Origin of the sequence: Thalassobacterium maritimum (genome assembly GCF_031127805.1) — a bacterium.
Taxonomy (GTDB): Bacteria; Verrucomicrobiota; Verrucomicrobiia; order Opitutales; family Coraliomargaritaceae; genus Thalassobacterium; species Thalassobacterium maritimum.
Map to the genome: position 1 here is coordinate 1 of NZ_JARXHW010000004.1, position 57,671 is coordinate 57,671.

41 protein-coding genes (1 of these 41 running past the window's edge) are annotated in these 57,671 nt (G+C 52.8%); 21 read left to right on the top strand and 20 right to left on the bottom strand.

Annotated features, from left to right (window positions below; genetic code table 11):
* Positions 1-678: 678 nt before the first annotated feature.
* Positions 679-4,137: a hypothetical protein gene (locus QEH52_RS02650; RefSeq protein WP_308948453.1), complete on the top strand. Its 3,459-nt coding sequence runs from the start codon at positions 679-681 to the stop codon at positions 4,135-4,137.
* Between the two features lie 53 nt (positions 4,138-4,190).
* Positions 4,191-4,871 (top strand): hypothetical protein, encoded by a 681-nt coding sequence (locus QEH52_RS02655; protein ID WP_308948454.1) that lies wholly within the window; start codon positions 4,191-4,193, stop codon positions 4,869-4,871.
* A 57-nt stretch (positions 4,872-4,928) separates the two neighbouring features.
* Here the strand turns inward: QEH52_RS02655 and QEH52_RS02660 are convergent, their stop codons facing one another.
* The 5 genes from QEH52_RS02660 to QEH52_RS02680 form a co-directional block, all read right to left on the bottom strand.
* The gene (locus QEH52_RS02660; RefSeq protein WP_308948455.1) at positions 4,929-5,942 is read right to left on the bottom strand and encodes a LacI family DNA-binding transcriptional regulator; all 1,014 of its coding nucleotides are present in this window, start codon (positions 5,940-5,942) and stop codon (positions 4,929-4,931) included.
* A 180-nt stretch (positions 5,943-6,122) separates the two neighbouring features.
* A complete protein-coding gene (locus QEH52_RS02665) occupies positions 6,123-9,455 on the bottom strand; it encodes a glycosyl hydrolase (protein WP_308948456.1) in 3,333 nt (1,110 codons plus the stop codon).
* A 41-nt stretch (positions 9,456-9,496) separates the two neighbouring features.
* Positions 9,497-12,691 carry a beta-phosphoglucomutase gene (gene pgmB / locus QEH52_RS02670; RefSeq protein ID WP_308948457.1) on the bottom strand — a complete coding sequence of 1,065 codons (3,195 nt, stop codon included), beginning with the start codon at positions 12,689-12,691 and terminating at the stop codon, positions 9,497-9,499.
* A gap of 14 nt (positions 12,692-12,705) precedes the next feature.
* Positions 12,706-15,006 carry a sodium:solute symporter family protein gene (locus QEH52_RS02675; protein WP_308948458.1) on the bottom strand — a complete coding sequence of 767 codons (2,301 nt, stop codon included), beginning with the start codon at positions 15,004-15,006 and terminating at the stop codon, positions 12,706-12,708.
* A gap of 149 nt (positions 15,007-15,155) precedes the next feature.
* The gene (locus tag QEH52_RS02680) at positions 15,156-15,767 is read right to left on the bottom strand and encodes a discoidin domain-containing protein (RefSeq protein WP_308948460.1); all 612 of its coding nucleotides are present in this window, start codon (positions 15,765-15,767) and stop codon (positions 15,156-15,158) included.
* Between the two features lie 384 nt (positions 15,768-16,151).
* Here QEH52_RS02680 and QEH52_RS02685 point away from each other — a divergent pair, with 384 nt between their 5' ends.
* Both QEH52_RS02685 and QEH52_RS02690 read left to right on the top strand, forming a co-directional pair.
* Complete coding sequence (locus QEH52_RS02685) at positions 16,152-17,576, top strand: PEP-CTERM sorting domain-containing protein (RefSeq protein WP_308948461.1); 1,425 nt, start codon at positions 16,152-16,154, stop codon at positions 17,574-17,576.
* 197 nt (positions 17,577-17,773) lie between these two features.
* The gene (locus tag QEH52_RS02690; RefSeq protein ID WP_308948463.1) at positions 17,774-20,968 is read left to right on the top strand and encodes a fibronectin type III domain-containing protein; all 3,195 of its coding nucleotides are present in this window, start codon (positions 17,774-17,776) and stop codon (positions 20,966-20,968) included.
* Between the two features lie 125 nt (positions 20,969-21,093).
* Here QEH52_RS02690 and QEH52_RS02695 read toward each other — a convergent pair whose 3' ends face one another.
* Both QEH52_RS02695 and QEH52_RS02700 read right to left on the bottom strand, forming a co-directional pair.
* Positions 21,094-22,290, bottom strand: a complete 1,197-nt coding sequence (locus QEH52_RS02695) for a glycosyltransferase (protein ID WP_308948464.1) — start codon at positions 22,288-22,290, stop codon at positions 21,094-21,096.
* A gap of 7 nt (positions 22,291-22,297) precedes the next feature.
* Positions 22,298-23,398 (bottom strand): type IV pilus twitching motility protein PilT, encoded by a 1,101-nt coding sequence (locus QEH52_RS02700; RefSeq protein WP_308948465.1) that lies wholly within the window; start codon positions 23,396-23,398, stop codon positions 22,298-22,300.
* 110 nt (positions 23,399-23,508) lie between these two features.
* On the opposite strand from QEH52_RS02700, the gene dapA reads away from it, so the two are divergent.
* The 3 genes from dapA to ruvA are packed head-to-tail and all read left to right on the top strand — an operon-like array spanning position 23,509 to position 25,764.
* A complete protein-coding gene (gene dapA / locus QEH52_RS02705) occupies positions 23,509-24,405 on the top strand; it encodes a 4-hydroxy-tetrahydrodipicolinate synthase (protein ID WP_308948467.1) in 897 nt (298 codons plus the stop codon).
* 14 nt (positions 24,406-24,419) lie between these two features.
* Entirely contained in the window at positions 24,420-25,157 is a 738-nt protein-coding gene (dapB, locus tag QEH52_RS02710; RefSeq protein WP_308948468.1) for a 4-hydroxy-tetrahydrodipicolinate reductase, read from the top strand.
* A 7-nt stretch (positions 25,158-25,164) separates the two neighbouring features.
* Complete coding sequence (ruvA, locus tag QEH52_RS02715) at positions 25,165-25,764, top strand: Holliday junction branch migration protein RuvA (RefSeq protein ID WP_308948469.1); 600 nt, start codon at positions 25,165-25,167, stop codon at positions 25,762-25,764.
* Positions 25,765-25,773: 9 nt separating this feature from the next.
* Here the strand turns inward: ruvA and QEH52_RS02720 are convergent, their stop codons facing one another.
* Positions 25,774-26,967, bottom strand: coding sequence for a hypothetical protein (locus tag QEH52_RS02720; RefSeq protein ID WP_308948470.1), 1,194 nt, complete (start codon positions 26,965-26,967; stop codon positions 25,774-25,776).
* Positions 26,968-27,103: 136 nt separating this feature from the next.
* Here QEH52_RS02720 and QEH52_RS02725 point away from each other — a divergent pair, with 136 nt between their 5' ends.
* The 6 genes from QEH52_RS02725 (at position 27,104) to QEH52_RS02750 (ending at position 31,307) form a co-directional block, all read left to right on the top strand.
* Positions 27,104-28,177 carry an Mrp/NBP35 family ATP-binding protein gene (locus QEH52_RS02725; protein WP_308948471.1) on the top strand — a complete coding sequence of 358 codons (1,074 nt, stop codon included), beginning with the start codon at positions 27,104-27,106 and terminating at the stop codon, positions 28,175-28,177.
* A 100-nt stretch (positions 28,178-28,277) separates the two neighbouring features.
* On the top strand, positions 28,278-28,499 hold the full coding sequence (locus tag QEH52_RS02730) for a hypothetical protein (RefSeq protein ID WP_345785438.1): 222 nt from the start codon (positions 28,278-28,280) through the stop codon (positions 28,497-28,499).
* A 65-nt stretch (positions 28,500-28,564) separates the two neighbouring features.
* Positions 28,565-29,551, top strand: coding sequence for an alpha/beta fold hydrolase (locus tag QEH52_RS02735; protein ID WP_425609274.1), 987 nt, complete (start codon positions 28,565-28,567; stop codon positions 29,549-29,551).
* Between the two features lie 70 nt (positions 29,552-29,621).
* Positions 29,622-30,305, top strand: coding sequence for a deoxyribose-phosphate aldolase (gene deoC / locus QEH52_RS02740; RefSeq protein ID WP_308948474.1), 684 nt, complete (start codon positions 29,622-29,624; stop codon positions 30,303-30,305).
* Positions 30,306-30,311: 6 nt separating this feature from the next.
* Positions 30,312-30,596, top strand: a complete 285-nt coding sequence (locus QEH52_RS02745; RefSeq protein WP_308948475.1) for a helix-hairpin-helix domain-containing protein — start codon at positions 30,312-30,314, stop codon at positions 30,594-30,596.
* A gap of 27 nt (positions 30,597-30,623) precedes the next feature.
* Positions 30,624-31,307 (top strand): LON peptidase substrate-binding domain-containing protein, encoded by a 684-nt coding sequence (locus QEH52_RS02750; protein WP_308948476.1) that lies wholly within the window; start codon positions 30,624-30,626, stop codon positions 31,305-31,307.
* Here QEH52_RS02750 and QEH52_RS02755 read toward each other — a convergent pair.
* On the bottom strand, positions 31,304-32,032 hold the full coding sequence (locus tag QEH52_RS02755; protein ID WP_308948478.1) for a hypothetical protein: 729 nt from the start codon (positions 32,030-32,032) through the stop codon (positions 31,304-31,306). The two genes, QEH52_RS02750 and QEH52_RS02755, sit on opposite strands and share 4 nt — an antisense overlap.
* A gap of 142 nt (positions 32,033-32,174) precedes the next feature.
* Here QEH52_RS02755 and QEH52_RS02760 point away from each other — a divergent pair, with 142 nt between their 5' ends.
* Positions 32,175-33,398 (top strand): mechanosensitive ion channel family protein, encoded by a 1,224-nt coding sequence (locus tag QEH52_RS02760; protein WP_308948480.1) that lies wholly within the window; start codon positions 32,175-32,177, stop codon positions 33,396-33,398.
* Positions 33,399-33,417: 19 nt separating this feature from the next.
* On the opposite strand, the gene QEH52_RS02765 is transcribed toward QEH52_RS02760, so the two are convergent.
* Together QEH52_RS02765 and QEH52_RS02770 are read right to left on the bottom strand one after the other, a co-directional pair.
* Positions 33,418-34,404, bottom strand: coding sequence for a ParB/RepB/Spo0J family partition protein (locus QEH52_RS02765; protein WP_308948482.1), 987 nt, complete (start codon positions 34,402-34,404; stop codon positions 33,418-33,420).
* A 2-nt stretch (positions 34,405-34,406) separates the two neighbouring features.
* Entirely contained in the window at positions 34,407-35,012 is a 606-nt protein-coding gene (locus tag QEH52_RS02770) for a LysM peptidoglycan-binding domain-containing protein (protein WP_308948484.1), read from the bottom strand.
* Between the two features lie 82 nt (positions 35,013-35,094).
* Here QEH52_RS02770 and lgt point away from each other — a divergent pair, with 82 nt between their 5' ends.
* Positions 35,095-35,943 carry a prolipoprotein diacylglyceryl transferase gene (gene lgt, locus QEH52_RS02775; protein ID WP_308948485.1) on the top strand — a complete coding sequence of 283 codons (849 nt, stop codon included), beginning with the start codon at positions 35,095-35,097 and terminating at the stop codon, positions 35,941-35,943.
* 118 nt (positions 35,944-36,061) lie between these two features.
* Here lgt and QEH52_RS02780 read toward each other — a convergent pair whose 3' ends face one another.
* Together QEH52_RS02780 and QEH52_RS02785 are read right to left on the bottom strand one after the other, a co-directional pair.
* Positions 36,062-36,910, bottom strand: coding sequence for a universal stress protein (locus QEH52_RS02780; protein ID WP_308948486.1), 849 nt, complete (start codon positions 36,908-36,910; stop codon positions 36,062-36,064).
* A 168-nt stretch (positions 36,911-37,078) separates the two neighbouring features.
* Positions 37,079-38,374: a glucose-1-phosphate adenylyltransferase gene (locus QEH52_RS02785; RefSeq protein WP_308948488.1), complete on the bottom strand. Its 1,296-nt coding sequence runs from the start codon at positions 38,372-38,374 to the stop codon at positions 37,079-37,081.
* A 69-nt stretch (positions 38,375-38,443) separates the two neighbouring features.
* Here QEH52_RS02785 and glmS point away from each other — a divergent pair, with 69 nt between their 5' ends.
* On the top strand, positions 38,444-40,294 hold the full coding sequence (gene glmS, locus QEH52_RS02790) for a glutamine--fructose-6-phosphate transaminase (isomerizing) (RefSeq protein ID WP_308948489.1): 1,851 nt from the start codon (positions 38,444-38,446) through the stop codon (positions 40,292-40,294).
* A 26-nt stretch (positions 40,295-40,320) separates the two neighbouring features.
* Positions 40,321-42,162, top strand: a complete 1,842-nt coding sequence (thrS, locus tag QEH52_RS02795; protein WP_308948490.1) for a threonine--tRNA ligase — start codon at positions 40,321-40,323, stop codon at positions 42,160-42,162.
* A 129-nt stretch (positions 42,163-42,291) separates the two neighbouring features.
* Here the strand turns inward: thrS and QEH52_RS02800 are convergent, their stop codons facing one another.
* The 5 genes from QEH52_RS02800 to QEH52_RS02820 form a co-directional block, all read right to left on the bottom strand.
* Positions 42,292-45,390 (bottom strand): efflux RND transporter permease subunit, encoded by a 3,099-nt coding sequence (locus tag QEH52_RS02800; RefSeq protein WP_308948491.1) that lies wholly within the window; start codon positions 45,388-45,390, stop codon positions 42,292-42,294.
* A 6-nt stretch (positions 45,391-45,396) separates the two neighbouring features.
* Positions 45,397-46,467, bottom strand: a complete 1,071-nt coding sequence (locus tag QEH52_RS02805) for an efflux RND transporter periplasmic adaptor subunit (protein WP_308948492.1) — start codon at positions 46,465-46,467, stop codon at positions 45,397-45,399.
* Positions 46,468-46,498: 31 nt separating this feature from the next.
* Complete coding sequence (locus QEH52_RS02810; RefSeq protein ID WP_308948493.1) at positions 46,499-47,923, bottom strand: efflux transporter outer membrane subunit; 1,425 nt, start codon at positions 47,921-47,923, stop codon at positions 46,499-46,501.
* 118 nt (positions 47,924-48,041) lie between these two features.
* Positions 48,042-49,775, bottom strand: coding sequence for a hypothetical protein (locus QEH52_RS02815; protein ID WP_308948494.1), 1,734 nt, complete (start codon positions 49,773-49,775; stop codon positions 48,042-48,044).
* 4 nt (positions 49,776-49,779) lie between these two features.
* On the bottom strand, positions 49,780-51,900 hold the full coding sequence (locus QEH52_RS02820; RefSeq protein WP_308948496.1) for a TonB-dependent receptor: 2,121 nt from the start codon (positions 51,898-51,900) through the stop codon (positions 49,780-49,782).
* Positions 51,901-52,061: 161 nt separating this feature from the next.
* Between QEH52_RS02820 and QEH52_RS02825 the strand changes: the two genes are divergently transcribed.
* The 3 genes from QEH52_RS02825 (at position 52,062) to QEH52_RS02835 (ending at position 54,442) form a co-directional block, all read left to right on the top strand.
* A complete protein-coding gene (locus QEH52_RS02825) occupies positions 52,062-52,898 on the top strand; it encodes a PEP-CTERM sorting domain-containing protein (RefSeq protein WP_308948497.1) in 837 nt (278 codons plus the stop codon).
* Between the two features lie 17 nt (positions 52,899-52,915).
* Entirely contained in the window at positions 52,916-53,929 is a 1,014-nt protein-coding gene (locus QEH52_RS02830; protein ID WP_308948498.1) for a hypothetical protein, read from the top strand.
* Positions 53,930-54,058: 129 nt separating this feature from the next.
* Positions 54,059-54,442 (top strand): Fur family transcriptional regulator, encoded by a 384-nt coding sequence (locus QEH52_RS02835; RefSeq protein WP_308948499.1) that lies wholly within the window; start codon positions 54,059-54,061, stop codon positions 54,440-54,442.
* Positions 54,443-54,494: 52 nt separating this feature from the next.
* Here the strand turns inward: QEH52_RS02835 and ahpF are convergent, their stop codons facing one another.
* Both ahpF and ahpC read right to left on the bottom strand, forming a co-directional pair.
* Complete coding sequence (gene ahpF / locus QEH52_RS02840) at positions 54,495-56,072, bottom strand: alkyl hydroperoxide reductase subunit F (protein ID WP_308948500.1); 1,578 nt, start codon at positions 56,070-56,072, stop codon at positions 54,495-54,497.
* Between the two features lie 250 nt (positions 56,073-56,322).
* Complete coding sequence (gene ahpC, locus QEH52_RS02845; RefSeq protein WP_308948501.1) at positions 56,323-56,886, bottom strand: alkyl hydroperoxide reductase subunit C; 564 nt, start codon at positions 56,884-56,886, stop codon at positions 56,323-56,325.
* A gap of 97 nt (positions 56,887-56,983) precedes the next feature.
* On the opposite strand from ahpC, the gene QEH52_RS02850 reads away from it, so the two are divergent.
* On the top strand, positions 56,984-57,671 hold the 5' portion of the coding sequence (locus QEH52_RS02850) for a LysR family transcriptional regulator (RefSeq protein ID WP_308948502.1). 203 nt of this gene lie beyond the right edge of the window; 688 of the gene's 891 nt are visible here — the first part of the coding sequence; the start codon lies at positions 56,984-56,986; its stop codon lies off the right edge, out of view.

The window sequence follows — 57,671 nt, forward strand, 5'->3', positions numbered from 1 at the left end:
ACAATCGCAGCGGTTGGAGCTTTTTTTTACCGTGGTGCACACGCACAATATCCCGGAGGCGGTCATGGATCGCCTCCCAAACGCCTTCGTGTTTCAATTTTGAGAAGTAGTGGTTAAGCTCTCAGGCAGAAATACCAGTCTTTTACGTTCGAAAAAACTAATTCAGGATTTACCTTCATCCTGTTTTGCATTCTTCACCTTTATCTCGGAATCGCCATGATTCAGCCATGCCGACCTAGACAGGAGAAAGCCGAAACAAACTTATAGATCATCTATTCTTAGAAGCAGCATTACTCACTTTACGCTTGAAGTTTCGTAAACAAACCTCATTGTTACGTAACAATATAAAATTACTGATTACAATCATTTTTATGTATGTTACGCCCCCCCGTTCCCCCTCAATCAGAAAATTTAACAGCGTCAATCAATAGACATATTTCGGAAATAAATGATGCCCCAGGAATCAGAGTCAAACCTCTACGCGTAGAAGTAAAACCCCCGAACATCCAAGAGTCGCCACGGCTGGCAAGCGATGGATTTGCGCTCCTCGTGTCGATCATGCTAATGTCATTCGTGCTTCTATTGACACTAAGCATTAGCACGCTGATTCAGATAGATACACGCGCAGCGAACAATTTAACCCAAACTCAAAAAGCCCGGGCCAATGCCCTGCTAGGATTGCAAATCGCATTAGGGGAACTTCAACGTCTGGCAGGTCCGGACACGCGTGTCACTGCTCGCGCCGAAATTTTAGGTGTCTCAGAATCCAGCCCCTATCGAGCTTGGACTGGCGTCTGGGATAGTCAGGACAAAACTCCCGACGAAGCTCTTGAAGACCACAGTCAGAGACAGGCGTACCAAGCCAATCATGATGGATCCAAGCTCAGCCCTATGGGCTGGTTGCTTTCTGGGTACGACGGGATCGCTCGCGAAGAGCTCAATCCATTAAACCTGTCGATACCACACGACAAACAAATCATATTATACGCAGCAGAAGACACAACCAGCCCCCCATACGCCGTTGCTGGTAAGACTCGTATCAACAGTGATTCGAATCATTCGCGCGGTGCATATGCATGGTGGGTCGGTGACGAAGGCATCAAAGCCCGCATCAATAGCCGTGCCCCGCTGCAGGATGGCAGTATAGGAATAGAAAACATGCTGGGCCCCGCCTTTGAGCTGCCAAATCCAAAACAGAAGGAAACCCTCCTCTCAACTTGTTTAGCTTTCACCCACGGCATCCAGCACATTGGCGAGCCATGGTCTGAACTCTCTGATTCAGATCTGATAGAGCTCAACAAAGCGGCCAGTTATGGGAATATAAAAACTCTGATCGGATTCAGTTCGGAACTCGAGGAAAGTGCATTGGATGCTTACAAATATGATCTCACGCTACACTCACATGGTCTACTCAGCGATGTTCGCAAGGGTGGTTTCAAGAGAGACCTCACAATGGCTTTCGAAGAACCCGAAGTATTTGAGAGCTTCTTCGGCGTGCTCCCAACGCCACCCGAGTTTACGAATCCACACACTCAGGTCGGAGAACTCTTCAAGGGAATGATGAAATTTCCCTTGGATGAGTTGGAGGAGCCTCCCCTCGACTTTTACCTGACACGCGAAGTTCAGAGAATCAACAAACGAACGGACGTCGGCCCCAACTGGGGCATTTTGTATAACTATTACAACCTCTACAAACTCGATGGCTTGGCGACAAAAGGGGAAATGAATCCCATCCTCAGCTACCCGCGCCCCGGTGGTCCTTCCGCCGTCCCTAAAGGGCTGCCCTACCAAAAATACAGCCTGGACTCCAGCCCAGACACCCAACACACCAACAGCGCCGTCACGCCCCTTCTCGACCGCTTCCAACTTCACATACGCGTCGGCACGACAGCCGAGATGGTCGACGATGTCGAGCGATACAAGATACGCTTCTACCTCCAGCCTATGCTGGCACTGTGGAATCCCTATAACGTCAAAATCAAGCGCACCTACCCCGACATCGACCAGAATGACTTCTACCCACAATACCGCTTCTCTTTTGAAGCCGCGCCGGAACTCGTCATCTCAGGAGAGTTCGATGACGGCACAGCTTTCGAAGAAACTGTCAATGTGGCCAATGCCTACATGAAAGGAGAGGGCAACAATACCTACACCCAAGGCGTCTGGGCGGCATTGGCTCCCCCTGACCTTGATTTCATGCCCGGCGAAATTCGTATCCTATCGGCCACCGCCGAAGCCAAAGGCAACTTCCGCGAGAATGAACTGGACTACGGATGGCAGGATTCGGAAGGCTTCTTTTTCGACTGGCCGTTTGCTCATTCCCCCAAGTCCTACCGTGATAAATATGTCGCGGACAAGCCGATCACCATCCACAGCGTCATTATTAAAGAACGCAATGATGATTGGTTCGTAGGCGGATCGCGGGGCGACAAACTAAGCGGGGCCTATTGGAGCCTCAAACATGAAACGCCATCGGACCTGAATAAGAACAATGCAAATCTAGTCATACAAAATGCCTGCGCCATGTGGAAAGATCCGGTCTATGCATCGAAGCATCCGGAACTGGAGCTCTCACCGGGCACTCTGGAAGACGGCACCATCCCCCCCTTTCTTCCGAGTCATACTCTCAACTCCAATTACATCGACATCGGGACATGGCTCTTCCATTTGCGCACCACCTCCGAGCCCAACAACGGTTTACGCAACCTCGTGGATGCCAACCCACGGGCACTCTTCTCAGCTCCTCGCTGGGACGGCCCCGCCCTCCTCGCCTTGGGCGCGTATCAAGGAGGTGGCGAGGACCAGAACGGCTACCTGCCCCCCGGGTCGGTCCCCGAACCTTCCTTCGGCGACTATTCCCGCTACACTGGATTAAACGGCCCCTCGATCAGCGATGCGAGCCTGGGCCAATCCCATATCGTGCTCTTCGATGTGCCACGTTTCCCTCTAGTCTCGCTCGGACAATTTCAACATGCCAACCTTAGCCGCTATAATTTTGAGCCGGCCCACCTTGTGGGGAATTCCTATGCCAACCCAAGAATACCTCTGGAGAGTATCGTCAAAACAAGATTCGATAACACCTATGGCCTCAATCTGTTCGATACCGCATACATGGTCAACGACCGGATCTTCGACGAATACTTCTTTTCCACGGTTTCCCCGCAGATGACTGAGGCTGACTATCAAGCTTTAGCCAAAGGCGAAAAGTCACCCTATAATACCCGTCTCAAATTCCTACCTCCTACGGGAGCGACTGAATCTGGAATTCTGGACCTTGAGAATCCGAGCACTCTTGAAGCTTGGGGCGGACGCTTTATGGTCGAAGGCAGCTTCAATATTAACTCCACTTCGGTCAATGCATGGAAAGCGATATTCAGTAGCATGGATCAGGCTTTTCTTTCAATCGATGTCGACCACACCGATGCCAGCACACTCACTCTGACCGATCCAGACGGAGTCTATGTCTCTCGAACCAATCTACCCATTTTCGAAGAAGGCTATACGGCCGATGCCGACGATGAGAACGCCTTCAAGGCCTTTTTCCAAGGCTACCGCAAGTTCTCCGACAGTGAGCTGGAGGCACTCGCCCAGGCCATGGTCGAGGAAGTGAAAAGCCGCGGCCCGTTCTTATCCATGTCGGACTTCATCAACCGACGCCTAAACAGTTCAAACCCTGAACACCCAAAGCGCGGTGCGCTACAGGCGGCACTCGATCGCACGGTCAACCAAAGCATCCACCCGCAAATTGCTGCAGATGCGCGGAAGATTGAAGGCAGTATCTACACAGACACACTGTCCAGCCAACATTCCGACTCTCAAGCAAGCGCCCACAGCGGTTATGTCATGCAGGGAGACTTACTTCAACCCCTGGCACCGATTCTGAGCCCACGCTCAGATACCTTTATTATCCGCGCCTATGGCAGCTCGGAAACCATCACGGGGCACTCGCACCAAACCTGGTGTGAGGCTGTCGTGCAGCGATTCCCCGAAATGACCGGCACCGGAAACGAACTATCGCAAGAGTCGATTCAGGAATTCGCCGCACAAAGCGATGCGCTTACGAATTTAGTCAATCAACAGTTCGGACGCAAATTCCGGATCATCGCCTTCCGCTGGCTTAGTGAGGATGAATTATGAGTTTACATGCTAAAATAAACTGTAGCTATTTCGCAGTAATACTCACCTGGCTCGTGACAATCCTTGCCGCATCAGCACAAGAAGCTCCCACTTCCATCCGTCTACAATTAACGACTCTGGCATGGGAAAAACCCATAAAAGGGCTCTACTTTCAGAACGCAGGTAAAGCCGAAGAATTAAAAGCCTACAGCGGCGGTTTCAGCATGCCCTTTTCCTACGAAGGAGATGCGATCATACGTTTTTATTCGGATATCGAAATACTCGCACTCCCACTTGAAGAACGCCCGCCACCGATCGGAATCGCACAACTGGGTCCATCCTTGAAGCATGCACTCTTGATCTTTCTCCCCCATGGGGATGCATCCTATCAAATTCTAACGCATGATTTTTCTCAACAAACTTTCCCAACCAACAGCTGCCGAATCTTCAATTTTTCGGGCATGCGAGTCGTCTTTGCTTTTGGAGACAAACCCATCACCCAAGCAATCGATCCAAATGAAATCACCGTCATTGCGCAAAACGACCTGGCCGACCACAACCAAATGGTAAAGGTACAGTTGGCTCAGGAGGGACAGGAAACACTGCGCTTGGTCTATCGGTCGACTTGGAGATTCGATGATCAAGCCCGAACCTCAGTGTTTATTCTCCCCGCCCCCAATGAGCACGGTAGCGTGAAGATGCGAAAGTTCGTGCAGCGAGGACTCAGACCAAGGGAGGAAATGAACCCTTACTGACACATGCTCACCAATGTGCGGAGCGCCCCCTCTAGGATCTTCCTATACGAGCAGTGCTCAATCACTCCTCGGCAAGGCACAGGATTTCCGGACGATCAATTCACCGCGAAAAATGCGATGCGGCAGCTCAGTTATTTTATTCTTCAATTTTTCATCCACCCAGCGCGCCGCCGATGCCCCCATCTCCAGCAATGGCTGACGCATCGTAGTTAAAGAAGGGTTATAGTAGCGGCTGGATAAATAATCGTCATAACCAACCACAGAGATATCCTCAGGCACACGCAGCCCCTGCTCAATACAAGCACTAACCGCACCGTATGCCATCGAATCATTGTTGGCAAGGATTGCCGTAATTTCCGGATGACGCTCCAGCAATATAAGCGCTTGATCGTAACCGGCCTGCTCCGTCACATCGGTAGGATGATGTTCAACCAACCAGCCATCGTCGACATCCACTCCGGATTTTTCCATGGCTTTCAGAAATCCTTCCAGTCGATCACTGTTGTTTCCTTTTTCCAAGTTACCACAGAGATAGGCAATTTTCCGATGCCCTAAGCGCAGCAGGTATTCAGTCAGATCCCACGCGCCTTGAAAATTGTTACAGTCAATATAACCGATACCATCGATATCCAATCGGTGCGCAACCAGCACTGAGGGAATCCGTGCCGCAATCAAATCCCGGCCTTCTTTTTCACTGATCGGAGCGATCAACACCGCACCGTTGCAACGCTTCTTACGAAGTAGCTCAACCAATTCGCCACTCGAATCCCGCTCATCTTCCGGAGAAAAATAAAGCAGCGTCGCTTCAAAGCCACATTCCCAAGCGTAACGGGAGATTCCGGTAAAAACCAATGAATAAAAACTATCAAAAGATGGAGCGCCGGCTTCCACCACAATGGCAATGCGCGTGCCACGACGCTGAGAGTAGCTGCGTGGTTTATAACCAGAACGCTCAATCACTTTCAGCGCTTTCTGGCGTGCTTCTTCGCTGACCCCGCTTTCATTATTCAAAACCCGTGAAACTGTGGCCACTGATAAACCGGATTCTTTGGCGATAGATCGTATATTCATGACATTACTTGGATGGATGCTTTGTTCGCGCGCACGAGAGCCAGACAAAAATACTTGGTTCCGACGAAATGACGCGCATTGTTTTCGTAACTTTCCATATAATGTTTAATAACATCAATGATAAAGATGAATCCACCCTCTACAAGCTGATACAGAGGCCCTCCAGTGCCTGACTGAGGTTTAGTTCGTCGTGACCATAGTAAGCGGTGCCGTGGAATAGATAAAGACCGGTGCGCCGGAAATCGCCACAGCGGCAGTTCCCCCGCTCACGCTGGCCTCCGTATAACTCCCATCCACCCCTACGATCTTGAGGCTGGCATCCGCCGTCAAGAGCGTCGCCACTCGATTGGCTTCATCGGCGGCCCAGACGGCGGTAATGTATTGCCCGGCGGCCTGATCCAGGAACTGGTAACCATAGTTGGGGTGGCTGACACCCGCCAGCACACCATCATACTCCGCCTCGGCCAGCACCTTGGCCATGAGATAGTAGCCGTAATACGCGGGCTTGGGACTCCCATACCAATCGATGATTCCGAAGTTGTGCTCGATGCTTCCGGGGTTCGTGCCGTTGTCCTGAAAGTTGTGCCACCAGATGGCTTTTATATCCTTCGCCGCAGCGATGATGTAGGCACGAACGAGGTAGTTGCGCTGGGTCAACTCGTCCACCTTTTTCAAATAGGCGCCACCGGTATAGGTGCTCCAGCCCAGCTCGGTGAACACGATCGGCTTGTTGCCATCGCCATGACTGCTCATGAGCGCGCGCAAGGTATCGATCTTATCAAGCAGGGCTTCGGGCACCCCGGCGGTCAGCCCTGCGGGATAAGGATCGGCATATTTACAATAGGCATGCACATCCATGACATCGAAATAGGTCTTCACCTGGGCGCCATTCTGTCCGTCGGAATTGTAGAAATCTTCCAACCAGGTCAGTCCTGCGGTGTTGGTGTCACCCAATGCAGGCTCAAACAAGACGTTTCGACTGTCAGCCGCCTTCAGCGCCGCATGGTTGGAACTGATATTGGCCGCCACTGCGTGGACATCGCGGTTCGCCAGGTCCGGCTCATTATACGTGGAGAAGGACCACACGCCCCAGCTGTTATCAAAGCTCAGCTTACTCGGGTCGTTGTAAAACAGGTGGAAAGCGATGCCCCGGCGGCTGTATTGATCCATCACCACCCCATCGTGATTGAACCAGCGATTCTTCTGTATATGGCCCAGCTCTTTCAAGAGGTCCGCCTTCATCAGCATATTGCCCCACTCGTCCGGATGTTGCGTATACTGGCCTGCACCGTATGCGGGGTCATTGATATTGAACAGATGCTTGATCTTGCCGGTGGTATCGATCACCCCCGGTGTGGTCAGCACCAGCGGCGTGACATCCTCGCGCTCGACTCCGGCACTCGTCAGGGGTGTCACGGCAATGTAATAAGTGGTCTCCGGCTCCAAGGCGAAGTAGCTCGCCACTTTGCCGATCTGTGCCTTTGAACCAGGGCTTATGGTTTTAACGGGCGTCAACCCGGATACGGTGCTGAAGTCCTGCGTCTCGATGTAGATCTTGTATTGGTTCACGTCGTTGACGACATGGTTATAGTTCGACCAGTCCAAATAGAGCTTGCTGTAGTTTTTCAGCCTGGCATCGGCAGGCACTACCTCCGCCTGTGAATTCACTGGCAAGCCAATGTCATAGGGACGCGTGCCCCAAATCGCGATTTCGCCGACCGTCAGCTGCTGCGAGTCATTGGCATTGTGCATGATGATTTTAACGTAGCGTGCATTCTGTCCACTGAGTCCACCGGTCCAGGCATTGACCATCCCATTGGAGCTGCGTGGGTGGGTATTCACAGTAAACCCGAGCGAGGTATAGTCACTGCCATTGTTACTGATGAGCACTTCATAGCCGTCCATGTAGCTATTCGCGTCGGCCAATGTCCACAGGTCGATCTCCCCGAGCTCATAGACGTCTTTCAAATCAAACTGAACTCCGGCATAGTCCCCCTCGGTGCCAATGGAGCTGGTGCAGACCATTGAGACATCGGTCTGTGTATCGGAGCCGTCGGTCAAGTCCGGCAGGCCGCCCACTCCATCATTCGCGTCATCTTCGTCACTGCCGATCAAGTGACCATCGGTCACAAAAGGTTCCTTGGTCGTCCATTGATAAGTCGCACCCGTGGCGATCTGCAGCATCGATGTATTATACGTGCCGGACGAGCGCAGATGATTATCGCTCAAAAGGAAGACCGGGCCGGCTGCATCCGGTGCGCGCCCGATGATAACAATCTCGCCAATGGACGCGGTGTAGGACCAATTATCGAGATAGTCCAAGGACCGCTCCTCGATCACCACTTTGACATAGCGCCCCGTCATGGGAGAGCCGGGAGTCTGTGAAACTTGAATCATGGTATCACCACTCGGATACGGAACGATTGATGACTTCACAGTGGAATAAGATACCCCGTTGGAGCTGATATATGAGGTCACTTTCTTAATTTGAGTGCCTGCCCCGCAAAAGACCCAGGTATCCACGGTATCGACTTCACACTCGGCTCCGAGATCATACACAATGGAGATCTGCGTGACGCCGGAAGTATTGCCCAAATAAAGCATGTCTGCGGCATCGGCACTGCTGACCTTGCCGGATTTGAGCTTCACTGCGGAAGGGTCCTCACTCAGCTCATCCCCTCCGGTATAAACCGCGTCTTCATAACTGTAGCTCACCCCGCTACGTGGATTCCCATAATAGGCCAGACTGCCATAGTGCTGAAAATCCTCCTGGGACGTAAATGTATTGCCGCTCAGGATACCCGTCGGCCCTAGTGGCGGATCTTCCGGCTCGGGCTCGACTTCAACTGGCGTTCCCAGGACAACCACTTCCCCCAGCGAGACTCGAAAGGACCAGTCACCGGTATAATCCAAAGTTTGTTCCTCCACCAAAACCTTCACATAGCGCCCCAGTTTTGGAGTGCTGTTGGTCTTGCGGATCTGCAGGACTGTATCCCCGGCAGGATAGCCGGGATACACCGTCCCCATCCCGGAATAATTCACCCCGTCCTCACTCACGGAGTAAGTCACTTTCTTGATTTGTGTATCTTCACCACAGAGCGCCCAGACATCCACGGTATCCACTTCACAAATACTACCGAGATCATAGGTCAGGCTGACCACCGTCACCCCGGAGGTATTCCCCAGATAGACCATGTCATTCGCATCGGTGGACCCGATATTCCCCGCAAGCAGTTTGCTATTCGAACTATCCTCGGTCAGCTCATCACCACCTGTATAGACCGGATCCTGATAGCTGTAACTGACTCCAGCCCTCGGGTTCGCATAATGCCCGTATCCACCATACTCCTGAGAATCTTCGGTCGAAGTGAATTGATTGCCACTTAGAATGGACAGGCCTTGCGCGCCGAGAGGCCAGCAGGAAGCACAAAGCATCAATAAGCCGAATGTAGCCCGTCGGCGGAGCCGACGGATACGTGTGAGGGGGGCACCTAGCAGGTTTCGATCATTCATAGTTGGGGGTAGTTTGGGGTTCGACTGTCTCACTGTTACACTTAGAGTAACAGTGCCTGAGGTAATTGAATCGAAAGCGATAAGGGCAGTGCCTCTGAGGAGGTGCCCACGCGCACACGAAGTTCTTCTGAATGAGTGACCCACTCGCGCTGTGACCGCGAGTAATGAGCCAGTTCCTGCGGAGTCAGGCGAAAGCGCACGAGCTTGTGCTCGCCGGGCTTCAGACTCACTTTTTCAAAACCTCGCAACTCCAGCATCTGACTCGGATGCTCCGGGGAACGGCCTTCGAGATAAAGTTGAACCACTTCTTGCCCGGCTAGAGCACCGTGATTCGTCACAGTCAGAGAGAGCAGGATTTCACCGGAATCTTCAGCAGCAACCTCTCGCAAATCACTTAACTCGAATGTGGTATAGGAGAGTCCATGCCCGAAACAAAAGAGTGCTTGCTTCCCATGACTGCTGTAATCCCGGTAGCCGACCATCATTCCTTCACTGTATCGGCTGCAATCCGCCCGATAACGTTCATCGGCTTGGTGCACCTCCAGCTCTTCCAAATGGTTCGGAAAGGTGAACGGTAATTTGCCACTGGGATTTACGGTGCCAAACAGCACTTCCGCCAGTGCCTTGCCACCTTCCATGCCGGCATAGGAAGTCCAAACAATCGACTTGGCGCGAGGCGACCAGGGCATTTCAACGGCAGAGCCGCTGATCAGGCAAACCACCATCTCGGGCGCGACTTGGAGCAGATCGTCAATCAAGGCATCCTGCCCATCGGGAAGCTGTAAATCCTTTCGGTCACGCCCTTCAATATCCTGCATGTGCGACAGCCCCCCGACAAAGATAACCGCATCGGCCTCCTTCGCAATCCGCAGAGCTTCCTCACGCGTGGAGCGGCCACCCGTATTCGCGACCGCATCGACCGGACGCCGCCAGCCGAATTTCACGTAGCTCGCATTGTCGCTCATGGCAAAGCGCAACTGGATCGAAACGACCTCACCGGCTTCCAAAGACAAATTGGCACGCGCCACATGGCGGTGCGCATCACAATCCGTCTGACACAGGGTTTTCCCATTCAGCAAGAGCTCCGCCAGTCCGTCGGTCATGAAACCAAAATGATAGGTCCCCGCCTCCGGCGCCGTCAGTTCTGTTTCCCAGATAACACTGAAGTTCTGGCCGTGCACACCACCGGGCAACTGATCATGCAGGCTTTCATAGGCAGCATTCTCAGCATATTCAAAAGTCGCCTCGCCTTCAAAGTTGCGCCCCTGATGGAAATAGGCCTTCCAGCCTTTCACTCCGGAGCCTTCATCCGCCGTGTAAAGAAGCTCGGTCGGGATCGGCACCAGCCCATCTGCATCATCCGGGTATCCCTTGGCATACATCACTTCAACGGAGTCGCCCAAATACTTCCGGATTCCTTCCAACGGCGAGACTTCGTAAAGCGTCTTCACGGCAGAGCTATTGCCACCGGAGGCATGCTTGACGAGTGCGTTCTCGCCAATCACAGCAAGCTTACGAATCGCTAGCGCTTGCAACGGGAGCACCGCCGCTTCGTTCTTCATCAGAACGACCGCTTCCCGCGCAGCTTCGAGCGTCGTCAACTGGTGCGCCCGCGTATTGCGCGCCCCCGGTCGCCGCTTCGGGTCAAATGCGCCGGCCAGATACATCACTCGCAACACCCGACGGACTTTGTTGTCCAATTCAGCTTCGGCATACTTCCCGGATTGGATGCCTTCCAAAAATGCTTTGGCCAGATAGTAATCTTCAAAAGGCCGGTCCGTCCCCATCTCAATATCCAAGCCGCCGCGCACGGACTCTTCCGTGTTTTTCGCGCCCGCCCAGTCACTGATATAGGCCCCTTTGAACCCCCACTCGCCTTTGAGAATCCCATTCACCAAATAGTCGTTGTGGCAGCAGCACTGCCCGCGAAACTCGTTATACGCCCCCATGACGGTGGCGACGCCCCCTTCTTTGACTGCAGCCTCAAATCCGGGGAGATACAGCTCACGCAATACCGTCTCGTCCATCTCGACATCCGTCTCGAAGCGATTCCACTCCTGGTTGTTCGCAGCAAAATGCTTCACGCAGGCTGCCACATCTTGCGCTTGGATGGCCCGGACTGCCGGCACCACCAACTCAGCGGTCAAATAGGGATCTTCACTGTAATACTCAAAGTTTCGCCCACACAGCGGTGTCCGGATCAAATTAATCCCCGGGCCCAGAATCACGTCTTTACCACGGTGCCGCGCCTCGGCGCCTAAGACCGCACCGCAACGCGCCATCAGTTCGCGGTTCCAGGTGGCAGCCTGTGCCGTGCCACAGGGCAAGTAGCTCGCGTGGTCATCGTCCCAGCCGGCTGGCTCCCAGCGTGTTTTACTGATTTCATGGCGTACCCCATGCGGGCCATCCGACATCTCGAAGGCCGGTACGTTCAGACGCGGAACGGGGTTGGTGGCAAACTTACTGCCCGCATGACAGAGCGACACTTTCTCCTCCAGACTAAGCTGCGCCAACATGCTTTCAACAAATGTATCCACTTTCTCATAACGATTCATGGCAGAAATCGTATGGGCAGAGGGCCCACGCACCTGCAGCATCGCCTCTATCGTCACTTGCGACAAATCCCCCGCCTTCAAGTGCGCGCGTGGATCACTGGCGGCAGGACCGACCGCCAACACCGCCATCCCGGCCGCAAGCGCAGCCTCAATTCCGGCTTCCGCATCTTCAACGACGAGACAAGCCCCGGGCTCAACAGCAAGTTGCCGAGCGGCTAAAGTAAACACTTCCGGATCCGGCTTCGAACGCGTGATACAGCTGCCGTCGACCACCGCATCAAACACGGCATTCAAGCCAATCGCCTGAAGTATAAAAGCGGCGTCCTTGCTGGATGAGCCAATGCCCACTTTCACCCCCTGCGCCTTCAGTTGGTCCAGGCAGTCCATCACGCCGGGCAGGATCTCGTCGGCCTGTAATTTCGAAAGCAACTGACGGTAGATCGTATTCTGATGCTCAACCATCGCGACCTTATCGGCCTCGCTGTAGTCTCTGCTGGCATCGCCCAAAATGATCTCCAGCGTCTCCATGCAGCTGCCCCCACGCAGACACTCATTTTTCTGCCGTGAAAAAGAAAAGCCCTTCTCATCGGCCAATTGCTTCCAGGCCAAGTAGTGATACTCGTCCGTCGATACGATCACGCCATCGAGATCAAAAATAACCGCCTCTATCGAATGCTTCATAGTCAAACACGCCCTCATTCTTCTTCCTTGATCTCAATGCCCCTAGCTTTAAATGCAGCTTTATCAGTCAGAGAAACATGATCTTCGACCATACCGTTATCCAGCGGGTCATCGATACGCGCGGCGAGATCAACAAACAACTGCCTCAAGTCGATCACACCGCCGACCAGAAACCAAAACGTTGAAACGATGCCAAGAATGCCAGTGACGCATAGACTTGTAATAAAAAAGTAACTACTCCACCACTCTGAAGGCCACGGAGAGATCCAATTCCAAACAAGAACCCCCAAGAAACAAAACCCGAATTTGTATACGATTGCATAGCCAAAAACCGACCATGCAATGATTCGGTCCCCCAATGAATATTCAGGTGTGATGCCGATCAACTTCTTACATGCATTCCCCAGCGTCCACTTGAAAGGCTCTTTATACTCGTGTGCGACATCATACTCACCGCGGTGGAGCAAACGATCCAAATTATAAGGCTGACGCTGTGTCAATGCGGTTCCGATGACATACGCGGCGACGCCGCTCACCATCGACAGGAAATACAGTTCGTAAGAATTGATCGGAAATTTCACCGCATTCATCTCCCAGACAACATAAGGTTGAAACGGACTAGAAACCGTATGCAACAATCCACCAACTGGCTCCACCCAGCCCTTCAGCTCCAACCACGGATACACACGTTCAGCCCAATTCCTCTGAAGGAAAAGACCGCAAATCGACAGGCCAGAACCAAAGAACAATGAACAAAAAGCCCCGACAGTATTGCCGAATCGGCTATACAAACCAAAAATCATAATTGGTCCCGCACCTCCAAGCCAAACCGCAGTCATAATTGTGGTGAACATTATAATGTAGTCGATTTGTATAAAAAATATGGATACTACAAAAAAGAACACACAGACGCTCAACGAAGACAAGCGAAGCCAAAGAACATGTTTCTCCGGTGAGAGTGGCTCCTTTAGAAACGGAACGATAATGTCCTGAACAATCGTCGAAGATGCATTGAATACCCGGGAATCATCCGTCGAGATCAGAAGCATAATCATTAATAGGCAAAACAGTCCCAATAAACCGGTCGGCAAAAGATTCTTGAGTGCCACCGGCAACATCATCTGATGATACAAGGTCTTGAATGTCTGAAACTGTAAGTTCCCTTCCGGCGTTCCGCCCAAACTATCATAGGCGACATCCATATACACCGTGTCAATTCCATGCTCCCGGGATAGTGGCGCATCCACTCCAATCTGATGCCTTTGCACGGGGATCGACTTGATGGCACCTTGAAGTTCCTGCCGGTGTATTGCATCATCGACAACCTCCGAAGCCACTTGCTCGGATAATTCTTGGCGGATGCCATGACTGGTCGCCGCGAACTTCTCATGCGTCATTACAGCAATAACCATGACCGCCACGAGAAGAAGCATGAGTCCGGAATAAAGCGAACGCCAGGTCCCCACAATCGCCCCCATTTTCTGCTCATGTGGCGTGCGACCACAATTAGTGGTATCATTCCCAATCCAACTGGCACGATTGAGAATACTGCCCAGGATGGTCACGAAGAGAGCAAAAATATTAAAATCACGAAGCTTCTCGATATCAAAGGGATTGATAAAACTCTCACCATCGACCCGATCCATCATGACCGGACCAATCGTGTCATACCAACCAAAGTTGAGGAAAATGTATCCAGCAATCACTACGAAAATCGGGTAGCTGACAATCCCCTGAAATGCATCCGAGATGAGCAGGGAAATACGCCCCCCGGGCCAGAGCACCACCATACACATCGAAAGTGACAGCCCCACGACCAATGCGAATGTCGGTAAGTTAATGCCCCAGAGAGTCACACTATGTGGTAGACCGAGAAAATAGATGAAGAAATTGGCGGCGACCGCCGGCCCGATCGCATTGGTAATCATTTCAGAAATCGTTCGTAAGGTGGCCGCAACGATACGAAACGGACGATTGTAACGCATTTCCAGAAATTGCCCCATCGAAAGTGAGCGCGTCTCACGAAATCGATACACACAATAACCCGTCAGCCCCATGATGATGCCAACCGGAACTGTCAGGTATTCCCAGAAAGTAAGCGCGTAGCCGACCTGATATTTCGATTCAACCAAGGCCACCAAAGTGATCACGCTCAGTCCAGCCGTCAGGTCACCCGCGGTTATGACATAACGACCGGCAACGCGGCCAGCCGCCAAAAAATCAACAACACCTCTGACATATCTCCGGCTATATACAGCGATATATAGCACGAAACATACAGGCACAATTGCAATCAACCAATCGATCCAATGCATAGAATTCTTTCTCTCCTTATAAATTTATATATGCGAAACAGTCCAGAGCACTGGCAGCAGATGAACGCGTTCATTCCAGTACAGATGCAGTACGCCCGCCCAGCCGAGCCGCGCAAAATGGGGAAGGCCCGAGCAAGTGAAGAGAGGCACTACTCCGGCAACTCCTCGCCCCAGACTGCCAACTCTCCGATCACCAATTGATTCAGGACACGATCTGTATGCGCTTCATCCCAATGACTCATAAATACTTTAACGTAGCGGGCAGACACTGGGTCGGACGCGGAGATAACCACCTCAACATTCCGCCCCGCATCTTCTTTCTCCGAATCGAGCACAGCACGTTCGCCACCCCAGGTTCCAAGCGGCTCAAAAGTCTCACCATCCTGACTGACCTGAGCGATGAAAGTCGACGCACCACGACGCCCATTCGTGCGTAAGGAAGCCGAGACAGTCTCAACCGCATAGACTGCCTTCAAGTCAATCAGCACAGTGGCGCCATGACGCCCATGCCATGCACCATAAACCGCGGTATTCCCGACCCGCTCGTTATGCCCATCAAAGAGTCGCTTGGTGCCGAACTTCACGATCGCCGGATCAGTCGTCCCAAAGCCACCTCCAACATTGTCATCAACAAGATACTCCGAACTGGCCCCCGTCCAAATGACACCCGCATGGGACACTTCACTGGTGCTTCCCGGATAAGAAGCGATGCCAGTCTTTGCAGGATTGTCCGTCAATAGCTTCGCAGCAAAGCCAGACATAGGCACCAGAACACATAGAGACAGATTAATAACACGATACATATACATAGGGGTGATTGGTTGATTATTATTTTTTTCAGTACAACGACTTTGAAGCCCGACTCGATAGGCACCACTTGGACGCCGAAGAAAATTGATAGCCATCACATGAAAAGGCTCAATTGTTTCGAAACAATTTATAGTAAAACAAAAAACTACAAGACTTTTCCTACGAAAAAACAACCAGATCACACTAAAAATCACCAAATTGAGCGCATGCAGGGCAAATAAAACACCAAAACAAAGCCGGGCCACGCAAAGAAAAGCGCTAATATCGAGTTGACATGTTACGTAACTATATATCATAAAGCACGCACTTAACCCCTAAAACCCAATAATAAAAAAATGATGCACCTAGCAAAAACACATCAACCAAAGCCAGCAAACTCACTCCAAAAGGCGACACGACGAGCCATAGTCTCTTCGATACTGGCACTACCACTCACAACTTCAGCGCAACTCTACTGGGGAGACGCCAGCTACAGCGGAACCACCTCCACCGCCGCCAGTTGGTATAGCGACGCCGACGGCACGACGGTCTCCGGAACTGCTCCTAGTAGCGACGACATCACCTTCAACACTAATCCGGTAAATTCCACTGGCGGCACAGTCACCCTAGACTCAAACTTAGCAGTAAACTCCATCACCTTCAGCACCAGTGGCAACACGACAATAGAGGACGATGGCACCAGTAACCAAATAATTTCCATCGGCAGCGGCGGCATCACAATGGATGCCGGGTCGGGCATTGTCAAAATCGGCGACGGCGGAGCAAGGCAGACAAGAACAGACCTTACGGCTTCGCAAACATGGACCAACAACTCCGACAGTACACTCACGGCGAGATACATCTCACTGCAAGCGGGATCTGGGATTCAGACGCTAACCTTGAGTGCCAATGGGGCTGGCAGTATTATCACTCCCTTTAAAGTTGAAGAACACGGCAGTTCACAACTTTCGCTCATCATCGACTCGGCCGGCAGCGGGCAGGTCAGACTCAGCAGCGCCACCGGAGGGTCCGCCTTCAGCGGAGGCGCTACAGTACTCCGCGGGCACCTTCGCATCGACGGCTCCAACTCCGCTGGTAACAGCGATGTCACGCTCGGCAACACAACAGGAAGCTCCGAAGCAAAACTCACCATCAAAAACAATATTTTCACCAGTGATCTTACCGTTCAATCCGGTAGCTCCGGCACAAAGTCTCTAGACAATGCCTACACCGCCGGGGTTACGGACTACCAAGGAAACATCACACTAGATGATAACCTGACACTGAGCACACGCTCCATGACAATCTCCGGCGACATTTCGGGCGCTGGAGGTATCACAAAAACATCCGGCACCATTCTAACACTGAGTGGTAACAATAGCTTCATCGGTAACACAAGCATCGAAGCCGGGAATTTCGCACTAGATGAAAATGGCACCCTGAGCTTTCAGATTGGCGCCAACGGCAACAACAATCAGATCGATGCCACAGAAGGAGTAAATATAAGCCTCGACGGCACCTTCAACTTCGACCTAACCGGAGCGGAATTAACGGACGGGAACTCATGGACTATCGTCTCCGCCAGCTCAGTGACATACGGTGCCACATTCGACATCGTCGGCTTCACCGAAAATGCAGGTATCTGGACCAAGGATGGATTTGCCTTCTCCGAAGCGACTGGCGAGCTAGCTTACGCCGTGCCCGAACCATCCACGGCCGCGTTGATCCTGGGCTGCGCAGCCCTTACCCTCGTTAACAAACGTCGACGCACCAAGGCATAGGCTCGAGAAGAGTCTCGATCTCCAATAAGCGACCCGCACTAGCGATAGATAAAACGCTGCAAGTGATAAGAAATGCAGCCCGCTAGTCGAGGAGCTTAGACGAAAGGCAAGCGAGTCTAGCAAAACGCCAGCGAAGCGCACTCAGGGTAAAAATCCAACGACAGCCAGTCCAATCAATCTAAAACAATCGCAACAAAATGATTAGTATAATCAGAAAATTCATTAGCCTGGCGACATTAGCCACTCTCGGCTGTGTTTCCCTCCGGGGCGCAACGGAAACCTACCTGCTCAGCAATAATCTAGCAGGCTCCAAAAACACACCCAATGATTTCAGCGAGTGGCCGCAGACACTCGCCACCCAGATGCAGGCCGAATGGGTCGTCGACGGTGAGTACGCCAACGATGACGAAACTATAAAAACCGGCGGCAAGAACGCGAAAATGCTCTTTGACGGCAACACTGGTAGCAATTGGAAGAGCATCGCATTCACGAAGTGGAACAAGGGAAAGTGGGTCAGCTTGAATCTAAGTTTTGAGCAGGCCTATTTAATTCAAGCTGTCGACGTCTGGGCCATTCACGAAAAAACACGCGACTCCGAATTTGTTGAAGTCCTCTTTAGTGAAGATGGTAAGACCTACATCCCACATCAACGGACCGCGATGCCGGATGTCCCCCATGCATCCAAGAACTTCGTCAAAATTCCGGTTCGTTTGGAAGAGCCGGTGCTCGCCCGATACATGCAAGTGCGCATCGCCCGCGTAAAGAGCGCACGTCAGCAGCAAATTGCCGAGATCGCTGTCTGGGGCAGTCATCCTGAAGCAGGACAGGTCTATTTGAGCGCAACGGATCGCCCGGAGGTGACCTTCACGGTCGACAAAATTCAATCCGGTGTAGTCAATATCAACTGGAGCGAATTCAAGAAGCTGAATCCAAACGTCAAAAGCTGGAAAATCTACAGCAGCCCCCGCCCATTCAGCTCTCCGGAAGATCCGGATGTAAAGCTGATGAAAAAGCTCAACGGCGATGAGCGCCGCGCCACTCTCTACCCGCTCACCCCGGGGCAGACCTACCATTTCGCAGTCAATGCAGTCTTTGACGAAGGTGAAAACCCGAAAGTCAAATCCCAGGAATGCGCCATGCCCTTCCCCATCAGCTGCGAGACCTTTTCCGACATGGTTGCGATCAACCATTTCTGGGGCGGCGGCGGTAGCCGCCAAAAGAACCCGGACCGCGACCATACCGCCTACGAAATCGTCGCGATGGATCTGCTCCAGCAAACCGGTATTTCGCAAATTCGCTGGTGGCGAAGCGACCCCGGCGTCGTCCAAAAATTCTATGATCGGGGCATCGGCGTCTATACCTACCCTCACGGCAACACCTTGAAACAAGGCTCCGACCTGGGCATTAACGCCTTTGCCGGCCCTGGCAATGAACCGGACCTCAAAACCATACCGATTGAAAACTACGTCAATTCACTGAAGAAAGTCAGCGAAAAGCGGGACGCCATCAACCCCCATGCCGTCATCTGCGCCCCTTCCAGCGGTCTGGAAGATCATTCCATCGAATGGCTGGACAAGTTCTACGAGCTTGGCGGCAAGGACCATTTCGAGGTGCTCGACCTGCACTCCTATTGCAAGATTGCCGGCGGCCACAAGCAACCGGAGGGCTACCCGCGTGGCGCGCCGGAAGCCATGTTCGACAACATGCGCAAGATCCGGAAAGTGCTGGAAAAACACGGCGACTGGGGCAAGCCCATGATCTCAACCGAGTTTGGCTACAGCGAAGCACCGGCCAACAATCCCTCCGGAAAGATCACACCGCAGACCAAAGCCGACTATCTGGTGCGTGGCCTGATCATCCATCACGTGCTCGGCTTCAAACGCGTGTTCCTCTATTCCTTCTTCGACGAAGGCACGGACCACAATTTTACCGAACACACTTTCGGGATGATTGACTACAACCTGCAAAAGAAACCGGCCTACTATGCCGTCCAAACTCTGATGCAAACACTCGACGACGCCGTCTACGACGCGCCGGTCGAAGATCTCGAAATGCCCTCCCTGGGATACACCTTCCAACACCGCGACTCCGACACAGAAACTGTCGTCATCTGGGATGGCACCGCCGACAAAATCGCGAGCTTCAAGACAGCGGCGCCGGAAGTGCTCATGACGACATTGCTCGGCGAGCGCTACACCCTGGTGCCTGACAAACAAGGTATCGTCACCGCACCCTACGGCTCTTCAGCCGTCTACCTCAGCGCAAATAAAGCGCTGGAATACCTAGGCTCTGAAATTGCCCAAGCTGATCAGGCCCGTAGCGAATGGAGCGTACGCCCAAGCCGCGATAAGTGGATCGTCAACCAGGAACAAACAAGCCTCAATCTCCCCCTCCAGGTGGATGGTAAAGTTGAGGGTGAAGAGACCATCCGAGTGATCATCAGCGAAGCCAATGCGGGCGTCCTACTGGATGACAGCCTCATCCTCACCTCGAGCGAAGGCACTCCGGAAATCAGCTTGAAGATCGATCAACTCAAGGCCCCACTCCAGAAACTCCGGGTGCAGTTCGTTCAAAAAATCAACGGCCTATCCACCTCCAAAGAATACTTCTTCTACCTCCGACGCCTCCAGGATGCGGGCGGTGCAGTTCAATTCCCCGGATTGGAAGCACCCGTCCATGTGCTCAGCAATGAACACATGAGCGTCAGCATCGACACTGCACGCGGCGCCCGGGTCTTGGAAATTATCGACCATGACTCCCTCACGAACCAGTTGAACATGGACTATGACATCATGCCTAACTTGCCCAGTATCCCCTTTGCCTTTGGCATCTGGAGCACAGTCAATGGCAAGCTCAAGAACAGCCCCATGCAAGTGAGTGAAGCGAGCGCGGAAAAACTTGTGGTTCAGGGGACAGCCGGCGACCTAGAAGTCACCCAAACCTGGAGCCTCCAGCAATCAACCTTGGCACACCGCATCGAGGTCAGCAACCCAGGCGCAACGAGCACGAAGCTCAAGTTTGATATACACCCCGAGTATACCATCGGCGGCCATGGTGAGTCCGTCACAGACGTACTCTACTTTCCGCTGGGGCAAAGCATCGAGCGCCTCCCCTTCTGGAGTGGACTCGGTGACCACAAAACCGGCGACCTGAGCGCCAACTGGTGGGCCGCACTCGACACCGAGTCCGGACTCAGTCTGGAGCAAACGCTGGAAGCGAAAGACTGGGCACAACCACGCGTATGGTTTGGTCAAGGCAGCTATAATGTAGAGCTGAAATCCCGCCCTGGCCTAGAAATAAAAGCCGGAGCCACTTGGAAAACCCAGCTCTCGTGGACACTGAGCCATGAAAAGGACGAAGCGAGCTTCATGTCCAGGACGATCGCCCCATAAGTCAGTTGCCATCATTTCAGCCCTCCCATAGACGTAAAAGACGCAGCTATCTGAACTTATTTCGCTCTCCACTTCATTTGTAAAAGGACCTCATAACTACTGCGCGTTGCATGGGCGTAATGCTTCTACCGCTGATTTTTCGCTTCAATCCAACGGCTCATAAACTCGGTGCTGCGGTGATGGTGATGCTGTAGCATTTGCCCGATAAAATTCTGTTGCCGGCGCGACTCGCGCGACTCGATGGCCTGCCGCAAAGTTTTCACTAATTGCGGCTGCCAATGCGCGGCGCTAAAGCGTGCCTCGCAAAGCGCGCGCTCGGCGGCCTGCCGTGCCTGCCAAGCAGATGCATCGCGGTAAAGCTGCACCGCTGCAGCCACAAAAGCCTCCGGCTCGGCATGACTCCAGTCCGCCAGTGGGCCAATGCCCTCCGCGGCGATGGGAGTCATCACCGTCGGGGTGCCGCTTTGAAAGCCGTCGAAGACCTTGCCCTTGAGCCCTGCACCGTAACGTAAGGGCGCCAGATTGATGCGATATTGCGCCATCGTCTGCAAGGCGTCTTCGGCTCGACCTCGAAAGTGGAAGCCTTGCTTAGGCGCGTGCAGCTCGCCGGCATAGCGATCTCCATAAGAGCCATAGCAGTGCAGTTCGGCCTGCGGCAGCGCGGCGCGAATTTGCGGCCAAATACTTTGCTTGCACCAGCGAGCAGCATCCAAATTAGGTGGATGTAAAAAGCTACCAATTAAAATAAAATGCTGACGCGCCTCAAAGGACGCCGGCTCGGCTAAAGGGGGCACTGCAAAGGGCCAATACGCCAGCAGATCCTCAGCGATCGAAAACTCACGCTGCAAGACTTGCATCTCAAAGTCGGAAATCATCAGCGTGAGATCGGAGCGGTAAATGGAAGCGATTTCGCGCAGCGCGGTCTCGTTGTGCAATTGTGGCACGCCCGCGTGCTTGAGTGCCTCTTGGCGCGCCAGCCGTAAACAATGCAGATCACTGGTGTCCAACACCCGAAGGGCCTGCGGGCAGTGTTGCGCCACGCGCCAGCCGAATTGCTCTTCTGTCATAAAACGATCAAAGATCACCACATCAGGCGCCAGCGTTTGGACCCATGAATCAAAGCCCGCATCATTAACCGCGATCCGATGCGTCTGCACATTTAACAGCGCCAAATCGAGCGCATGCGCGCCCTGTTGCGCCGAACAGGCGAAGTGCAGCTGCCAGCCTTCCAATTGCAAGGCAGTGATGATATCGCAGGTACGGCGTCCCGCAGCGGTGGAGCTTGGCTCCGGCCACACCTTACCGATGATAAGACAATTCACAGCTCAATTAGCGAACGATCCCGCCACTACTAAGGAAAATGCCCTTAAGGTTCATTTCCAACTGGCTCGGATTCGGCGAATGGCTCATCGCATGATCCTTGGTAATCTGGCCCGCCTTGACCAAACGATAGAGGTCCTGGTTAAAGGTCTTCGAACCATTGTCTTCACTGGCTTCAATTACGGATTCAATTTTTGTAAATTCGCCCTCCATGATCACCTTACGCGCCAAGGTATCTAAGACGAAGGCTTCTGAAACCGGGAAACGACCGCCACCTTCTAGCGCAGGCAAGAGCTTCTGGGTAATTGTGGCCAAAAGGGAGGCAGCAATCTGGCGCTGCAAGGCCTCTTTACGCTCTTCGGGGAAAAACTCGAAGAGACGTTGCACAGCTTGCTGCGCACTAGAAGCGTGCAAGGTCCCAAACACTAAGTGTCCCGTTTCCGCGGCTTGCAGCGCAGTCTCAAATGTGGATTTATCACGCATTTCCCCCACCAAAATCACATCGGGATCCTGACGAAGCACAGCACGCATACCAGCGGCAAAGCTGGGACAATCAATGCCCACCTCACGCTGATTGATGATCGATTTAATATCAGTGTAGGTGTATTCGATCGGGTCTTCGAGTGTCACGATGTGTTTATCGAAGTGCATGTTAATATAATTAATCATGGCCGCGAGTGTGGAGCTCTTACCCGAACCCGTCGCCCCACATAGAATTACGATGCCGTTTTTTTCCTGGCAGAGCTTGGATAAAATACCACCGTCAATATTGAGCTCCTCAAAAGTCGGAGGATGATCACTCACATGGCGCATCACGATGCTGGGCATGCCACGCTGCAGAAAGCCATTAACACGGAAACGGCCAATATTCTCCACCCGATATGAGTAGTCCACTTGGCGATCATTGGTCCATTTGCCAAAAAACTCTTCAGGCACACTTTGCTCAATAAACTCGCGAATGTCCTCCGGCGGAACGGGGTCCATCTCCACTGATTCCAAGCGGCCACTGAGACGTAAAAAAGCAGGCTTATTGGATTTTATGTGGATATCACTGGCACCATTTTCGACAGCGAGATTTAAAAGACCGTGAATTGTTTCGAGAACTGCCATTTATTTTATCTAGTAGGGAATAATTTTTCTATTGAATATACAGAACCTTATGCACGTGCTAGAGCGAATCAGCTGTGTGCTGCCGATTTACAATATTTTTTGAAGCCTCTATGAAGACAAATCAATTCTCAGGTGTTTTTACCGCACTCGCCACTCCCATGCAATCCGGCGAGGTCGCGTATGCTGACTTAGAAAAGCTCATCGCCCACCAACTCGAAGGTGGCATCGATGGCTTAGTCTCCGTCGGCACTACGGGCGAATCGCCAACGCTCGATCACAGTGAGCATATCGAAGTGATCCAAGCCTCGGTCAAAGCAGCGGCTGGCAAGGTCCCCGTTTACGCGGGCACTGGCTCGAACTCGACCAACGAAGCAGTGATGCTCACACAAAGAGCCGACAAGGCAGGCGCCGATGGTTTCCTCGTTGTGGCTCCCTACTACAACAAGCCAAGTCAAGAGGGCTTATTTCAACACTTCAGCAAGGTTGCCGAGTGCACCGAAAAGCCGATCATCCTCTATTCAATCCCCTCGCGTTGCGGTATCGAAATCTCCGTCGACGTGACTGCACGGCTCTATGAAAAATACCCGCACGTTTGCTGCATGAAGGCTGCCGAAGGCTCTTGCGACAAGGTGACCGAATATGTGCGTGCCCTCGGTCCTGACTACGCAGTCATGAGTGGCGACGATGCACTCACCCTACCTTTTATGTCTTCGGGCGCAACAGGCGTGATCAGCGTGGCTTCCAACCTCGTCGTATCGCCACTGGTCCAAATGGTACGCGCGGCCAACAACAACGACTACGCCACGGCACGCGCCACTTTCCTCAAGTATCACCCTTTCTTTAAGGCCATCTTCACCGAGCCCAACCCGGTACCGATCAAGTATGCACTCAAGCAAGCCGGCATCATCACTTCCGACGAAGTGCGCCTGCCACTCAGCAGCATCACTGCAGAGACTTGCGCCGCACTCGACCCCATCCTGGCCGAGCTCGGCCTCGTTAACGCTTAGAATTACTACGAAATATGTCACTCAAACTACTTCTTAACGGCTCACGCGGACGCATGGGCATCGCTATTTCTGCCATCGCCGAAGCCAATAACGCTGAAATCGTATCGGCCTGCGACACTGGCGATGATCCTCGCAGCCAGATCGATGCCTGCGAAGCGATCATTGACTTCAGCTTTCACGAAGTCACAGCTGGCATCGCTGAACTCGCAGTCGAAAAGAACCTTCCACTGGTCATCGGCACCACGGGGCACACCTCCGAGGAAAAAGCCCAGATCCTAGCCACTGTCGAGGGCAAGATCCCCGTCGTCTGGGCCGGTAACTACTCCGTAGGCGTCAACACTCTCAACTACTTGACTCGCAAAGCAGCCGCCATTCTAGGCGAGCAATACGAGCCTGAAGTGCTGGAGATGCACCACCACCACAAGAAGGACGCCCCTAGCGGCACCGCAGAGCGCCTGATTGAAATTTTAAAGGATGGCTACCAAATCGCAGATGAACAAGTCGTTCACGGGCGCGAAGGTCTCGTCGGCGCACGTCCACGTAAAGAGATCGGCGTGCACGCAATACGCGGTGGTGACATCGTGGGCGAACATACCGTCTATTTCTGTGGCGACGGCGAGCGTATCGAGCTGACTCACCGCGCGACTGATCGTAAGATTTTTGCCCAAGGCGCAGTTCGCGCCGCACAATGGGCCGTCGGCAAAGCCGCTGGCGTCTATAACATGGAAGACGTGCTCGGCCTGACCGATTAATCGACTTATGATTGCACGACTCAAAGGCACCGTTCTCGAATCCACCCCGCTCTTAGTCGTTTTGGAAGCGGGCGGAGTCGGCTACGAGGTTCACATCCCCGTAACGACCGCCGAGAAGGTGCCCGCCATCGGTAAAGAGTGCAGTCTATTTATCCACAGCGTCTACCGCGAAGATAGCGCGACGCTCTACGGCTTCGCCACCCGCGATGATCGCGACTTCTACCGCCTCCTGATCGAGAAGGTATCTGGCATCGGTCCCAAAATTGGGATCAGCATGCTCAGTCGCATGTCCACAGATTTACTGCGCAGCGCGATCGCCAGTGCGGATGTAGCACTCCTGTCTAAATGCCCAGGCATTGGCAAAAAAACAGCTGAGCGCCTAGTGATTGAATTAAAAGATAAAGTCGGCCTGGTCGCCAGTAACAACAGTCCCGCAGCGGGCGAGCTCAGCGCAGCGGCCGAACCGAGCGCCTTTCAAGATGCCGTGGGCAGCTTGATGACACTGGGCTACAAGCCTGCCGACGCCGACAAACTGGTGCGCAAGGCAGTCTCCAAGCTCGACGCAAATGCCAGCACCGAGGCACTGGTCAAAGAAGCGCTGCGCTAAGCGCAAGCTCTAGTAAACATAACTGGCCGATGAAGCATCGCCAAAGGCGGGCTTGTGCAAAGCACTGACTTTTTGAGTCAAAGTATCCAGCAGCATCAAACGCGTGCTGCCGCCATTGCGTTGGGTAAAGACGAGGTGACGCCCATCGCGCAGCCACGTCGGCTCAAGTGATGAGGGACCCTTGGTCAGCCACTCGCTGCTACGTGTCTTCGCATCATAAAGCGCGATCTGAAAGCCGCCGCTGACGGTGGCCGTGAACGCAATCAAGTTATCATGCACCGGATTCCAAGTAGGCTCGGAGCAATAGCGACTAATATTGGTCGGGATACGTCGGGCCGGCCCACCCGTGCTGGAAATCTCAAACAATTGCGGTTTACCGGGAGCATCTGAGGTATAAACCAAGCGACGACCATCGGGTGACCAACTCGGGCTCGCTTCCAAGCTCTTGTTATTGGTAAGACGCCGCGCATTTTTGCCGCGACTATCCGTCACGTGAATCTCGGAATTGCCAGTGCCGGAAAGCGCCATCGCAATCTGCCGCCCATCGGGGCTGAATACAGCGCCTGTATTCAGTCCTTTGAATGTCGCAATGGGTGTTTTACGGCCGCTATTGACATCCAGCAGGTAGATATCCGGAAATCCACTCTTGAAGTAGGTGGTGTAGAGCAAGTGACGTCCATCGGGGGCCCACTTAGGCCCAGTCACCAAGGAGCGATCCCGTGTGAGAGGGCGCACACGACTAAACAGTAAGTCGCTAGTATAAATCTCTGAAATGCCACGTTGCTTCCCAACGAACGCCAGGCGTCCGGCGAAAAAACCCTTAGTTTGTAGTGTCGCCTCAACCACTAGATCACAGGCGCGCAAAACTGCATTCTGCAAATCACTACCAGCGACCGTACGGCGCAATTGCTCGGTATAGGGCTGGCCCGAGCCCACAGTCAGCAGCACCGACGAAGCGCTCGCGGGCTCGATCTTAATTTGAAAGGCCGCATTGGCGCCAGCAGTCACAATATAAGCGCCATGTAAATTAAAAGCACGACGCGCCAAATTACTAATAGTGCCATCACTACTATCAATCGCGACCGCGAGCTGCCCTTCCCCATCGCGCACCAAGTCTTGAAGCTGGATTGTTTCAGAGAATACCGATCGGGGAGCGAGCGAAATACAGAAAACTGAAAGTAATAAGAGGACTGTTAAACGCATAGGCATGAAATAGCCCGAAGCGTAGAAAAATCGCAAATGAAAATCCACTTTGTGAACAGATTTATATAAAATATGAAAATTCTACGTTTCGTGTTGAACTGCAGGCTGAGAGTTTCAATTTGCTTTATAAACAGCTATGGCAGATACAGAACACATCCAAACAGCCCTCAAAAGCGTCAAATTCCCAGGCTTCAGCCGCGACATCGTGTCTTTTGGACTCGTGCGCAACATTGAGCAAAACGACGGAGAGGTGCAAATCGGCATCGAAATCACCACAGCCGACTCGACGATACCTGAACGAATCGCAGCCGACATCAAAAGCGCGGTCGGCGCCCTGGAAGGGATCGACGACGTTAAGGTGCGGATGGAAATTTCTCAGCCAAAGCAACAACCTTCACCAGCGGGCGCGCCCGGCAACAAGCCGAACACCAGTCAAGCCATGCAAAAGGTGAAATACGCGATCGCAGTGGCCAGTGGTAAGGGCGGCGTGGGCAAATCAACTGTCACCGTTAACCTGGCATGCGCACTACAGCGACTACTGGAAGAAGAAGGCAAATCGGGCGTCGGCATCATGGACTGCGACATTTATGGCCCCTCGATTCCACTCATGCTAGGCGCAATGGGCCGTCCAGAGCTGGAAAACGATATGATTGTGCCGATTGAAAACTTCGGCGTACGCACGATGTCGATGGGGTTCCTAGTGGACGAAGACACTCCTGTAGTCTGGCGGGGCCCAATGATCATGAAGACGATCCAGCAATTTGCTCAAAACGTAAACTGGGGCGAGCTCGAGATTTTAGTCGTGGACTTGCCACCTGGCACGGGCGACGCACAGCTTTCATTGGTGCAAACCATCCCACTGGAAGGAGCTGTCATCGTCACCACACCACAGCCAGCGGCTTCGAACGTCGCCCGTCGCGGCGCACGCATGTTTGATAAAGTCAGCGTACCCTTGCTAGGCGTCGTGGAAAACATGAGTTACCTAGAAGCCCCGGATGGCTCACGTCAGAACCTATTTGGCGAAGGAGGCGGTAGCGAAACTGCCAACAGCCTCGAAACAGAGTTGCTGGGACAACTGCCGATCGATCCCAATATACGTATTGGCTGCGACAAGGGCATTCCCATCGTCATCAGCGACCCAGATTCAAAAGCCTCGCAGGAGTTTATGAAAATTGCACGGCAAGTTCTCGACAATCTAGTAAAGAAATAGAGCGCAGCCCCTTTTTTTAGCTAGCCAGCGGAGAGATTCCATGTTGATTTCAGACTTTGCCTAAGAGAGATTCTATCGAATGAGCGAGGAGAAACAAGATATGCCGAATTCAGCTTCCGATACCTGTTCTAATCATGGATTTGCACAGCGATCCACTCTTTACCAAGAGTTTCTAGCAGAGCGTGAAGAAATCCTACGTCACAAATGGCTGGAATCCGAAAAGCTGGGAAAGGACATTGGTTTCGAACGCGCCCTGCTGGACTGGATTCGCAAACATCGCCAAAACTGGCGTGGTGCGCGCAACGTAAAACTGAATAAGTAGTCAAATCACTTTTTTTTGCCAGAGTTCATTTGCTCTGGCAAAAAAAGTAACTAGCTATTGGGAGCATGAAGCGAATGATCTCCCACCTACTCACACTCTTTGTACTCAGCGTGACCGTAGCCCAAGCGCATATACGCTTGGAGCGCTTTGAATATCCGTTTCCCGTCGCCAACTTTGCCTTTGAGAGCCAAGAGCAAAGCTTGGAAATGAGCTATATGGACGTCGCCCCCGAGGGCAGCTCTAATGGCACAATACTCCTGCTACATGGCAAAAACTTCTCGGGCGCATATTTTGAAGAAACTGCCAACGCACTGCTAGAATCGGGCTATCGAGTCATCATGCCAGATCAGATAGGTTTCGGCAAATCCAGTAAGCCGAGCCATTACCAATACAGCTTCCATCAACTGGCGCAAAATACGCATGACTTACTTCAATCACTGAATGTAGAGCACGTGCAAGTGCTCGGTCACTCAATGGGGGGTATGCTCGCGACGCGCTTCGCGCTAATGTATCCGGACATGGCGACTAGCCTTACACTACTCAATCCCATTGGACTCGAAGATTGGAAGGCAAAAGGAGTGCCTTACCAGTCAATAGACGAATGGTATCAGTCCGAACTCAAAAAGACTCCCGAAAAGATCCGCGCCTATCAACTGGACTCCTACTACGATGGCAAATGGAAGAGTGCATACGACTCTGGCGTCGAGATGCTGACTCGCTTCATTCAAAGCAAAGAATACCCCGTTATGGCTTGGAACCAAGCACTCACCTACGACATGATTTACAACCAACCCGTGGTGTATGAGTTCAAGCAATTAAGCCAACACACTCTCTTAATTATTGGACAGCGCGACACCACCGCACTAGGAAAGAATAAAGTCAGCGCAGAGGTGAAAGCCACGCTCGGCAACTATCCCGAACTCGGACGCGCAGCATTGAAAGCCATCCCCAATGCCACACTGGTGGAACTCGAAGGCCTGGGGCACCTGCCACAGGTTGAAGACTTTGGCCGCTTTTTCGGTCCTTACATCGAGTTTCTGAATGCCAACTAATCAGGCGCATTGACTCTATCTGCGGATCACACGAAACTGGCCTAGATCCATCTTCAAACCAATACCAATTATGACAAAGATTAGCCGTTACCTAGATGCCGCAATACTGAAAGCCGAGTTTACTGAGTCGGACGTGCTGGAAGCAGTCAAAGCGTGCATTGAGCTCAATGCTTTTAGCGTTTGTGTGCGTCCTTGCGACATCGAGCTTGCGCAGCAACACTGCAAAGGTAGCGACACGGCAGTGTGTGTCGTGCTCGGTTTCCCACATGGCGTTCAATTGCCAGATTCCAAAGTCGATGAAGCAAAACGCTACATCGCACTCGGCGTAGACGAAATCGATATGGTCGCCAACTACGGTTGGATCCGATCCGGTAAATGGGCCGAAGTGGAAGCCGACGTCGCCGGCGTGGCGGCGCAAACTCGCGCTGCAGGCGTGCCACTCAAAGTCATTTTCGAAACCGCCCACCTCAACACTCAGCAAATTCAACAAATGGTAGAAGTCTGCATTCGTGCGGGCGCCGACTTTGTCAAAACCTCCACCGGCTTTAATGGCGAAGGTGCCAAAGTCGAGGATGTGCAAACCATGCTCGATACAGCAGCAGGCCGCATCAAGGTAAAACCTTCAGGAGGTATTCGCGACCAGGCCGACGCACAACGCTTCGTCGACATGGGTGTGCACCGCCTAGGAGTCGGTTGGACCTCTTGCCAAGCAATCTGCGAAGGGTCAGCAGCGCAATCCAACAGTGGCTACTAAAACTCAATGTTTCCACAGAAGAAGAAAAAGAAGGTCGATTATGAAGCGCTCAATTCAGCGCTGATGCGGATACCACGGATGGACGTGACAGTCGCACGCAGCCTGATCGACCTTGGCATTCGCGAGATCTACGATCTACAAGGGCGCGCGCCCGAGATCCTATTCGAGGAAGCACGCAAAAAAAACGAAAATTTGCCCGAGAATCAGATTCGCTACTTCCGTATGGCGGTGTATTATGCTGAAGCAGAAACGCCCGATGTCTCCAAATTACATCCCGACGAATGGAACTAAGGCGGCCTGCCAGCCGACCAAGCCACTATGAGTTTCCAAGAAATTGCAATTCCGCGCGAAGTGCCGCTGATGACTTTAAGTCAGTGCGTACTGTTTCCGCAGGCGATGATGCCACTCTTTATCTTTGAGCCGCGTTATCGCGAGATGCTGCAGCATGTCTTAGAAGAGGATCGTATCTTTGCAGTCGCTGCGCTGGACGAGCGCGAGGAAGATGCCGAAGTATTGGAGACCCCCTACTCGATCGCAGGCGTGGGCGTGGTGCGCGCTTGCAAGCAAAACCCCGACGGCACCTCTAACTTAATCTTACAGGGGCTGGCACGGGTCGAGCTAGAGAGCTTCGTATGCGAGGAGCCCTATCGACGAGCACGCATCCATCAGGTGCTGAGCGAAGCAGACGGCAGTGAGCAAAGTCTAGACTCCATTCAACCCACTCTACTCACACTCATGCAGACACAGATGCGGCTCGGGGCCGACATTCCGCGCGAGGTGTTGAAATTTCTATCCAGTATTAAAGAACCAGAGAATGTGCTGGACCTTGCGATCTACACGCTCTGCCCCTCAGGACGATTTAAACAAGAGCTGCTCGAAACCCGTGGCATTCTCGCCCGTTTTGAAAAATTTGAACGTGCTCTGCGCACACAAATCGAACGCCTTAAATTAGACTATCGGCTCAAAGGCGGGCTGGACGACAACAGCATCGGCAATAATTAGTGGATCGGCTTTTCAAAATAGAAACTGAGCAAGCCAGGATTCACCTCAATCTCGTCGACTTTCGCCAATGAAAGCCTTTCGTCCCCCAAGCGGGTCTCGATTTCGTGCGCGAAAGGAAAGCCGTCGACCTCCCGGTAATCTCGGTATAGAATTTGCAATTGCAACTCACCGCTCAGATCGAACTGATCGACTCGCACTACGTGAGCAGTGATGACATCCACAAAATAGTGACAAAGACCACGTTCGCGCTGCTCGACAGCGAGCACATAGACACTGCGATCATTCAAAGTGGAACGCTCCAGAAAACTGATCTCGTCATCGCCCTCTTCAAGCGCACGAAAAAGCGGACTATCAAAGCGGGCCAACACACGTAAATCACGCGTCTCTTCCTCATCGAGCTCACGGATCGTGGCCTGACCTTGGCTCTCAGAGCGCAGCCAAGCCTCCTTCCCATTATACCCCGTCACCACGCGGCTCCACTCATTCGAGAGTCGATAGCGAAAAGAATAAGGGCGCTTCTTACGCATCAGAAAATCAAAGCTCTGCCCATTCTGCTCTATCGTGCCTTCGACGCTCAACGAAGATAAGGCATCTGCATCGCGAAAACCACCATAAGCCTCCGTGTAGCGCTGCAAGATTCGCTGCAAAGCATAGCTATCGCTCTGAGCAAAGCTCCAAACCGGCAAGCAGCTAAGAAGAACTACTAGTAGAGATCGTAATGGCATGTAACATGTCATGCAGCCGGAATCTCCGAATGGCAAGCTATTCGCAACAATGACGAAGGAAAGATTGTCAGCCAGCAAAAGTGCATCAACAGTCTGCAGGATGACTCCCGAAATCATCAGTGAATGGCTCGTAAAATTTAAAATGAACGCAGGTACTGCCGACATGCTTGGCCTGCTGGGCTCTATCATTTATCTCTTAATCTTAGCTTTGCTGGCCAATTTTGTAGCGAAACGTTTCATCGCGCACATCGTGCACCCAATCATCCGAAAGACTTCGATGACTTGGGATGACTTGCTCATCCAGCACAATGTTATCGTGCGATTTTCGCATATTGTACCTGCGGCCATCATACATTTTTTCTCCCCTGCTTTATTTGATCAATCCCCTACAGTCGCGGAGTTTTTCCAACTAATCGTCAACACCTACCTAATCGTCATCATATTGTTTGTGATTGATGGTGTCTTGAATTTTGCGCGCTCCTTATGGGAGCGCGGCAAAATGGGGCGACGCTATCCCGCCAAGAGCTTTGTACAGGCCGCCAAACTGGTGATCAACTTAATCGGTTTCATCTTTATCCTCTCTTCGATTTTAGATCGATCCCCGCTGGTGCTCTTCTCCGGACTCGGGGCCATCACTGCCATCCTGCTCTTAATCTTTAAAGATGCAATTCTTGGACTAGTGGCCGGCTTTCAGCTATCGGTCAATAACATGGTAATGGTCGGCGATTGGATTGAAATGCCCGCCCGCGGGGCAGATGGCGATGTCATCGATGTTTCACTCACAACGGTCAAAGTACAAAACTGGGACAAAACCATTACCACCATTCCGACCTACGCACTAATCTCAGATTCCTTTAAAAACTGGCGTGGCATGAGCGAAGCTGGTGGTCGCCGTATCAAACGCGCGCTTCACATTGACATGCGCACTATTCAGTTCGCCGACGAGGATTTACTGGACCGCTTCAAGCGCATTCGCCTACTGCGTCCATACTTGGAGGAGAAACTGGCAGATATTCAGAAATACAACGATGACGTGGGCGAGGAACTCTCCGAGCTGATTAACGGCCGCCGCTTGACCAATGTGGGCACCTTCCGCGCCTACTGTGTGGCCTACTTGCGCAATCATCCACAGATCCATCAGGACATGACCTTGCTGGTGCGCCAATTGACTCCGAGCTCACAGGGGCTACCGCTGGAGATATACGTATTTACCAACGACATCGCCTGGGCACGCTACGAAGACATACAGGGTGATATATTTGACCACCTGTTGTCCGTAATGCCCGAATTTGGGCTAAGTGCCTATCAAGCACCCAGCGGCGCAGACCTCGAAAAAGCAGGTCTCTCACTCCAAAATAAGGAGTGAGCCCCGCTGCCCGCACGGCTTACTTCAGCCCCAATTTTTCTAGAATACGATCGAGGTCGTCATTGCCGAAATACTCGATGGTGATGCGGCCTTTCTTCGCGCTGTGCTTGAGAGCGACACGTGTATTAAAGTGCTCACCGATACGCTTCTCAAGGTCGCGAATGGCGGTTTGCTCCGCCTCGGGCAAGTGATTGCCCCCCTTTTTACCGTTCGCAGCATTGCAGTCCTTAAGACGACGCACTTGAGCTTCAGCTTCGCGCACACTCATCCCCGTCTCAATAATCCGACGCGCCAGCAACTTACGATGCTCCTCACTCTCCAGTCCTAGCAAGACCTTCGCGTGTCCGGTCGAAATCAGACGGCGGCTCAAGAAGCCTTGAATCTCCGAACCTAAAGTCAACAATCTCAAGGCATTCGCCACCGTGGCACGGCCTCGGCCCACGCGTTCCGCAGCGGCCTCTTGAGTCAAATCAAAATCGCGCACTAAGCTGGCGTAGCCGAGTGCCTCATCAATCGGGTTCAAATTTTCACGCTGCAAATTCTCAATCAAAGCAAGTGCGGCTGAAGAAGCATCACTGGCCTCGATGATACGTGCTGGAATGGTCTTGAGCTTTAATTGCTGGTAGGCGCGCAAACGGCGTTCCCCCGCGATCAGTTCAAACTTACCCTCTTTGGCGCGCACCACGACAGGCTGCAACAAGCCTTCCGACTGGATACTCTTAGCCAGGTCTTCGATATGATCTTCCTTAATTTCGCGACGCGGCTGATAAGGATTGGCCAAGACATCACTCACATCGATCTCACGGTAACCGGGCGCGTTGGGGGCCAAAGTCGCCACTGGCTGCGGCTTAGACTTGGTCTTAGCCGCACTAGGGATCACCTGTTTACGGGCCGTTTTTTTGACAGGCACAGGGCTCCCCTCGGACTTGCTCTGAGATTTAGAACTGCCGGTTCCGGTAATGAGGCCACCGAGTCCGCGGCCGAGTCTGGATTTGTTATTGGACATGTTTACTGAGCGATCGGAATGAAGATAGTTTCGCCAACTTTAAGGTCACGAGATGGATTCACGATCTTATTGGCGTTTTGAATGTGCTTAATGGTCGAGCCATGATCGCGGGCAATTTTACTGAGCGTATCCCCGGAACGGACGACGTAAGGCTTACCTGTCTTAGGAAAATCATCTGAGAAATGCACAGGCGCACTCACTTGGGGCTGACTGTCTACAGCCTTGGCAATCGAATTAATCGCTGCCTGAGATTCACTGGCCAATGCACCGACCTGCCGGTTCACCTCGGTCAGGATTTGCTGTTTTTGCGCCTCATCGGCTGCCCGGTATTCACGGCGCAGGGTTTCAATGGCTGAGGCCAGATTGGTAATTTGGGCCTCGGTATCGCGATTGGAACTAGCAGCGGCTACTTGCGAGCGCAGACGGGCATTCTCACGATGCAGCTCTTCAATCTCAAGGCGCAAGGTTTTGAGGTTCTGAGCCAGCAGGCTCACATCTTGATTCAGGTTGGCCACAGTCACACGTAGGTTGTCCTGCGCGAGCGCGGGAGTCACGAAGCTGCAGAAAGTACAAAGGCACATCAGCGCCAGAATGAAAGACTTGATCATAAAAAAGACGATTTCGGCACAACTAGAAATGTCAAAGAAAAGAGTTGGTGATTGAGCGGATTCGGTATGAGAATAGGTCACCATGATCGAACAAAGCCAATACTGGGTGCATGACCTGAGCCCCTTCTTGATACGTTTCCCAGAAAACCCGCTGGGGCTGGACGGCATTCGTTACTACGGGCTCGCCTATTTACTCGGCTTTCTGGGCGCCTGGCTCTTGCTGAAACTGTACGATACGAAGGGTAAATTCACCATCGATGCAGATGCCCGCGCGACCTTAATGACTGCGATTATCATGGGGGTATTACTCGGTGGCCGAGTGGGCTACATGCTGCTTTACGATCTCAGTGCTTTCCTAGCCAATCCTCTGCTGGTGGTGCGAGTCGATCAAGGTGGCATGGCAAGCCATGGGGGCTTTGTCGGCGTATTACTGGCACTGGTTTGGTTTGCCCGTAAGCACAAGTGTGGCTTATTGCCGCTCGGCGATGTCGTCGTCACTTTAGCACCACTGGGCCTCATGTTTGGACGCATCGCTAACTTTATCAATGGCGAGCTTTGGGGACGCGTCAGCACAGTTAGTTGGGCAGTGATCTTTCCAGACAGCCCCAAAAACTACAATGCAGTCTTGCAAAGCTATGGTCCAGAGCCGCGCCACCCCTCGCAACTCTACGAAGCAGCCCTCGAAGGTGGGCTCATGCTGGCCTACGTGCAATGGCGCTTTTGGTGCACACGTCCACCTGCAGGTCAATTGGCTGGAGAATTTCTGGTCGGCTACGGGATCGTGCGCATCTTGGGTGAACTATTCCGCGAACCAGATGCCGCACTCATGCTGGGCCTGAGCCGCGGCCAGTTCTACTCCGTATTTATGATCCTGGCGGGCGCGTTGACGATCTGGATCGCACATAAGCGCAGCTCCCCTCTAAAAGGCTAAATGCTCGACTCGCTCCGCGGCATATGGCGACAGCTTGACATATGTGCACACGCACGGTCTAGAGGGATGCTCTAGTAGGGATAATCTAGTCGGGATGCCCTAGAGGGATGCTTAGAGCCTAGCGGAAACAAAGCACAGGCACACGACAGCTGCGCAGCAGTTCCGTAGTCGTGCTGCCGATCAGCAACTCACGTATGCGGCTGTGCCCATAGGCCCCCAACAGCAAGAGGTCGATATTAGCTTGTTCCACATAATCAGCGATCGCCGTTTCGACTTCTCCAGAAAGCACTTGGCACTTCGGAAATAGGCCCGCAGCCTGCAACGTAGACTCGGCTTCCTGCAAGCGCTGACTGGCTTGATCCTCCTTGTGCCCTTCAACACAGACGATCAGATGCACTTGCATCGAACGGAAGGGCTCATTGCTGGCAATGTAATCCAGCGCCTTCTGACAACTAGCGCCTCCATCGTATGCGATGGCGAGTTTCTGCAAAGGCTCGAACTTACGATTTGTGACCAAGCAGGGCTGATCGACTGAGCGCAACACACGCTCTAGCATGGAGCCGAGGTGCTCCGTGGCGAAATTTGCATTTTCACCACGCTTACCAAGCAGGACTAAATCCGCAACGTCGGCGTAGTCCGACATAACTTCCACCAATAAGCCCGTCTCATGATGAAAGGTAATTTGGCTCTCTTCGACTCCAGCGTCCTTAAGTGTCTTGAGCGCATGCTCTTTGACAAAATTAGACTTCATCTCTTCAACCTCATGCAGCTGAGAAACCATACCTTCAAAAGGTTGAATACCTAAGCTACCGCTAAAGTCAGCAACTGCAGGAATCTCAAACTGACGTATATCAGTGACATAGAGCACACTGATCGTCGCCTGAGTTTGCTGACTGAGCCAGGCTCCGTAGAGGCAAGCTTCGTGCGAGTAATTGGAACCGTCGGTGCAGATAAGTATATTTTTCATCACGCTATAGGGTTATATTTTTCGTCATTAAATGACCTTTGCATACTCTAAATAAAAACATGCTCAACTCTCACAATAGAGCAACAGAAAACCGCACTTCTAAACGAAGTGCGGCTTGTAGGTAAATAGCTGCGACAAAAGCCTGAAAGGCCCGATCACGCAGAAAACTTACGCTTTCAGAACAAAGCCATCAGGAACGATGGTATCCTTGCAGACAACTAACACGCCATCGCGGATAGCGATATCTAGATCAGGCCCGAACTTATCCGGCAAACCCGTGGGGTCCAGAACGACGTTATTTCCGATACGCACACTTTTATCGAGAATGGCGTTCTTAACCACGCAGTTTTTTCCAACGCCCAAGTCTGGACGCCCGAGCACTTTATTTTCCTCAAGATCTTCTACGGTTTCGAAACTATCTGCTCCCATCATGACGACGTTCTCGAAACGAGTCTGATTACGCACCACGGAGCGCACACCAAGTGTCGAGTGCTTAATATTCGCGTCTGTCACAATACAGCCATCGGCAAGAATCGCACGGTCAACCACGCAAGAGTTAATCTTGGAGGCAGGCAGGAAACGAGCGTGGGTAAAGATCCGTGCTTCTTCGTCGAAGAAGTTAAATGGCGGGATTGGATCGGTAAGGCGAATATTCGCATCGAAAAAGGCCTTCACGGTGCCAATATCTTCCCAATAATCGTCGAAGACATAGCTGCACATCTTGGACTGCCCCAACAAGCCAGGGATAATTTCTTTACCAAAGTCAGTGGTATCCGTCTTCAAAGCTTCGATCAATGTGCTCGCATTAAAGACATAAATGCCCATCGAGGCGAGACAGTAGTCACGGTCACCAGGATCTTTCATCTTCTGGCGCACCCCATCCCCCACAGCAAGACCTTTGATCACTTCGGGATCGGTCGGCTTTTCAACAAATTCAGTGATCTCCAAGTCATCATTAATACGCATGAGCCCCAAGCCTTCCGCCTCGTCGAGCCCCAGTGGCTTTGCGGTAATGGTCACTTCAGCTCCGGAAGCATCGTGCTCACGCACAACATCTGCCAAGTCCATACGATAAAGCTGGTCACCGGATAGAATCACATACAGGTCGCCCTCACTATGCCCTTGGAAGTGATGCATATTTTGGCGCACCGCATCCGCAGTGCCTTGATACCAAGTATCACTCTTATCTGTTTGCTCCGCAGAGAGGATATCGACAAAACCGCCCGCATAAGGATCAAATTTGTAAGATTCTTGAATGTGCCGGTGCAGTGAAGCGGTATTAAATTGAGACAATACGTAGATTTGGTTAAATCCAGAATTGAGGCAATTGCTGATTGGAATATCGACGAGGCGATACTTACCGGCCAGCGGCACCGCTGGCTTACAACGATCGCGCGTTAAAGGACTCAGGCGAGAGCCACGACCGCCGCCCATGATAATGCAGATAATTTTTCGTTTTTTCATAGATTTGAGGTATCCGAGAGGTCAATAAGCTTGAAAAGCTAAACGCACTCTGAGCTTATTTGAAGCTTTATGTGTGGAATAGTTGGATATATCGGCCGTGATCGAGCGGGAAGTATAATGCTAGATGGTTTGAAGCGCTTGGAATACCGAGGCTACGACTCATCAGGCATGGTTGTTGCCGCAGGACAAGGCTTCGAGCAAATTAAGCGAACCGGACGCGTAGTCAACCTGGAGAACGCTCTTGAAGAGCGCCAACTGGGTGGCAATCTAGGCATCAGCCATACCCGCTGGGCGACGCACGGTGACGTGACTGAAGCAAATGCGCACCCGCATACCAGTAGCGATGGTAAGATTTCGCTCGTGCACAATGGTGTTATCGAGAACTACACGGGAATGAAAGAGTTCTTGATCGAGAAGGGCTACACTTTCCAGTCCGAAACCGACTCCGAGGCACTTTGCAACCTGATCGCTTACCACTACGAGAAAGAGCCGAAAGACGGCCCCAAAAATCCATTCCTGGAAGCTGTTCGTAAGAGCCTGCGCCACGTAGAAGGCACCTATGGCATCGCGGTCATTTGCCCTGATTTCCCCGAGGAATTAATCGGTGCTCGCAAGGGCTCCCCTCTCATTATCGGCATCGGTAAAGGTGAAAACCTGCTAGCTTCGGACGTCAATGCGATTACCCACTGCACGCAAAATGTCGTCTACCTCAATGACAATGAAGTCGTGCACTTACAAAACAACGACTTCTCGATCACAACCGTTTCTAGTAAAAATGTGGAAGCGGTCATTCATAAGGTCGACTGGGACACTTCAGAGGCTGAACTGGGCGACTACGACCACTTCATGCAGAAGGAAATCTTCGAGCAACCCACTTCTTTGAAGAATGGTATGCGCGGACGCTTTTCTGACGATGCCAGCACCGCAGTCTTTGGCGGACTCAATCTGAGCCCGCAGGAGCTGCGCCAAGTGGACCGTATACTCTTTTTAGCCTGCGGCACCGCGTGGCACTCCTGCCTGGTGGCCGAATATTTAATCGAACGCTTCGCTCGCATCCCGGTCGAAGTAGAATACGCCTCTGAGTTCCGCTATCGCAACTCGCCACTGGACAAGAATACTCTGGTGATCGCCATCAGCCAATCCGGCGAAACGATCGATACACTGGGTGCGCTCCGCGAAGCGAAGCGTAAGGGCTACCGCACACTGGCGATTAATAATAGTGTGGGCTCAACTATTGCTCGCGAAAGCGATGGCGGCATCTACCAGCACGCAGGTCCCGAAATTGGGGTCGCGTCGACCAAGGCCTTTACCTCACAAATCATGATTTGCGCCATGCTGGCGCTCTACTTAGGTCGCTTGCGCGATTTGAGCTATGGTGACGGCATTGAAATCGTTAAAGCACTACAAAAAGTGCCGGAGCAAGTCGAAGAGATTCTCAAGCAGGACGCTAAGATCGCCGAGATCGCCAAGAAATATGCAAAGTATGAAGACTGCCTCTTTTTGGGCCGTCAACTCATGTTTCCCATCGCACTCGAAGGTGCGCTAAAACTAAAAGAGATTTCCTACATCCATGCTGAAGGCTACCCCGCAGCGGAAATGAAGCACGGCCCCATCGCTCTGATTTGCGAAGAGTGCCCGAGTGTCTTTTTGGCGGCGAGTGGCGAAATCTTCCAGAAGAGCTTGGCCAACGTACAAGAAGTTAAGGCACGCAAGGGGAAGGTGATTTTCGTTGCCTCAGAAGAATGCGACATTCCTGAAGGTTTAGCCGACGACACCATCATCGTGCCCGAGTGCCATGAGATCGTTCAGCCGATCTTGATGTGCATTCCGATCCAGCTGTTCAGCTATTACGTGGCACTCGAGCGTGGATGCGATGTAGATAAGCCACGCAATCTAGCCAAATCGGTGACTGTAGAATAAGCGCCAATCACTGCACTCTTATTATTATGAAAGACATGTCCCCCCTAGAGGAACTCCGCCATTCTTGTTCGCACGTGCTTGCCACAGCGATTCTCCGACTTTTCCCGGAGACCCAACTCGATATCGGCCCTCCCACCGAAAACGGCTTTTACTACGATATCGATCTCGATAAAAAGCTGGATGCTTCCGACCTCGAAGCCATCGAGGCCGAGATGAAAAAGGTGATTAAGGAGAACCAAAAGTTTACCCGTATCGAATGCTCGCGCGAAGAAGCAGTGGCCAAGATCAAGGAAATCGGCCAAGAACGCTACAAGCTGGGCCGTTTGGATGATATCCCGGAAGGCGAAGCCATCAGCTTCTACCAGAACGGGGATTTTATCGACCTTTGTGCAGGCTCACACGTGGGCTACACCAAGAAAATCAAGGCCTATAAATTGCTCTCGATTGCTGGTGCCTACCACCGAGGCGACGAAAAGAACAAACAGCTGCAACGCATCTACGGCACCGCGTTTGCAAGCAAGGAAGAACTGGCGGATTACCTGGAGCGCCTCGAACAAGCGAAGGCGCGCGATCACCGCAAGCTGGGCAAAGAGCTCAAGCTCTTCCACATCGACGAAGCGGTCGGTGCCGGTATGGTGCTCTGGACACCCAACGGCGCAGTCATCCGCCAGGAGCTGCAGAACTTCATCGCAGAAGAGTTGCGCATGGCCGATTACGACCAGGTATTCACGCCGCACATCGGCAAGCTCGGGCTCTACCGCACATCCGGGCACTTCCCTTACTACAAAGACTCGCAATTTCCACCGATCGTCGAACCGGGCACGGTGGATCGCCTTGCACAAGAGGGTTGCTCCTGCGCAGAGCTGTCCAATCAACTCGACAGCGGCGAAATCGACGGCTACTTGCTCAAGCCGATGAACTGCCCGATGCACATTAAAGTCTTCGACAGTCAACCTCACTCCTACCGTGACCTACCCGTGCGCCTGGCAGAATTTGGCACCGTTTATCGCTGGGAGCAATCCGGCGAACTCAATGGTATGACACGTGTGCGCGGTTTCACCCAAGATGACGCGCACCTATTCTGCACCGAGGATCAGATCGGGCAGGAAATCAAAGGCTGCCTGGACTTGGTCAAACTAGTCTTCAACACACTGGGCATGTCTGACTACCGCGTGCGCATCGGCCTGCGCGACCCGGACTCCACGAAGTATGTAGGCGACGCGGCAAAATGGGACAAAGCTGAAGCTGCACTGCGCGAAGCCGCCAAAACGCTCGGCGTCGACTTCGTCGAAGAGCCAGGTGAAGCTGCCTTCTACGGCCCCAAGATCGACTTTGTCGTCAAAGATGTGATTGGTCGCGAATGGCAACTCGGCACCGTTCAGGTTGATTATAACCTGCCTGAGCGCTTTGACCTAAACTACATCGGCGCCGACAATGAAAAGCACCGCCCCGTGATGATCCACCGCGCCCCCTTCGGCTCGATGGAACGCTTCTGCGGCGTGCTGATCGAGCACTTCGCTGGCAACTTCCCGATCTGGCTCGCACCGGAACAAGTCCGCATCCTCCCGATGAACGACGATCTGGTGCCACAAGCTCGCGAAATCGAAAAGCTGCTTAAAGCCGCGAAGATCCGCGTTACAGTTGACGATATCGCCGACAAGCTCGGAGCCAAGATCCGCAAATGCCACGTCGACAAAGTGCCCACCTTCCTCGTGCTGGGACGTCAAGAGGCTGAGCAAGGTCTCGTCAAAGTCAACTCACGCACCAACCCGTCGCTAGAAGGCCTCAAAAAGCCCGAAGAGTTCATGGGTGAATTGTTGCAGAACATCGCCAACAAGACACTCCCCGAGCCCAAAGAGGACAAATAGTCCATTTTGCCAGCCCCGCCACTCAGCTAGTAGCTCACGAGTGGCGGGGCTTTTTTTAGGTCAATGATCTAAAGCCCTCCCCCCCTGCCTGCAGAAATCAAAAAGTTGAGAAAGCAAACTTAAGAGCACTCAACCTTCCTCCAGCTTCTCGAGCTCTTTTTCAACCGTCAGCGGGGAACTGGTGCCACGAGCGATTAGATCGTAGGCAACGGGTACGATAAAGAGTGTAAATAAAGTCGCGGCCACCACACCGAAGAGAGTCACGATACCGATGACAGAGCGTGTTTCTGCGCCAGCGCCGCTACTCAAGACAAGCGGAATCGAGCCGGCGATGGTCGTCAGTCCGGTCATTGCAATGGGCCGAAAACGTGTTTCACAGGCTTCAATCAATGCCTCGCGAAAGGGACGCCCCTCATCGCGTAACTGGTTAGCGAATTCGACAATCAGAATACCATTCTTGGCGGCCAAACCGATCAGCATAATCAGCCCGATCTGCGAATAAATATTTAAGGTGCCGCCGGTCAGAAACAATCCCAATAGGCCACCGCCAATGGCAAGTGGCACGGTCAACATAATAACGAAGGGGTGCACATAGCTCTCAAACTGCGCAGCCATCACTAGAAAGACCACGATAATGCCGAGCACGAAAATAAACAGAATCGAGCTGCCGGATTTCACGAATTCACGACTTTGCCCTTTGTAGTCCACAATCGCCTCTTCGGGCAAATGCTCTCGAACCTGAGCTTCTAAATAACTCAACGCTTCACCGAGCGTATAACCATCCGCCAAATTGGCTTCAAGCGTAATAGAGCGCACCCGGTTGTAACGCGAGAGTGTTTCGGCGGCCCCGTATTCTGAAATGGATACAAGGTTGGATAGCGGAATCAGCTCACCGCTGCGATCACTGCGCACATAGATATTTTCAATATCGGCAAAGGAACGTTGGCTCTCTCGCTCACCTTCGACGATGACATCGTATTCCTCGCCACGCTGTAAGAAGGTGGTTACATTGCGCCCGCCCATCATGGTTTCAAGTGTGCGCCCGATCTCCTCGATCGTCACCCCTAACGTGGCGGCACGTTCGTAATCCACCGAGAGATCAATCTGTGGGCGTGTCTCCTTATAGTCACTATCGAGCCCGACCAAGCCAGGGTTATTGGCCTCGACTTGCTCCATGATAATGTCGCGCCAAGCAGCAAGTTCTTCGTAAGTGGATCCGCCGATCACGAATTGCACGGGCTTTGAAGTGCCCCCACCTAAACCTTGACGAATCACGGGGAAGGCACGCACACCCGGCAGATCCGCCAGCTTAGCCCGGATGTCGTTGATCATCACAAATGCACTGCGCCGGCGAGACCAGTCGTCCAGCAAAAAGATGACAATGCCGGAGTTGAAATTTTCCAGATTACCAAACGAGCGCGGCGAACGTATCAACATACGCCGGATCTCGCCACTTTCAACCATGGGCATCATGCGTTGCTCAATCTCGGTCATATACTCCTCCATGTAGTCGAAAGTCGCGCCCTCCGGCCCGTTGACGATCAGGAAAATGACGCCGCGGTCTTCCGTCGGTGCAAACTCTTGTGGGACCTTGCTATAGATCAAAGCAATCAAAGCCAGCAGCCCAACAAAAACCGCCACGACTAAGACTGGCACACGCAGGCACACACGTAAGATCGCTAAGTAGCCCTTACGAAAAAAGCGGATCGTGGCATCGATTCCACGCACGAGAAAATTAGGTTTCGACTGATGGCTCAACACCTTGGAAGCCAGCATTGGCGAAAGTGTAAGTGCCACCAATGAAGAGAAGCATACTGCCGCCGCAATCGTGAGTGCGAACTCCGTAAACAGGCGTCCGATATCACCTTCTAAGAAAGTGATCGGCACAAACACCGCGACCAAAACCAGCGTCGTGGCAATCACGGCAAAACCAACCTGGCGTGCACCGCGGTATGCTGCCAGTAAGGGCGGCTCCCCCAGCTCTTGGATTCGGCGTACGATGTTTTCCAGCATTACGATCGCATCATCCACCACTAATCCGATCGCCAACACCAGGGCCAGCAAGGTCAGCAGATTAATAGAAAAACCGAGACTATAGACCACGATGAAAGTCGCAATCACCGAGACCGGAACCGTGACTGCGGGCACTAAGGTAGCCCGCACACTGCCGAGGAAGAGGTAGATCACTACGATCACACAAGCGATCGCAATAAACAGCGTGGTATACACTTCATTAATCGCCTCTTCGATAAACACCGAAGCATCGTAACTCTCTTCAATACTCATCCCCTCGGGTAGGCTTTTATTGATTTCGGCGGTGAGCGCCTTCACTTGACGGGCTACATCGATCGTATTGGCAGTCGACTGCTTGATGGTGCCGATGCCCACCATGGGCACCTCGTTACCGCGAAACATAATACGGTTCTCTTCCACCCCGAGCTCCACCCGCGCAACATCCGCGAGACGGATCAAATAGCCATCATCCCCTTCGGCCAATACCAGTTTACCGAAATCCTCGGGCTCTTTGAATTTGCGCTCGACCCGCGCCTTAAACAAACGCACATCGGACTCCAACGAACCAGCGGGCAGCTCGACATTCTCGGAGCGTAATGCATCTTCAACATCGGACACACTGAGTCCACGCGCGGCCAGTTCCTGACGGTCCAGCCACACACGCATCGCATACCGCAATCCACCACCGATACGAATGCGAGCAACCCCATCGAGCGTCGAGTAGCGATCGACTAAATAGCGCTCTGCGTAGTCAGTCAGTTCTTCGATACTGTGACGGTCGCTGGCTAAGTTGCGCCAGATAATTACATCGTCATTGCTATCGACTTTTTGCACTTCGGGCGGCTCCGCTTCTTCAGGCAAATTATCTTGAATTCCAGAAATGCGGTCACGCACATCATTGGCCGCGCCATCGATATCACGATCAATGGCAAACTCGATCGTGACGCTGGCTTCACCGTCCTGCGAGCTGGACTCAACATATTCGATGCCCTCAATGCCCGCAATCCGCTCCTCCAAGAGCTTTGTGATGCGCGTCTCTACAATGTTAGCCGGCGCCCCGGGATATGAGACTTCGACCGTCACCACCGGCGGATCGATGTCGGGATACTCACGTAAAGATAGGCGCTGAAATGAAACCAGACCAAAAGCGATTAGGATCAGAGAGATGACCGATGCGAAGACCGGCCGTTTAACAGAAATATCGGAAATTAACATTGGCGACTACAGCTTCGGGTTGGATTGGCCGAGCTTCTCGGAGAGTGTTTCTTGACCGTATTCTTCAGCGATCACTTCGACCGGCGCACCGGGGCGTAGCTTCATGGTACCATCGGTCACGATCCAGTCGCCCACCTCAATTCCATCAAGTATCTCAGCTTCTCCCTTACGGCGCACCCCTAGTGTGACCGCACGGCGCTCAACCTTTTGTGCGCCCTCGCTTGCCAGCACGCGATAGACGAAGGCTCGGTCGCCCTGCGAAACGAGTGCCGCTTCTGGCAAGACAATCGACTCACGCGGATTCTTACGCAACGTCACCCGCATCAGCATGCCGGGCTTAAGGCTCTGGTTGGTATTGTCAATCAAGGCGCGTGCCAGCACCGCACGCGTGACCGGATCGATACGACTATCGACACTGGCAATGGTACCTTCAAAAAGTCGCTCTGGGTAAGCGCGCGCGCGTGATTCAATTTGCAAGCCGGGCTTCAAAGTAGACAGAAAGACAGAGGGCACCGAGAAATCTAATTTCATCACCGAGTCATCATCCAAGGTGGTGATCAAGGTGCCCGGCTGCATCAATGCGCCGACCGATAAGTTACGCAGCCCCACCACCCCATCAAACGGTGCAATAATACGACGCTTGCTAATACGGGACTGAATCGCCTGCGCGCGCGCTTTAGCCGACGCCACTTCGCGCCGCTGTTCATCAATTGCGGATTCACTGGCCGCACCGCGCTCGACCAGTGGTTTTAAACGTTCGACCTGGCGCTGAGACTCTTCCAAGAGTGACACAACTTCTGCCAACTCTGCTTCTTCCTCGGCCGCGTCCATCTCCAAGAGCACACGGCCCTTTTTGACTCGCTGGTTGTCATCGAAATTAATCGCGGTGACATACTCTGTCACCGTAGAGGTCAGATCGATACTCTCGTTGGCACGCAGCGTGCCCAATGCTTCGACTTCGTCGAAGATCGCTTTTTCAGCTGCCCGAGTCGCAAAGACTTTGAGTGGCGTCTGTGCCGGGAGAAATTGAGTCGTCGCGAGCAGCGCAGTGGCTAGTAAGTAGTGTTTGATTCGCATCGTAGTCAGAAGGTGCATCGTGTATCGTCGGTTAAATTTGTGGCATGCGTCCGCCAGTGACGAGGTGTAGGCGGATGCGTAGTTGTAAGAGTTCCAATTGCTCATCGATCAAGTCGCGCTCAATCTCACGTAAGCTTTGCAAAGCAGTCAGCACCGGCAAGTAGTCGTCGATGCCCTGTTTAAAGCGCGCGTCGCTCTCTTCCTGTGCGCGTTGCAAAATGTCACGACGGTGGCGCAAACGTTTCAAAAATTCGCGTTGTTTTTGCTCTTGATACAATGTGGTCTCCACTTCTTCCACCGCGCCTAAAAAGAGCTCGGTAAAGCGCAGCAGCTGCTCTTGATAAATCGACTTGCGCCGTTCCACTTCCGCCTTGCGCCGGCCCCAGTCCAACAACGGCCCCGTAAAATTGGCAGCGAGTGAACTCAGCACGCCTTCGTAAGAACTAGTTGCTCCCTCAGCTACTGAGCCGCTCAGCGTGAGCTGCGGCAAGCGCTCCGCCACCGCCACGCCGATCGAAGCATCGGCCGCCACCAAGTCAGCCAGGGCCGCACGCAAATCAGGCCGTTGCACCAGTAGATCAGCCGGCACGCCTAGCGGCGGCATGCGGGCATCAAAGCTCAATTGCTCGGCGTCGGGGATGCGATTGCTCCCATCTGGTAATTCACCGACCAAGATATCCAGCAAATTTTCGAAGCTGCGCAACTCCGACTCCGCCAACGGGATCAAGGTTTGGCTTTCAGCCAATTGACTTTCCTGCTGCAGCACATCCACCACCGTGCCCACTCCCTGATCACGTCGCAATTGAATTAGGTCCAGTAAATCTTGATCCAACTGCACCTGCTGCCGAAGGAGTTGCAATTTGTTTGCAGCCGCCACCGATCCAAAATACGCATTCGCCACTTCACTGGATAATGAAAGTGCGACCAATTCCGCATCTGCCTGACGCGCTTGCTCGCTATAGCGATCGCTCAAACGCTGACTCTCTAAGCGTTGAAATAAATCCAATTCCCAAGCCGCGCCAAGACCCGCGCTCCACAGCCAGGCGTCCGGCTGTCGGCCTTCCCACTCACGGCTCGCCGCGCCTTGCAAGGAAAGTTCTGGTTTTCCCCGACTCGCTGACTGGCGCGAAAGTAGGCGCGCCTGCCGCACACGCTCCATCGCTTGCCCTAAGCCGGGGTTGTCAGCCAGGGCTTGCTGAATTAAAAGATCCAGCTCAGGACGCTCAAAGGCCTGCCACCAAAAAGCACCCGCCACAGCGGTTACAGCGGGCACAGCGGGCACAGCGCTCAGCTTGCCGCCGTCAGCGGTGGCACTAGCGAACGTCGCATACTGCCTCACCTGCGCAGAATCCACAGGTAGCGAGGGCGTTTCGTTCACCTGATGCACGGCGCAGCCGCTCAAGGAGAATAAAGATAAAATTGTGAGGAGGGATTGGCATTCTTTCCCGAAAATCATGTGTTTTTGGTTAGTTGACAGTATAGATCACTGCTACTGAGCAACTGTCTAGCGCTTTATTCCAAAATATTTCACGTTATTTCTAAAAATAATCTCAAAAGATAGATTTTTTCCGTCACTAATCTTCCGAAAAGCTAAATTTCCAAAAGGCGCTCCCCCCCTGCTGTGGCACTTTAAAACGAAGTTGCGCCTTCGACTCGTCGCTCGGATCAATTTCGATCGACAGCATTTCGGGAATGAACTGAGTCCATTCGGCAACTGCTGTAAGCTCTGTGCTTTGCATTAACTGCACACGCGCACGTGCCCGCTTGGAGAAATTTAGGACTAGAATAAAGCTACCTTCGCTGCGCTCTAAACGATAATCGGGATGGTCGGACGCGAGATTTGGATCACTGCCTGCGACATACTCCTCAAAATCAGAGGCGCCATCGGCATCTGCATCATCCTCCGCAGTGCCGGCAAGCCCATGCGCGAGCTGCCAAGCCGCAAAGCTACGGGCTGCATTGGGTGCACCACTGCTCACGATCTCAAAGTCCCAAAAGACATCCTCCGCGGGCGCATAGTAAACTCCAGCCATCGCCCCCGCAGGCAGCGAGGCACGCAGCGTCACGCTCCCCGTGACCGAACCGCTGGAAAAGAGGTGGTCGGTGGCATGCACATAGGCCGCCTCTGGCCCAGCATCGATATATAACTCAACGGGTAGCCCGCTGCTGGACTGGGCATAGAAGGCCACATCACTGACAGCCACGAGTTGATTGGCAATCGGTTCCAAGTATATGTGCTGCAAAGCATCGGCCACCACAAAACTATGAGTGACCGGCACCGCGGGCGCGTAGCTGGCATCGCCTAACTGAGTTGCCTGCACCACCACGGAGCCCAAGCCGGTGAAACTCAGCTGTGCCCCCTCGAGCTGCGCGGGGCCTTCCAGCAATTCAAAGCTCACTGGTAAACCACTGCTCGCAGTGGCCGAAAGTTCCAGCCCACCCTCAGTAAAAATTTGATGCCCGATCGCTGCAAAATTAATCGACTGAGTTAATCCGTCCGACGCCTGTTGGTGCAGCACCGCTACAGCATCCAGATCAAAGCCCGCACTGCCCACGGTCGGGTAAGGATCGTAAATCACCGCACCCTCACAATCCACAGCACTGCCATCGCCTGGGATATCAATGATACGCAGATATTGAATGGCATCTAGGTCCAGATGTTGGAAATTAGCGACTAAAGAATTCTGGTACACCGCATCGAAAGAATCACTGCCCTCCATAACGGCTGTGTAGGCCAACTGCAATTGTTCCAAATCAAAGGGCGTGCCATAGCCCTGCTTATATTTACCAGCCAGGCCGTGAATCTGACTCGGATTCACAGCTCCAAATCCACCGACCGCACTGAGTGTATACGAAAAATTAGGAAAGCGTACAAAGTGCACACCATCGCTCGAAACCTCGACATAGCCCAGTTCCAGAAAGTGATCGCTGAAACTGTTTTCAAACACCGCGAAATCAAAGCCCTCACCATTGCGAATCGGACTGTCAAAAGTCAGTGTAATCTGCCCCCCGCGGCCCAAGCACACGATATCATAACTGCCCCCCCCCGCGACACCCAGTGCCTTCGCCGGCGTTTTCCAAACGGCGTCCACCTCACTGCCATATTGTAGGTCTTGGTAGCCCGTCGCCCATGCAACGATCGAGGCATCCTCCTTCCAGAGCGCAGTTGTATCAGCGGTGCCAGCCGCATCGTGAAACTGCCAAGTTCGATCCTGCCCCGGATAAGTCGGTGGATCTTCATTGGCCACCGCGAATAGACTGACGGCTAAGAAGAGATGGGACACAGTGTGTTGGATCAGAGACTTCATTCTTTTAGAAATTAAATTTCACGCCCGCTTGAATGGAACGCCCGTCGCCGGGATAGTAACTGCCGAAATAGACTGTTTCGGCATAAAGTGTATCGAAGATATTGTCACACTTGACAAAGATACGGCATTGCGGTGTCGCCTGCCAATCGGCCTGAATGTGAAAGAGCTGATAGGCCTCCACCGGCTGGCTCTCATTGGCAAAATCCCCGCCTTGATAACGCTCATCGACGTAGCGGTGCACCAGTCGCACCCGCAGCCGTTCTTCCAGCTGCCACCAGATCTGATTGGTGCTCACCAGTGAGGGCACGAGCGGCACCTCCTGCCCACTCCCCTCACCATCGATACCGACTCGCATTTTTGTGCGCACAAAGGCCAGCGCCATGGAAAAGCCCCAGTCCTGAGCATTGTAAGCATAGGAAACATCCGCACCATAACGATCGACCGCGCCTAAGTTGCGATTGAGCCCATTGCCTGGCGTGCTGGGATCATCGCTGCCGACACTGGGATCGAAGATGATTTCATTCTCCATCTGCAAGCGATAGACAGTCGCATACAACTCATGTGCGCCTTGGAGGTATTTGAGTCCCAATTCAAATTGATCGCCCTCTTCGGCTTCCAAGTCCTGTGCGATGTATTCCGCCAGCGGATAACCTTGGTAGGCGGCACGCTCATCAAAAACAGGATAGCGGTAAGCTCGATCGTAGCCAGCCCACAGGCTCCATTGATCGTTCAAACGATAGTTCATAGAGAACTCCGCCGACAAGCCACTCTCCCGTAAAGATGCCTGATAAGATTCATCCGGGTCGATGTCTGCCGGATTTTTATAGTTTGGGTTCGGCCGCGGACCACGATTCGTCTCGATGGTGGCATACAGTTGATCCTCCACATACGCCGTATTCTTCGCCTGATAATTGCTCCACTCGTGTCGCAATCCAGCACTCAAACTAAAACGCTCGGTCAGATCGTATTCAGCAAAAACATACGGACTGAGGCGACTCTCCGAAAGCGCAGCCTGCGAAGGAACGATCGTGCGCGCTTCATCTAAATACGCAGTAAAATCTAAAGTATCGTAAAGAAAGTCCGCACCAAGAATAAGCACCCAATCCGCGGGCTCAAAGCGCACACGCGGTTTGAGACTGTAACCCGACTGATCGTTGGCCCCGTAAGAGCCCTCTCCAAAACTCCACTCAATCTCATTCTGATCGTAGCCTGCCAACACTTCCCAGCTGCCCCAGTCACGCATGCCAATGAAACGACTGGTCATACTGGCATACTCGTTCGTACTCCCCTCATCGCCCAAATTACTCGAGCTGCGTGGATCGTTGCGATAGCTCGCCTCATCGAGGCCGCCCGGATAAGTTAAATCTGTGCTGCCGCCCGCAAAGCGAAAATTCAATTCGTCGCCATTATTAAAGACATAGCCCACTGTGGCCGAAGCATGACGAGTGGCGGAGTCGGAATGCGCTCGGTAGCCCTCCGAGATCTGTCGTGAAAGCCCACCTGAAAAACTCCAAGCGCTGCCGCCCCAAGCAGCCGACAAGGAGGACTGCTGGGTGCCGAAACTCCCCAAACGCCCTTCGAAGTCGAGACGCGTGGCTTCGATACGCCGCGTTTCGATCTTAATCACGCCCGACAAAGCCTTGTCGCCATACAGCACATTATGCCCGCCGCGCAGCACCTCCACGCTCTCGATCGCTTCCAGCGGCACTTGCTCCCAGTTAATGCGCCCCATATCCGAAGGGTTGAGCATGTGCCCGTCGACTAGAATCAAACTGCGCAATCCACTGCCCTCACCGAAGCCACGCAGAGAGACATTGGTAGAACCAGATAGATTCGAGAAATACAAATTCGCTTCCGTTTCTAAAAGCTCAGGTAAGGAGAGCGCGAGCGATTGATCAATGGTCTGGCGATCAATCTGCACAATATCCGCCGGTACTTCGAGGCTTTCATTTTCAAAATGCCACGCACGCACCACATACTCCTCTAGCATGTGATACGAAGATGCCTCCGCACTCTCGTCGGCCCACAAGCCACAACTAGCGGACAGCTGCCAAGACAAAGCGATCCCCAACAGTGCGCGCGCACTCAAGCAGACACTAGCCAATATGCCTTCGCTGCCCTTCATCTATATCTAGCTATAAACAGCACCCAGACCAGCGGCCCGATGCGACATGAATTGGTATTTTTATGCATCATTCTCAAAGTTATTATTGACGATCAACTGTCATTAAGCGAGACCCATTAATATTATTGGCAACAAACTGCCAATAAAAATCGAATAATAAAATGATGAAAACAAAGAACCGATCACGACTCTGCAGCACCGTTCTGCTAGTTTTAGCGCAAGCGAGCCTCACGCATTCGCTAGCGGCAGGCGACTATGCCCCCGCAGCTGGTCAGCCCGGTAGCGAAGCGATTGCGATGAATGACAGCAGCATCGTCGCATGGGCGACCTCAGTGGAATCACTGGTTCGCGGCCCGCAAGACATCTCAAATGCAGAATCCGCCTTAGCCTCTTATGGCAGCGGGGATAATGCCCTAGGCGCCGCCCAAGGCACCTCGGGAGGCGTCGTGAGCCTCGGCGACGGCGGCTCCATCACGCTCGGCTTTGACAATCCGATCTACGATGGAGAGGGCTTTGATTTTGCAGTTTTTGAGAATGGATTTTCCGATACATTCTTAGAGTTTGCTTTCGTAGAGGTCAGTTCTAACGGCAGCGATTTCTTTCGTTTCGAAGCCGACTACGCACCCGTCAACGAAACCCCGAGCCAAATAGGAGGCTTTGGCTCGGTCGACACCACCGAGTACGACAACCTCGCAGGGAAATATAAACAAGGCTACGGCACTCCCTTCGACCTGGCGGAGCTCGAAGGCATTGGCGATCTGGATATCAATAATATCGTGGCCATACGTATCGTCGATGTAGTGGGCAGTCTCGACGTCAGTTATGGCAGCACCGACAAAGATGGCGACCTCATCAACGATCCCTACGCCACTCCTTTTAGTAGCAGTGGTTTCGACTTGGATGCCATCGGTGTAATGCATGCCGTTCCAGAACCTCAGACCTACGCCGCCTTACTGGGTCTAGTCGCACTCGCAATCAGCCTAATGCGCCGCCGTTAAACCTTATAATTCTTAAAATGATGAAAAAAATATTACAAAATACAGCGATTAGTTTCGTCGCGCTCACAGCCATAAGTGCTCATGCAGCGACCAACTACACAAATGGCTATAGTGCCTCCACATATTACAGTATGTCTAGTGGCGACAGTGTAATCAGCTTTGACTGGGGCGCCGACGGGGCCTTCTACACGATGTCCACGCCCGGTTACAGCAACGTGACGGTCTACCGCCACAGCAATGGCAGCAGCAGCCCGATTTATAGTAACGTCAACAATTTCGCTGGCGCAAGTGTAGTCGCGATCGGTGACTCTATCTACTTCAACGACAGCAACTACTCCAATGATCAGAACATCTGGCAATACAATACCAGCACTGGAATCACCAGCAGCAGTCCTATCTCAACCACATCCAACTACGCACTCTTCGGCCATGGGGGAGAGCTGTATATAACAGGCGCAGTGGGCTTTGGCACCAATCACATTTATCACAGTGCACTGGATAGCAACGGCGGATTGGCCAGCGATCCTGCCACTAATCTGGGGGAAACATTCGGCTCTTCGGGTCCCTTGGCCTTCGACGCGAGTGGCAACCTATATTATGCGCCCGGCTTTGGAGACTTGTCGATCTACCGTTGGTCCTTTGAAGAAGTCGCCGCATCTATCGTCGACCCCGTGAACAATCCTCTACCCACCGAGGATGCGCTCTGGTATAATTACAGCGCTGACTTTGGCAGTGTGAGTGGCGGCACGGGGATGATCATTGACGAAGACGGCGAATTAGTAATCTCGCTGACGAGTTTCTCGGGCTCTTCGGAACTCGTCAAATTCAGCGTCGACTCGGAGGGCGAATACGCTGGCTATGAAAGTATTTTGAGCACCTCCGAGCGACTCGGCGATCTTCGCCTATATCAAGGCGAAGTATATTTTGCAAACGGCAACGAAGTTCTATTGCTGGTGCCAGAGCCTGCGGCCGCCGCATTATTGATCGGCTTATGCGCTCTGGCGACAGGGGCTGTTCGCCGCCGCCGCTAAGCCGCGCGTTTCACAGTATTGACATCCTCAAAGGGCGGACCGCTAAGAGCGACCGCCCTTTTTATTAGGCAATAGCCTAGGGTCTATATATGGATTGCAATTCATGCAGCGATTGGAACATTAAACACTATGGCGATGATCCGTAAAACCCGGCAACGAGAGGTGCTCAAACAAGTCCTCGAAGAAGCCAATCGACCCCTCACTCCCAACGAAATTCATGAGTTGGCGCAGCAGAGCTATCCCGCGATTGGGCTGCGCACGGTCTATCGGCATCTCAATGAATTAAGCGATACAATGGAGATCGCAGGCATCGACTACCCTGGCCTGCCCGTGCACTATGAAAAAGTCGACCAGAATGGCAGTCGTCCTCATTTAATCTGTCGTGAATGCCGACGTGTGTTAGCTTTGCCGATTGCAGAACCACAGGTGCCCTACCCTGAAGTAGACGGACACGAAATCAGTGGCCACGAAGTGCTCTATTACGGTGTCTGTAAAAACTGCCGAGGCCAATAAACACGCTCACTTGGGGCGATGAGCCCAAGTGAGCGACACTCGAGAGCAAGCCCTAGGCGCTGGTTTGCTCATGTGTGAGCAAATATTCAAATGCCGCGAGGCCGGCTTTGGCGCCCTCTCCCATAGAGATGATGATTTGCTTATAAGGCGTATCCGTCACATCCCCACAGGCGAAGATCCCTTCGACACTGGTCTGACACTTGGCAGACACTACAATCTCACCGCGAGGGTTCACATCGACCAGATCGCCTACAAATTGACTATTGGGAGCGAGGCCGATCTGCACGAAGACACCATCGGTGGCTTGAGTTACTTTTTCGCCGCTCTCGCGCATCTCAAGCTCAAGCGCCGTCACACCAGCCTCATTGGCGATCACTTCTTGCACCGCCGCCGAGAGAATGACCTTTGCATTTTTAGTGCTGTGTAGCTTATCGACCAAAACCTTGTCGGCTTTGAGCGAGTCCATAAATTCCACCACTGTCACCGACTTGGTGATGGCCGCCAGATCCAGCGCGGCTTCCACCCCGGAGTTGCCCCCACCGACCACGACGACATCTTTGCCCTTAAAATAAGGTCCGTCACAGTGCGGGCAATAGGCCACGCCCTTACCCACGTTTTCGACCTCACCAGGCACGCCGAGTTTGCGCCACTGGGCGCCAGTGGCGATGACCACGGTGCGCGCCTGCAACACCTCGCCTGTGCTCAAGGTCAACAGTTTCAAATCTGAATCCGGCTTGGCCTCGATCGACTTCACGCGAATGCTGTCGCGCAATGCGATTGGATAATCGCCCAAGTGCTTGCGAATGTTATGCGTCAACTGGGTGCCGGTAATCTCGCTGATCGAGGTTACGTTTTCAATGCCGACGGTATCACTCACCTGCCCGCCAAACTTCTCAGCGATCGTCGCCACTTCGAGTCCTTTGCGTGCCAGGTAGATGGATGCGGTCGCCGCTGCCGGGCCACCGCCCACGACGACGCTGTCGTAAACCTTGTCGTCCTGCACGGCCGCACTGCTGCTGACATTAAATTTCTGCGTGATCTTCTCGATGATCTGCGCCGCACTAATCTGCCCACTGGAAAATGTTTTTTTGTTCACGAAGACCGTGGGCACCCCCTGAACCTTGCGCTCGTTCGCCAGATTCTGGTGCAGCGCACCATCGATCATTTCGTTGGTAATGCGTGGGTTCAACAGCGCCAATTGATTGAGCGTTTGCACTACATCGGGACATACGTGACAGTCCAACGAGATGAAGGTCTCAAACATTAAGTCTTCGTTGATCGCTTTGATCTGTGTTTGTAAGCCAGCATCCAGCTTGATTTCGGAGCCGCCCGCTTGTAGCAAAGCCAATACGAAACTGTTAAACTCATGCCCTCCCGGCACACCGGAAAAAAGCACGCCGGTGGACTGATCATCGACCACCAGCTCAAAAGTCAGCCCCTCACGCACGGCGACAGTCGTGTCTTCGACTTCGCTGAAGCTAATCATGGATGAAACCGATGCCACTCCTTGCAACATGGCAATGAGCTCCGCACGCTTGGCATGAGCGCCCGCATGCAGGCGTAGTTCGACGCGACGCGTCATATTCTTAGTGTATTCGGTGAGAGCCTGAAGAAGATTCTTGTCTAACATTTTAAAAAGTCGTTAGCCGAGGCAGATCAAACTCGCCACGGCATGATAATTGTATCGAAAAATAAACGCTATGAGCAGTCTCGATCGACTCGCAACCATAGCTAAGATGTCGCGCGGGCCTCGAATCATTTACTAGGCGGCGGACACGGCTTCGGTGCACCGGGTGCACTGAGCAAAATTGAAGTAATAAAAAAACGGGGCCCGGCCCACCGGGCCCCGGAAAATATGCATCTGCGATGTAAGAGATCGCTTAGATCTTGCCGACGAGGTCAAGCGAAGGCTTGAGAGTTTCTTCGCCTGGCTGCCACTTGGCAGGGCATACTTGGCCATCGTTGTTAGCCACGTATTGAGCTGCTTGCACCTTGCGCACAAGGTCTGCAGCCGAACGGCCGATACCGAGATCGTGCACTTCGACGATCTTGATCTTACCTTCGGGATCTGCCACAAAAGTGCCGCGCAGTGCGAGGCCTTCTTCTTCAATCATCACGTCAAAACCACGTGTGATTTGACCTGTGGGGTCACCGATCATTGGGAAGTTGATCTTCTTGATCGTGTCCGAAGCATCGTGCCATGCCTTGTGTGTGAAGTGTGTGTCAGTGGAGACCGAGTAAACTTCCACGCCCAGCTCTTGCAGCTGTGCATAGTGATCCGCCAAGTCGCCTAGCTCTGTAGGGCAGACAAAGGTAAAGTCCGCAGGATAGAAGAAGAAAACAGACCACTTGCCCTTCACGTCTTCAGTAGAGACGGGCTTGAACTCACCATTGTGGTAAGCCTGTGCGTTAAATTCTGGAATAAGTTCGTTTATTTTAGACATAATTTAATTAAGTTGAGGTTTAACTCGATGCGCAGAATAACAGAAAAAGTTTAATAGTTGAAAGATATGTAATCTATACCTTTGATAGTTTTTAACTATGGAAATTCAACAGATTCGTTACTTTCTCGCAGTAGCCGAGTTACGCAATTTTACCCGTGCAGCAGAGCGCTGTCATGTGGCACAACCTTCGCTCAGTCAGCAAATCAAGAAGCTGGAGCAGGAATTGGGCGGCGCTCTCTTTCACCGCATGGGCCGGCGCATTTTGCTCACCGAGCAAGGCGAACTCCTAGAATCCAAAGCCAAAACCATCCTTTTAGAGCACGAAAATGCGATTCAACAGGTGAGCGACTCCTTTCAATGCAGTCGCACCGTTACCTTAGGGGCGATTATGACGATTGCCCCCTATCTAGTTCCCGCTCTGCTACACAAGTTGACTGAAAGCGAATGCAGTTCACTACGGATTGAGGAAAATTTCACAGAAACCTTGATCGAAAAAGTGCGTCGCGGTCGGCTGGACTTCGCCATCATGTCTTCTCCGCTCAAGGAGCCCGACCTGCTGGTGCAAGTGCTGGGGCACGAACGCTTTCTCGCAGTGATGCCCAAGGAGCACCCGCTCAATTTGAGGCCCGGCAAAGTCACACTGGATGAGCTCGTTCGCGAGCCCTTCTTGGAACTCAATAACATCCACTGCGCCGGCAAACAAATCAACGAGATCTGCCGTCTCAGTTCCGGCAAGCGCAACACCGTGTTTCTAAGTTCCCAGATCGAAACCATCCGTCGTCTCG

What these genes read in the sequence shown, in the direction of transcription:
- deoC (WP_308948474.1), top strand. Translation starts at nt 29,622, where the DNA reads ATGACAAAGATTAGCCGTTACCTAGATGCCGCAATACTGAAAGCCGAG.
- glmS (WP_308948489.1), top strand. Translation starts at nt 38,444, where the DNA reads ATGTGTGGAATAGTTGGATATATCGGCCGTGATCGAGCGGGAAGTATA.
- dapA (WP_308948467.1), top strand. Translation starts at nt 23,509, where the DNA reads ATGAAGACAAATCAATTCTCAGGTGTTTTTACCGCACTCGCCACTCCC.
- QEH52_RS02780 (WP_308948486.1), bottom strand. Translation starts at nt 36,910, where the DNA reads ATGAAAAATATACTTATCTGCACCGACGGTTCCAATTACTCGCACGAA.
- QEH52_RS02685 (WP_308948461.1), top strand. Translation starts at nt 16,152, where the DNA reads ATGATGCACCTAGCAAAAACACATCAACCAAAGCCAGCAAACTCACTC.
- QEH52_RS02665 (WP_308948456.1), bottom strand. Translation starts at nt 9,455, where the DNA reads ATGAATGATCGAAACCTGCTAGGTGCCCCCCTCACACGTATCCGTCGG.
- QEH52_RS02735 (WP_425609274.1), top strand. Translation starts at nt 28,565, where the DNA reads ATGAAGCGAATGATCTCCCACCTACTCACACTCTTTGTACTCAGCGTG.
- QEH52_RS02765 (WP_308948482.1), bottom strand. Translation starts at nt 34,404, where the DNA reads ATGTCCAATAACAAATCCAGACTCGGCCGCGGACTCGGTGGCCTCATT.
- QEH52_RS02835 (WP_308948499.1), top strand. Translation starts at nt 54,059, where the DNA reads ATGGCGATGATCCGTAAAACCCGGCAACGAGAGGTGCTCAAACAAGTC.
- QEH52_RS02825 (WP_308948497.1), top strand. Translation starts at nt 52,062, where the DNA reads ATGATGAAAACAAAGAACCGATCACGACTCTGCAGCACCGTTCTGCTA.
- lgt (WP_308948485.1), top strand. Translation starts at nt 35,095, where the DNA reads ATGATCGAACAAAGCCAATACTGGGTGCATGACCTGAGCCCCTTCTTG.
- QEH52_RS02660 (WP_308948455.1), bottom strand. Translation starts at nt 5,942, where the DNA reads ATGAATATACGATCTATCGCCAAAGAATCCGGTTTATCAGTGGCCACA.
- QEH52_RS02805 (WP_308948492.1), bottom strand. Translation starts at nt 46,467, where the DNA reads ATGCGAATCAAACACTACTTACTAGCCACTGCGCTGCTCGCGACGACT.
- QEH52_RS02675 (WP_308948458.1), bottom strand. Translation starts at nt 15,006, where the DNA reads ATGCATTGGATCGATTGGTTGATTGCAATTGTGCCTGTATGTTTCGTG.
- pgmB (WP_308948457.1), bottom strand. Translation starts at nt 12,691, where the DNA reads ATGAAGCATTCGATAGAGGCGGTTATTTTTGATCTCGATGGCGTGATC.
- QEH52_RS02690 (WP_308948463.1), top strand. Translation starts at nt 17,774, where the DNA reads ATGATTAGTATAATCAGAAAATTCATTAGCCTGGCGACATTAGCCACT.
- QEH52_RS02755 (WP_308948478.1), bottom strand. Translation starts at nt 32,032, where the DNA reads ATGCCATTACGATCTCTACTAGTAGTTCTTCTTAGCTGCTTGCCGGTT.
- QEH52_RS02760 (WP_308948480.1), top strand. Translation starts at nt 32,175, where the DNA reads ATGAACGCAGGTACTGCCGACATGCTTGGCCTGCTGGGCTCTATCATT.
- QEH52_RS02680 (WP_308948460.1), bottom strand. Translation starts at nt 15,767, where the DNA reads ATGTCTGGCTTTGCTGCGAAGCTATTGACGGACAATCCTGCAAAGACT.
- QEH52_RS02745 (WP_308948475.1), top strand. Translation starts at nt 30,312, where the DNA reads ATGTTTCCACAGAAGAAGAAAAAGAAGGTCGATTATGAAGCGCTCAAT.
- QEH52_RS02770 (WP_308948484.1), bottom strand. Translation starts at nt 35,012, where the DNA reads ATGATCAAGTCTTTCATTCTGGCGCTGATGTGCCTTTGTACTTTCTGC.
- QEH52_RS02800 (WP_308948491.1), bottom strand. Translation starts at nt 45,390, where the DNA reads ATGTTAATTTCCGATATTTCTGTTAAACGGCCGGTCTTCGCATCGGTC.
- QEH52_RS02750 (WP_308948476.1), top strand. Translation starts at nt 30,624, where the DNA reads ATGAGTTTCCAAGAAATTGCAATTCCGCGCGAAGTGCCGCTGATGACT.
- QEH52_RS02785 (WP_308948488.1), bottom strand. Translation starts at nt 38,374, where the DNA reads ATGAAAAAACGAAAAATTATCTGCATTATCATGGGCGGCGGTCGTGGC.
- QEH52_RS02820 (WP_308948496.1), bottom strand. Translation starts at nt 51,900, where the DNA reads ATGAAGGGCAGCGAAGGCATATTGGCTAGTGTCTGCTTGAGTGCGCGC.
- ruvA (WP_308948469.1), top strand. Translation starts at nt 25,165, where the DNA reads ATGATTGCACGACTCAAAGGCACCGTTCTCGAATCCACCCCGCTCTTA.
- thrS (WP_308948490.1), top strand. Translation starts at nt 40,321, where the DNA reads ATGAAAGACATGTCCCCCCTAGAGGAACTCCGCCATTCTTGTTCGCAC.
- QEH52_RS02720 (WP_308948470.1), bottom strand. Translation starts at nt 26,967, where the DNA reads ATGCGTTTAACAGTCCTCTTATTACTTTCAGTTTTCTGTATTTCGCTC.
- QEH52_RS02810 (WP_308948493.1), bottom strand. Translation starts at nt 47,923, where the DNA reads ATGATTTTCGGGAAAGAATGCCAATCCCTCCTCACAATTTTATCTTTA.
- QEH52_RS02830 (WP_308948498.1), top strand. Translation starts at nt 52,916, where the DNA reads ATGATGAAAAAAATATTACAAAATACAGCGATTAGTTTCGTCGCGCTC.
- dapB (WP_308948468.1), top strand. Translation starts at nt 24,420, where the DNA reads ATGTCACTCAAACTACTTCTTAACGGCTCACGCGGACGCATGGGCATC.
- QEH52_RS02700 (WP_308948465.1), bottom strand. Translation starts at nt 23,398, where the DNA reads ATGGCAGTTCTCGAAACAATTCACGGTCTTTTAAATCTCGCTGTCGAA.
- ahpC (WP_308948501.1), bottom strand. Translation starts at nt 56,886, where the DNA reads ATGTCTAAAATAAACGAACTTATTCCAGAATTTAACGCACAGGCTTAC.
- QEH52_RS02725 (WP_308948471.1), top strand. Translation starts at nt 27,104, where the DNA reads ATGGCAGATACAGAACACATCCAAACAGCCCTCAAAAGCGTCAAATTC.
- QEH52_RS02730 (WP_345785438.1), top strand. Translation starts at nt 28,278, where the DNA reads ATGCCGAATTCAGCTTCCGATACCTGTTCTAATCATGGATTTGCACAG.
- ahpF (WP_308948500.1), bottom strand. Translation starts at nt 56,072, where the DNA reads ATGTTAGACAAGAATCTTCTTCAGGCTCTCACCGAATACACTAAGAAT.
- QEH52_RS02815 (WP_308948494.1), bottom strand. Translation starts at nt 49,775, where the DNA reads ATGAAGTCTCTGATCCAACACACTGTGTCCCATCTCTTCTTAGCCGTC.